The 54,414-nt window shown below is 64.6% G+C and carries 52 protein-coding genes, 1 tRNA gene and 1 pseudogene (1 of these 54 only partly in view); 27 read left to right on the top strand and 27 right to left on the bottom strand.

Going from position 1 to position 54,414, the window contains the following annotated elements; genetic code table 11:
* From ACFMBG_RS10090 to ACFMBG_RS10075, 4 genes are all read left to right on the top strand, one after another.
* Window positions 1-513, top strand: the 3' portion of a protein-coding gene (locus tag ACFMBG_RS10090; protein ID WP_421054568.1) for a thiamine phosphate synthase. The gene continues 93 nt to the left of window position 1, outside the view; only the last 513 of its 606 coding nucleotides appear in the window; its start codon lies beyond the left edge, outside the window; the stop codon is at window positions 511-513.
* Window positions 510-1,478, top strand: a complete 969-nt coding sequence (locus ACFMBG_RS10085) for a ThiF family adenylyltransferase (RefSeq protein WP_421054567.1) — start codon at window positions 510-512, stop codon at window positions 1,476-1,478. Before ACFMBG_RS10090 ends, ACFMBG_RS10085 begins: the two co-directional genes overlap by 4 nt.
* A complete protein-coding gene (gene thiD, locus ACFMBG_RS10080; protein WP_421054566.1) occupies window positions 1,475-2,179 on the top strand; it encodes a bifunctional hydroxymethylpyrimidine kinase/phosphomethylpyrimidine kinase in 705 nt (234 codons plus the stop codon). Before ACFMBG_RS10085 ends, thiD begins: the two co-directional genes overlap by 4 nt.
* 113 nt (window positions 2,180-2,292) lie before the next feature.
* A complete protein-coding gene (locus tag ACFMBG_RS10075; RefSeq protein WP_421054565.1) occupies window positions 2,293-3,651 on the top strand; it encodes an amidase in 1,359 nt (452 codons plus the stop codon).
* Between the two features lie 6 nt (window positions 3,652-3,657).
* Here the strand turns inward: ACFMBG_RS10075 and ACFMBG_RS10070 are convergent, their stop codons facing one another.
* Complete coding sequence (locus ACFMBG_RS10070; protein WP_421054564.1) at window positions 3,658-4,647, bottom strand: hypothetical protein; 990 nt, start codon at window positions 4,645-4,647, stop codon at window positions 3,658-3,660.
* Window positions 4,648-4,815: 168 nt separating this feature from the next.
* Here ACFMBG_RS10070 and ACFMBG_RS10065 point away from each other — a divergent pair, with 168 nt between their 5' ends.
* The gene (locus ACFMBG_RS10065) at window positions 4,816-5,304 is read left to right on the top strand and encodes a hypothetical protein (RefSeq protein WP_421054563.1); all 489 of its coding nucleotides are present in this window, start codon (window positions 4,816-4,818) and stop codon (window positions 5,302-5,304) included.
* Between the two features lie 51 nt (window positions 5,305-5,355).
* Here the strand turns inward: ACFMBG_RS10065 and ACFMBG_RS10060 are convergent, their stop codons facing one another.
* On the bottom strand, window positions 5,356-6,231 hold the full coding sequence (locus ACFMBG_RS10060) for a hypothetical protein (RefSeq protein ID WP_421054562.1): 876 nt from the start codon (window positions 6,229-6,231) through the stop codon (window positions 5,356-5,358).
* 208 nt (window positions 6,232-6,439) lie between these two features.
* On the opposite strand from ACFMBG_RS10060, the gene ACFMBG_RS10055 reads away from it, so the two are divergent.
* On the top strand, window positions 6,440-6,658 hold the full coding sequence (locus ACFMBG_RS10055) for a tautomerase family protein (RefSeq protein ID WP_421054561.1): 219 nt from the start codon (window positions 6,440-6,442) through the stop codon (window positions 6,656-6,658).
* A 231-nt stretch (window positions 6,659-6,889) separates the two neighbouring features.
* Here ACFMBG_RS10055 and ACFMBG_RS10050 read toward each other — a convergent pair whose 3' ends face one another.
* The 4 genes from ACFMBG_RS10050 to ACFMBG_RS10035 form a co-directional block, all read right to left on the bottom strand.
* On the bottom strand, window positions 6,890-8,260 hold the full coding sequence (locus ACFMBG_RS10050) for an FAD-binding oxidoreductase (protein ID WP_421054560.1): 1,371 nt from the start codon (window positions 8,258-8,260) through the stop codon (window positions 6,890-6,892).
* Window positions 8,261-8,654: 394 nt separating this feature from the next.
* On the bottom strand, window positions 8,655-8,912 hold the full coding sequence (locus ACFMBG_RS10045) for a DUF4242 domain-containing protein (protein ID WP_421054559.1): 258 nt from the start codon (window positions 8,910-8,912) through the stop codon (window positions 8,655-8,657).
* A gap of 27 nt (window positions 8,913-8,939) precedes the next feature.
* Complete coding sequence (locus tag ACFMBG_RS10040) at window positions 8,940-12,539, bottom strand: adenylate/guanylate cyclase domain-containing protein (protein WP_421054558.1); 3,600 nt, start codon at window positions 12,537-12,539, stop codon at window positions 8,940-8,942.
* Between the two features lie 178 nt (window positions 12,540-12,717).
* Window positions 12,718-13,584 (bottom strand): LysR family transcriptional regulator, encoded by an 867-nt coding sequence (locus ACFMBG_RS10035; protein ID WP_421054557.1) that lies wholly within the window; start codon window positions 13,582-13,584, stop codon window positions 12,718-12,720.
* 129 nt (window positions 13,585-13,713) lie between these two features.
* On the opposite strand from ACFMBG_RS10035, the gene ACFMBG_RS10030 reads away from it, so the two are divergent.
* A complete protein-coding gene (locus tag ACFMBG_RS10030; protein ID WP_421054556.1) occupies window positions 13,714-14,121 on the top strand; it encodes a GFA family protein in 408 nt (135 codons plus the stop codon).
* A 59-nt stretch (window positions 14,122-14,180) separates the two neighbouring features.
* Window positions 14,181-14,339, top strand: coding sequence for a DUF1059 domain-containing protein (locus ACFMBG_RS24175; RefSeq protein WP_476703266.1), 159 nt, complete (start codon window positions 14,181-14,183; stop codon window positions 14,337-14,339).
* A gap of 28 nt (window positions 14,340-14,367) precedes the next feature.
* Here ACFMBG_RS24175 and ACFMBG_RS10020 read toward each other — a convergent pair.
* Window positions 14,368-14,727 (bottom strand): annotated as a pseudogene (locus ACFMBG_RS10020) (DDE-type integrase/transposase/recombinase); the annotation flags it as partial.
* Window positions 14,728-15,680: 953 nt separating this feature from the next.
* Here ACFMBG_RS10020 and ACFMBG_RS10015 point away from each other — a divergent pair.
* The gene (locus ACFMBG_RS10015; RefSeq protein ID WP_421054555.1) at window positions 15,681-16,973 is read left to right on the top strand and encodes an O-acetylhomoserine aminocarboxypropyltransferase/cysteine synthase family protein; all 1,293 of its coding nucleotides are present in this window, start codon (window positions 15,681-15,683) and stop codon (window positions 16,971-16,973) included.
* 54 nt (window positions 16,974-17,027) lie between these two features.
* On the opposite strand, the gene ACFMBG_RS10010 is transcribed toward ACFMBG_RS10015, so the two are convergent.
* A complete protein-coding gene (locus ACFMBG_RS10010; protein WP_421054554.1) occupies window positions 17,028-17,756 on the bottom strand; it encodes an SIMPL domain-containing protein in 729 nt (242 codons plus the stop codon).
* A gap of 177 nt (window positions 17,757-17,933) precedes the next feature.
* Here ACFMBG_RS10010 and ACFMBG_RS10005 point away from each other — a divergent pair, with 177 nt between their 5' ends.
* Window positions 17,934-20,528 carry a hypothetical protein gene (locus ACFMBG_RS10005; protein WP_421054553.1) on the top strand — a complete coding sequence of 865 codons (2,595 nt, stop codon included), beginning with the start codon at window positions 17,934-17,936 and terminating at the stop codon, window positions 20,526-20,528.
* A 195-nt stretch (window positions 20,529-20,723) separates the two neighbouring features.
* Here the strand turns inward: ACFMBG_RS10005 and hppD are convergent, their stop codons facing one another.
* Complete coding sequence (hppD, locus tag ACFMBG_RS10000) at window positions 20,724-21,824, bottom strand: 4-hydroxyphenylpyruvate dioxygenase (RefSeq protein ID WP_421054552.1); 1,101 nt, start codon at window positions 21,822-21,824, stop codon at window positions 20,724-20,726.
* Window positions 21,825-21,976: 152 nt separating this feature from the next.
* Here hppD and ACFMBG_RS09995 point away from each other — a divergent pair, with 152 nt between their 5' ends.
* From ACFMBG_RS09995 to ACFMBG_RS09985, 3 genes are all read left to right on the top strand, one after another.
* Window positions 21,977-22,432 carry an Lrp/AsnC family transcriptional regulator gene (locus ACFMBG_RS09995; RefSeq protein WP_421054551.1) on the top strand — a complete coding sequence of 152 codons (456 nt, stop codon included), beginning with the start codon at window positions 21,977-21,979 and terminating at the stop codon, window positions 22,430-22,432.
* A 66-nt stretch (window positions 22,433-22,498) separates the two neighbouring features.
* The gene (locus ACFMBG_RS09990; protein WP_421054550.1) at window positions 22,499-23,719 is read left to right on the top strand and encodes a PAS domain-containing protein; all 1,221 of its coding nucleotides are present in this window, start codon (window positions 22,499-22,501) and stop codon (window positions 23,717-23,719) included.
* Between the two features lie 102 nt (window positions 23,720-23,821).
* Entirely contained in the window at window positions 23,822-25,711 is a 1,890-nt protein-coding gene (locus ACFMBG_RS09985; RefSeq protein WP_421054549.1) for a monovalent cation:proton antiporter-2 (CPA2) family protein, read from the top strand.
* Between the two features lie 51 nt (window positions 25,712-25,762).
* Here the strand turns inward: ACFMBG_RS09985 and cobT are convergent, their stop codons facing one another.
* On the bottom strand, window positions 25,763-26,779 hold the full coding sequence (gene cobT, locus ACFMBG_RS09980) for a nicotinate-nucleotide--dimethylbenzimidazole phosphoribosyltransferase (RefSeq protein WP_421054548.1): 1,017 nt from the start codon (window positions 26,777-26,779) through the stop codon (window positions 25,763-25,765).
* A 101-nt stretch (window positions 26,780-26,880) separates the two neighbouring features.
* Between cobT and cobS the strand changes: the two genes are divergently transcribed.
* Complete coding sequence (cobS, locus tag ACFMBG_RS09975) at window positions 26,881-27,639, top strand: adenosylcobinamide-GDP ribazoletransferase (protein WP_421054547.1); 759 nt, start codon at window positions 26,881-26,883, stop codon at window positions 27,637-27,639.
* Between the two features lie 68 nt (window positions 27,640-27,707).
* On the opposite strand, the gene ACFMBG_RS09970 is transcribed toward cobS, so the two are convergent.
* The 5 genes from ACFMBG_RS09970 to ACFMBG_RS09950 form a co-directional block, all read right to left on the bottom strand.
* The gene (locus tag ACFMBG_RS09970; RefSeq protein WP_027236940.1) at window positions 27,708-28,217 is read right to left on the bottom strand and encodes a CarD family transcriptional regulator; all 510 of its coding nucleotides are present in this window, start codon (window positions 28,215-28,217) and stop codon (window positions 27,708-27,710) included.
* 299 nt (window positions 28,218-28,516) lie between these two features.
* The gene (fdxA, locus tag ACFMBG_RS09965; RefSeq protein ID WP_019294695.1) at window positions 28,517-28,855 is read right to left on the bottom strand and encodes a ferredoxin FdxA; all 339 of its coding nucleotides are present in this window, start codon (window positions 28,853-28,855) and stop codon (window positions 28,517-28,519) included.
* A 62-nt stretch (window positions 28,856-28,917) separates the two neighbouring features.
* Window positions 28,918-29,292, bottom strand: coding sequence for an RNA-binding S4 domain-containing protein (locus ACFMBG_RS09960; protein WP_421054546.1), 375 nt, complete (start codon window positions 29,290-29,292; stop codon window positions 28,918-28,920).
* A 7-nt stretch (window positions 29,293-29,299) separates the two neighbouring features.
* Window positions 29,300-32,242 (bottom strand): helicase-related protein, encoded by a 2,943-nt coding sequence (locus tag ACFMBG_RS09955; protein ID WP_421054545.1) that lies wholly within the window; start codon window positions 32,240-32,242, stop codon window positions 29,300-29,302.
* Between the two features lie 27 nt (window positions 32,243-32,269).
* Entirely contained in the window at window positions 32,270-32,836 is a 567-nt protein-coding gene (locus tag ACFMBG_RS09950; RefSeq protein WP_421054544.1) for a tetratricopeptide repeat protein, read from the bottom strand.
* Between the two features lie 100 nt (window positions 32,837-32,936).
* On the opposite strand from ACFMBG_RS09950, the gene ACFMBG_RS09945 reads away from it, so the two are divergent.
* The 6 genes from ACFMBG_RS09945 to ACFMBG_RS09920 all read left to right on the top strand — a co-directional run bounded on the left by ACFMBG_RS09945 (window position 32,937) and on the right by ACFMBG_RS09920 (window position 38,392).
* Window positions 32,937-33,227, top strand: a complete 291-nt coding sequence (locus ACFMBG_RS09945) for an SCP2 sterol-binding domain-containing protein (protein ID WP_421054543.1) — start codon at window positions 32,937-32,939, stop codon at window positions 33,225-33,227.
* A complete protein-coding gene (locus tag ACFMBG_RS09940) occupies window positions 33,227-34,189 on the top strand; it encodes an alpha/beta fold hydrolase (protein ID WP_421054542.1) in 963 nt (320 codons plus the stop codon). Before ACFMBG_RS09945 ends, ACFMBG_RS09940 begins: the two co-directional genes overlap by 1 nt.
* Window positions 34,190-34,348: 159 nt before the next feature.
* Window positions 34,349-36,169 carry a M3 family oligoendopeptidase gene (locus ACFMBG_RS09935; RefSeq protein ID WP_421054541.1) on the top strand — a complete coding sequence of 607 codons (1,821 nt, stop codon included), beginning with the start codon at window positions 34,349-34,351 and terminating at the stop codon, window positions 36,167-36,169.
* On the top strand, window positions 36,169-36,651 hold the full coding sequence (locus ACFMBG_RS09930; RefSeq protein WP_421054540.1) for a GNAT family N-acetyltransferase: 483 nt from the start codon (window positions 36,169-36,171) through the stop codon (window positions 36,649-36,651). Before ACFMBG_RS09935 ends, ACFMBG_RS09930 begins: the two co-directional genes overlap by 1 nt.
* Window positions 36,652-36,876: a hypothetical protein gene (locus tag ACFMBG_RS09925; RefSeq protein WP_421054539.1), complete on the top strand. Its 225-nt coding sequence runs from the start codon at window positions 36,652-36,654 to the stop codon at window positions 36,874-36,876.
* A gap of 190 nt (window positions 36,877-37,066) precedes the next feature.
* Window positions 37,067-38,392 carry a methyltransferase family protein gene (locus tag ACFMBG_RS09920; protein ID WP_421054538.1) on the top strand — a complete coding sequence of 442 codons (1,326 nt, stop codon included), beginning with the start codon at window positions 37,067-37,069 and terminating at the stop codon, window positions 38,390-38,392.
* 17 nt (window positions 38,393-38,409) lie between these two features.
* Here the strand turns inward: ACFMBG_RS09920 and ACFMBG_RS09915 are convergent, their stop codons facing one another.
* The 3 genes from ACFMBG_RS09915 to ACFMBG_RS09905 form a co-directional block, all read right to left on the bottom strand.
* Window positions 38,410-38,679, bottom strand: a complete 270-nt coding sequence (locus tag ACFMBG_RS09915; protein ID WP_421054537.1) for a DksA/TraR family C4-type zinc finger protein — start codon at window positions 38,677-38,679, stop codon at window positions 38,410-38,412.
* A 534-nt stretch (window positions 38,680-39,213) separates the two neighbouring features.
* Entirely contained in the window at window positions 39,214-40,110 is an 897-nt protein-coding gene (gene rpoH, locus ACFMBG_RS09910) for an RNA polymerase sigma factor RpoH (protein ID WP_421054536.1), read from the bottom strand.
* A 160-nt stretch (window positions 40,111-40,270) separates the two neighbouring features.
* On the bottom strand, window positions 40,271-41,296 hold the full coding sequence (locus ACFMBG_RS09905; protein WP_421054535.1) for an RluA family pseudouridine synthase: 1,026 nt from the start codon (window positions 41,294-41,296) through the stop codon (window positions 40,271-40,273).
* On the opposite strand from ACFMBG_RS09905, the gene ACFMBG_RS09900 reads away from it, so the two are divergent.
* Window positions 41,295-41,600, top strand: coding sequence for a DUF6476 family protein (locus ACFMBG_RS09900; RefSeq protein WP_421054534.1), 306 nt, complete (start codon window positions 41,295-41,297; stop codon window positions 41,598-41,600). The two genes, ACFMBG_RS09905 and ACFMBG_RS09900, sit on opposite strands and share 2 nt — an antisense overlap.
* Window positions 41,601-41,610: 10 nt before the next feature.
* On the opposite strand, the gene ACFMBG_RS09895 is transcribed toward ACFMBG_RS09900, so the two are convergent.
* Window positions 41,611-42,192 (bottom strand): hypothetical protein, encoded by a 582-nt coding sequence (locus ACFMBG_RS09895; RefSeq protein ID WP_421054533.1) that lies wholly within the window; start codon window positions 42,190-42,192, stop codon window positions 41,611-41,613.
* Between the two features lie 165 nt (window positions 42,193-42,357).
* Here ACFMBG_RS09895 and ACFMBG_RS09890 point away from each other — a divergent pair, with 165 nt between their 5' ends.
* The gene (locus ACFMBG_RS09890; RefSeq protein WP_421054532.1) at window positions 42,358-42,708 is read left to right on the top strand and encodes a hypothetical protein; all 351 of its coding nucleotides are present in this window, start codon (window positions 42,358-42,360) and stop codon (window positions 42,706-42,708) included.
* Window positions 42,709-42,849: 141 nt separating this feature from the next.
* Here the strand turns inward: ACFMBG_RS09890 and ACFMBG_RS09885 are convergent.
* Both ACFMBG_RS09885 and ACFMBG_RS09880 read right to left on the bottom strand, forming a co-directional pair.
* Window positions 42,850-42,926 (bottom strand) — tRNA-His (locus tag ACFMBG_RS09885).
* A gap of 185 nt (window positions 42,927-43,111) precedes the next feature.
* The gene (locus ACFMBG_RS09880; protein ID WP_421054531.1) at window positions 43,112-43,609 is read right to left on the bottom strand and encodes a GNAT family N-acetyltransferase; all 498 of its coding nucleotides are present in this window, start codon (window positions 43,607-43,609) and stop codon (window positions 43,112-43,114) included.
* An 89-nt stretch (window positions 43,610-43,698) separates the two neighbouring features.
* On the opposite strand from ACFMBG_RS09880, the gene ACFMBG_RS09875 reads away from it, so the two are divergent.
* On the top strand, window positions 43,699-43,884 hold the full coding sequence (locus tag ACFMBG_RS09875; protein ID WP_421054530.1) for a DUF6324 family protein: 186 nt from the start codon (window positions 43,699-43,701) through the stop codon (window positions 43,882-43,884).
* A 238-nt stretch (window positions 43,885-44,122) separates the two neighbouring features.
* Here the strand turns inward: ACFMBG_RS09875 and ACFMBG_RS09870 are convergent, their stop codons facing one another.
* From ACFMBG_RS09870 to ribB, 5 genes are all read right to left on the bottom strand, one after another.
* Window positions 44,123-44,605, bottom strand: coding sequence for an MmcB family DNA repair protein (locus ACFMBG_RS09870; protein ID WP_421054529.1), 483 nt, complete (start codon window positions 44,603-44,605; stop codon window positions 44,123-44,125).
* 352 nt (window positions 44,606-44,957) lie between these two features.
* On the bottom strand, window positions 44,958-45,287 hold the full coding sequence (locus ACFMBG_RS09865) for a hypothetical protein (protein ID WP_421054528.1): 330 nt from the start codon (window positions 45,285-45,287) through the stop codon (window positions 44,958-44,960).
* A 174-nt stretch (window positions 45,288-45,461) separates the two neighbouring features.
* Entirely contained in the window at window positions 45,462-45,944 is a 483-nt protein-coding gene (nusB, locus tag ACFMBG_RS09860; protein WP_421054527.1) for a transcription antitermination factor NusB, read from the bottom strand.
* The gene (locus ACFMBG_RS09855) at window positions 45,941-46,492 is read right to left on the bottom strand and encodes a 6,7-dimethyl-8-ribityllumazine synthase (protein ID WP_421054526.1); all 552 of its coding nucleotides are present in this window, start codon (window positions 46,490-46,492) and stop codon (window positions 45,941-45,943) included. Before ACFMBG_RS09855 ends, nusB begins: the two co-directional genes overlap by 4 nt.
* A 1-nt stretch (window position 46,493) precedes the next feature.
* Entirely contained in the window at window positions 46,494-47,621 is a 1,128-nt protein-coding gene (ribB, locus tag ACFMBG_RS09850) for a 3,4-dihydroxy-2-butanone-4-phosphate synthase (protein WP_421054525.1), read from the bottom strand.
* 195 nt (window positions 47,622-47,816) lie between these two features.
* On the opposite strand from ribB, the gene ACFMBG_RS09845 reads away from it, so the two are divergent.
* On the top strand, window positions 47,817-48,869 hold the full coding sequence (locus ACFMBG_RS09845) for a proline racemase family protein (RefSeq protein ID WP_421054524.1): 1,053 nt from the start codon (window positions 47,817-47,819) through the stop codon (window positions 48,867-48,869).
* 165 nt (window positions 48,870-49,034) lie between these two features.
* Here the strand turns inward: ACFMBG_RS09845 and ACFMBG_RS09840 are convergent, their stop codons facing one another.
* Window positions 49,035-49,622 carry a riboflavin synthase gene (locus tag ACFMBG_RS09840; protein ID WP_421054523.1) on the bottom strand — a complete coding sequence of 196 codons (588 nt, stop codon included), beginning with the start codon at window positions 49,620-49,622 and terminating at the stop codon, window positions 49,035-49,037.
* A 163-nt stretch (window positions 49,623-49,785) separates the two neighbouring features.
* Here ACFMBG_RS09840 and ACFMBG_RS09835 point away from each other — a divergent pair, with 163 nt between their 5' ends.
* The 3 genes from ACFMBG_RS09835 to ACFMBG_RS09825 all read left to right on the top strand — a co-directional run bounded on the left by ACFMBG_RS09835 (window position 49,786) and on the right by ACFMBG_RS09825 (window position 54,326).
* Window positions 49,786-51,078 (top strand): capsule biosynthesis protein, encoded by a 1,293-nt coding sequence (locus ACFMBG_RS09835; protein WP_421054522.1) that lies wholly within the window; start codon window positions 49,786-49,788, stop codon window positions 51,076-51,078.
* Between the two features lie 95 nt (window positions 51,079-51,173).
* A complete protein-coding gene (locus ACFMBG_RS09830) occupies window positions 51,174-52,307 on the top strand; it encodes a polysaccharide biosynthesis/export family protein (protein WP_421054521.1) in 1,134 nt (377 codons plus the stop codon).
* A gap of 6 nt (window positions 52,308-52,313) precedes the next feature.
* Entirely contained in the window at window positions 52,314-54,326 is a 2,013-nt protein-coding gene (locus tag ACFMBG_RS09825) for a capsular polysaccharide biosynthesis protein (protein ID WP_421054520.1), read from the top strand.
* Window positions 54,327-54,414: the final 88 nt, after the last annotated feature.

The following is a 54,414-nucleotide window of genomic DNA, read 5'->3' as shown; positions in this document are numbered from 1 at the left end:
GAGCCGGACGCCGAAGTCCGCCGCCAGATTGCCCGCGCCCGCGACTTTTGCGCGGTGCATGGCGCGCAGCTGGTGGTGAATGATTATTGGCAGGCGGCCTTGGACCTGAACTGCGGCTTTGTGCACCTGGGACAGGAGGACATGGACACCGCCGACTTTGCCGCGCTGCGCCGAAGGGGGGTGCGCTTTGGGCTGTCGACCCATGACGAGGCTGAGCTGGAGCGGGCGTTGTCCCTTGATCCGGCTTATGTGGCGCTGGGGCCGGTTTATCCGACGCTGCTGAAGAAGATGAAGTGGGGGCCGCAGGGGCTGGAGCGTGTGACGCGCTGGAAGCAGATGGCGGGAGAGACGCCTTTGGTCGCGATTGGCGGGCTGACGCCGGAGCGGCTGCCCGGGGTCTTTGCCGCCGGTGCCGACAGCGCCTCGGTGGTGACTGATATCCAGCTAGCGGAGGACCCCGAGGCGCGTACCCGGGAGTGGGTGGAGGCCTGCCGCGTCAAGGAGCCGGCATGAGCCGCTACGCGCGCCAGATGATCCTGCCGGAGGTGGGCGCGGAGGGTCAGGACCGGCTGGCCCGCGCCCACGTGCTGGTGGTCGGCGCCGGGGGCCTGGGCTGCCCGGTGCTGCAGTACTTGGGCGGGGCCGGCGTGGGCCGGATCACCGTGATGGACGGCGACGTGGTGGAAGAGAGCAACCTGCACCGGCAGGTGCTTTATTCCATGGCCGACCTTGGCCGGCCCAAGGCGGAGGCCGCCCGGAGGCACCTTCTGGCCGCGAATCCGGAACTGGAGGTGACGGCGCTGGTCCAGCCGCTGGACGCGGCCAATGCCGCCGCGCTGGTCGCCGATGCCGGTCTGGTGGTGGATGCAGCGGACAGCTTCGCGGTGTCCTACGTCCTCTCGGACGAGTGCCTGCGGCAAGGCAAGACGCTGATCTCCGCCTCGGCGCTGGGGCAGTCCGGGTATGCCGGCGGCTTCTGCGGCGGCGGGCCGTCCTTGCGCGCGGTGTTCCCGGATCTGCCGGCGCAGGCCGCGACCTGTGCAACCGCTGGCGTGATGGGGCCGGCCGTGGGCATGATCGGCGCATTGCAGGCGCAGCTTGCCTTGAAGGCGCTGCTCAATCACCAGCCGTCCCCGCGGGGACAGCTGTTTATTTTCCGGCTTCAGGACCTGCAGGTCAGCAGCTTCCGCTTTGACGGCGCCGGGGAGCCGGAGGATGCCCTGCCCTTCATCGCGGCGTCACATATCACCCCGGAGGATACGGTGATCGAGCTGCGCGATGCCGCCGAGGCCCCGCGCCTGCCTGCGCCGCAGGCGCGCCGGATAACCCGTGCGGATCTGCTGGCAGCGGACCTGCCGCGCGAGGGGCGGATCGTACTGTGCTGCCGCACCGGGCTGCGGGCCTGGGGCGCGGCGCAGGACCTGCGGCAGGCCGGTTTCAACGATCTTGCGCTGCTGGCAGCCGGGGATGGTGGATGACCTGGATCCTGGCCATTGGCGGCACCGACAGCAGCGGCGGCGCGGGGCTCACCCGCGATACGGCTATGGCGGCGGAGCTGGGTGTCTTCGTGCGCCCGGTGGTAACGGCCGTGACCGTGCAGACCAACGAGGCGGTTCTGGCCGTTCACTCTTGCCCGCCTCAGGGTGTTGCGGACCAGGCGCGCGCTGCCTTGGCAACACCTCCCCTGCCCGGGGCGGTGAAGATCGGGATGCTTGGCTCGGCTGCGGCGGCGGAAGCGGTGGAGGCCGCCCTGCCTGCCGGCCTGCCCATCGTGCTGGACCCGGTGCTGAAGGCAAGTTCCGGCGGCACGCTGATGGAGGCGGATGGCTTTGGCGCGCTGCTGCGGCGGGCGGCGCTGGTCACGCCGAACCTGGCGGAGCTGGAGGTGCTGTCCGGGGTGCGGGGCGGCACGGAAGCGCAGGCTGCGGCGCTGCTGGCGCAGGGGGTGCAGGCGGTGCTGGTCAAGGGCGGCCATGGCACCGGGGCGGAGAGCATTGACCTACTTTTTACCGCGGATCACGCGCCTGTCCCCTTTGCCGCGCCGCGGCTGGCGGTATCGAGGCGCGGCACCGGGTGCAGCCTGGCCACGGCCATCGCTTGCCACTTGGCGCGGGGGGCCAGCCTGCAGGAAGCCTGCCGCCACGGCAAGGACGCGGTGCACCGCTGGCTGCGCCGCTGAGGCGGGCAAGGTCGCTGGCAGACGGTTTTGAGGCCGGTTTCAGGACGGAGCCTGCGGGCGCGTCTCCCTAGTGTCCCGGCAGCCTTAACGCCAAAGTCCGGGAGACCTGCCGCATGACCGATATCACCGCGCTCAGCGCCGAACAGATGGCGGCCAGGCTGCGCACGCGGGACTTGAGCGCCTGCGAGGTGCTGGCGGCGCATAAGGCGCAGACAGAGGCGCGGGAGGCCACGGTCAATGCCTTTGTCACTCTGGACTGGGACGCGGCAGAGGCGCGGGCGGCGGAATTGGATGCGATGGCCGCTGGCGGAGATTTTGCCGGGCCGCTGCACGGGCTGCCCTTGGCCATCAAGGACTGTATTGAGACCAAGGGGCTTCGCACCACCTGGGGGTCGCGGAGCTTTGAAACCCATGTGCCGGATTATGACGCGCTGCATGTGGCGCGGCTGCGGGCGGCGGGCGCAGTGATCACCGGCAAGAGCAACACGCCGGAATTCACCTTTTCCGGCCAGACCAGCAACCTGGTGGCCGGGACCACCCGCAACCCGCTGAACCCGGAAAAGACTGTGGCCGGCAGTTCCGGCGGCGCGGCGGCGGCGCTGGCGGCAAACATGGTGGCGCTGGCCGATGGCTCGGACCTGGGCGGCAGCACCCGCACGCCTGCGGCCTGGTGCGGCGTGGTGGGGATGCGCCCCACCTCCGGGCTGATCGCCTACGAGCCGAACCCGGCGCCCTTTGACGGGCTGTCGGTGCCGGGGCCGATGGCGCGGACGGTGCGGGATCTGGTGCTGATGCTGGAGGTGATGCAGGGCAATGCCCCGAGCCAGCCGCTGGGCTTCTGGCAGGACGTGCCGCGGCTGGCGGATCTGGAAGAGCCCCCCGCCCAGCGCTCTGGCCGGATTGCCCTGTCGCTGTCGCCCTTCGGGGCCAGTGTGGAGCCCTCGGTGCAGGCGGCGATTGCACCGGTCGAAACCCTGTGCCGGGAGCTGGGCTGGCAGGTGGCGGAAGACGCCCCGGCGCTGGACCCGCTGCTGGCGCATGGCGATATCACCCGCGGCCAGTGCGCGCTGCAGATCCGCGCCGCGCTGCAGCCGGACATGGCGCTGGCGGGCGAAAGCTTCCGCACCGCCTGCGCCCAGGCGGAGGGGCGCAGCCTGGCGGAGCTGGTGGCCTATCAGAACACCCGCGCCCGGGTCTGGGCGGATGTTGCCGCCTTCTTTGACCGCTATGATTTTGCCCTGTGGCCCACGGCGACGGGGATGCCGTTCTCTGCGGATCTGCGCGACAGCGAACTGCCCGAGGACTGGCGCACGGTGACGCTGACGCCGCCGATGGAGCTGCCCTCAATTTCGATCCCCTTCGGCGCTTCGGCGGACGGGATGCCCGTGGGGCTGCATATCACCGGGCCAAAGGGATCGGATGCGCGGCTGCTGCAATTTGCCCGCAGCATCGAACGTGCGGCCCAATGCTGACCCGGCTCAGCGCATCCAGAAGCCTTCTTTCTTGATCCGGTTGCGGATCGCCTGCTCGCGCCGCGGCAGGTTTTCCCGGTCAAACAGCGCCCGTACCTTTTCGCCGCGGCCCTGGTAGACCATGCGCTTGATCGGCTCATAGGTTTTCAGAACCTTCTTGATCCGGTTCGGTGCGGCGATCTCGTGCAGCAGGTCCACCACCCGGTCGCTTTCGCGCGCATAGAGCAGCGGGAACAGCCGGTAGTGGCAGCTGGTCTCCCCATCCAGGTAGCCGGGAGGCAGCGCATCGCGGCCGCCGCCGAAGGAATGGATCACCAGCGGAAGCACGATCTGGTCCAGCCAGGGGTCCAATGACTGCCCCGCCAGTTCCGGCGGCGGGTCGTTCCTGACCGATTGCGCATAGACCAGGAAGCGCTTGCCAAAGGCCCGCGGGCAGGCGCCGTAAAAGAAGCCCGCGTTGAAATAGAGATACCGCTTCCAGAACTCATCCGGCTGGCTGAGGTCGAGGCTGGCCAGGAAATCGAGGCCGAAGCGGGTATAGAGAGACTGCCAGATGCCCGCATAGCCGGGCCCGTAGAGGGTCGGCTTGGGCCAGGTGCCCTCCACCCGCAGGGACGCCGAGGGGCGGGAGAAGTCAAAGGGCACGTCCGCCAGCTCGCCGGTGATCAGCGTGTCGGTGTCGAAGAACACAAACGGCTCGCCCTTTGGCAGGGCCTGCAGCGCCTCGATCTTGTTGCCATAGGGGTATGCGGCGCCGAACACCTTGCTTTCGAACGGCAGGATCTCCGCCCCCAGATCCGCCAGCGCCTGCAGGACGTCCCGGTTGCGGATGCTTGGGTCCTTGTCCCACAACGGCCCCGGCTGCGGCACCGCGACAAACAGGCGGCCGGAAAACCCGGGGGAACAGCGGCGCAGCGAGGCCGCAAACAGCACTGCCTCATACTGCAGCCGGCCCGCCTGGCCGACGATCATTACGTTGAAGGGGGCATTTGCCATTGTTTTCCCCGTTTTCCGTCTCTGCCGGGCGGTTAGGACTGCCTGTTAAGGCCGCAGGCAGAACTGCCTGCTATGGTAGCTACAAGCCGGCAGGATGCCGTGCAACAGGCCGCCGGGCAATTCGCGCGGCCCTGTGACTTGAAGGGGCGTCTCAGTTGGAGAGAGAACATGATTGATGTGATCCTGGCGATCATCGCGGCCTCGGCGCAGCCGGGTGCGGAGAGCAGCACACCGGAGGCTGCGGCAGTGTCCGCGCCCGCGCCGGCCGGAACCGCACTGGCGGCAGAGCCGCAAGAGGCCACCGGCCGCTTTACCACCGCAACCGAAGTGAAGCCGATCCTGGCGGCAACCCGCGGCAACTGGATCCATGTGCGCGAGTTTAACGGCCAGGACCTGCTTTACGTGACCCACCTGTGGTCCTGGCGCTGCGGCCTGGCGCAGGTCAAGCTGGGGGTGAACGGCAATGCGCCGGAAATCTGGCCGCTGCCGGATTGCCATCTGGACGAGGGTTTTCCCAACATGATCAAGGAAGAGGACGGCCTGCCCTACCGCAGCTACCCACTGGGCTCGATCCAGCAGGTCGCGGTTGAAGTCACCTATGACGACCTCAGCACCGAGAGCCTGACCTTCGGCCGCAACGGCCAGCCCCTGCAGTGACCCGGCGCCGGGTGCCGCCCCGGCCCGCACCGCACGCTGCCTGGCCGCGGGCTACGGGGCAATCAGGCTGACGCCGGGGATCTTTTGAATAGCTCCGAGGTCTTCTTCGTAAAGATCGCTCAATTCCTCCACCAGCGCCACGGTCCAGCCGGGCAGGTCCAGCTCCTCCTCCAGCGCGTCCGGGTGGGCGTATTTGCCGAGGAAGGCGGCATAGATCCGGCGCCTGTGCCCCTCCGCCATGCCGGGATGCGCCGCCAGGTAGGCGCGCAGGCGCGCCATCCCGGCAGGCTGCATCAGCGCCGCCAGCAGATCCAGACCACCCTTGACCGGCGCGGCGGCAGCCATCCCGCCCAGCGCGCGCAGCACCTGCGCCCAGGTCATCGGCAGATCCTCGTAGCACCAGACGGTGACCGGCACGTCCGGCACCGCCTGCCGTATCCGGCCCAGCAGCCCGGACCAGCGCAGGTGCCGGGGATCGCAGGTCCCCAGGGCAGCCTGCACGTCCGGACCGCCGGCCCCGGCTGACAGCGCCGGCAAAAACGTTGCCGGATTGCGCAGCGCCAGGAAAACCTCGAGCTGATCCCGGGGAAACAGCTGCTGCAGCGCCAGCAGCCGCCGTTCCGCCTCCGGGTACAGGCGGGAGCCCTCCAGCACATGCTGCGGCGCGCCGAGAAACTGCGGGCTGGAAAGAACCACCCGGCTTGCCTGGCTGCCGTCCAGAATGGCGTCCCACAGGACGTCGGGCGCCTCCTTGGCGGCAGTGCCGGTCTTCAGCGCGGCCAGGCACTCCATCAGCAGCCTGCGGTATCTGCCGGGCCCCGGCACCGCCGTGCCCCGTTCCGACAGGGCGCCGGCATTCTTCAACAGCGCCTTCAGCAGCAGGTCTTCCTCAGTGGCATGCGCCCCGCAGTGGATGATGACCTGCATGAATTGACCTGTTTTTGCGGGCTCCCGGCCCAGACGTTACCCGGCCCGGCGGCCTGGTCAAACCCGGCACCCGCCGCGGCGTGCAGCCTGCCTGCGTCCGGCGGCTGTCAGCCAGCCGCCCCGCCAGCTCCCGAATACACATTATGCCCCCGGAGAGCTGCGTGTTGAATGTAATAATACCTGACATGCCAACCAAGGAGTGAAATCCATGCCTCTTATCGACATTCACGTATTAGAAGGTGTCTTCTCGGACGATGAAAAAGCACAGCTCATCAGCGAGACAGCCAAAGCGTTCGGGAAAGTTGCCGGCAAAACGATGCAAGACAACACGTCTGTACGCGTACATGAGGTAAGAAGCGGGCATTGGGGCGGAGCTGAAGGTGTTTGGACAACTGAAAAGGCTTTGGAGTTGAAAGCTATGCGTTAGGGATGTCCGCTCTGGGCTCCATGACCCAATCAGCCCTGAGCGGACATAGGGTTCCGGCCCTTTCGGCGTGAGATGTGTACTTGCGGCATGTGTTCAGTTCCCACTTCATGATGTGAAAAGCTGACGTTCAACACAAAATAAAGTTCAGTTGGCCCGCACACTTTTGCCGCAAGAACCTTAAAAGGCGGCCCCTGACGATAGGACGCCGTGACTGCTGCGGCGGCAGTGCTGTTACGGCGCAATGTTCTGGTTGTTCCGGAACAGGTTGTCCGGGTCGTAACGGCGCTTGATCTCCAGCAGGCGCTCGTAGTTGCCGCCGAAGTTTTCCCGCACACGGCCGCCGTCATCATCGTCCATGAAGTTGATGTATCCGCCCGGTTCGGAATATGGCGCCACCGCGCCGGAGTAATCGCGCACCCACTTCTTATGTGCCGCGTCGTGCGCCGGATCCTCCGACGCTGCCAGAATAACCATCGAGAAGTTCGCATCCCGGTGTCCGAAAGCCGTAGCGCCGGCATCGACCTCCTGGCAGGCCCCATTGATCGGATAGAGATGCATCGTCGAGCTGACTGTCGGCGCATCCGGGCCGTGCTGAACGTGGGCGGCAATCGCCTCGTCGGTCAGCTCCTTCACGAAATTCCCCTTCCAGTATTGCCGGATGCCCGGCGGGAACAGCCCGTCGAAGGCGGCGTTGATGGCGGGGTAAGGAACGGGTCCGACCATCTCGGCCTTTACCTCAGCAACATCGTGGAAAGCCTTGAACTGCCGCTCGCCCTGGGCGGGGTCCCCGGACCAACAGGCAACGATAGCGCAGAACATATCTCCGTGCCGGTCTTCGGGGATGAAGGGCAACGGCGGCGCGATCTGGAAGGCCGGGAAGGCGCCCATCTCGCGGGGGGCGTCCTTGATGTAGTCGCGGTAGAATTTGAAGATCGTTTCGGTTTCTTGGATCTCGTAGAACATCGGGCCCCAGTAAACCGTATCCACTGGCTGAAGCTGATACTCGAACGAGGTGACGACACCGAAGTTCCCGCCGCCCCCTCGGATCGCCCAGAAAACATCGGCATTCTCGCTTTCGTTCGCAATGAGCATGTTGCCATCGGCGGTCACGATATCTGCTGAAATCAGGTTGTCGAGCGACAGACCGTGCCCGCGCGACAGATAGCCGATGCCACCGCCAAGCGTCAGCCCGGCGATCCCGGTGGTGGAGATCACACCGCCAGTGGTCGCGAGGCCGAAGGCATGTGTAGCCGTATTGAAATCGCCCCAGGTCGTGCCGCCCTCAGCCCTGGCGGTCCTGGCGTTAGGGTCGACGCGAACACCGCGCATCTTCGACAGATCCAGAACGACTCCGCCATCATTTGTGCCGAAACCGGGTCCGCTATGGCCACCGCCGCGAACCGACAGGGCGTGACCGTTGTCGCGGGCGAAATTGACGGTCGTCATAACGTCGCCGGCATTCATCGCCCGCACGATAACGGCGGGCCTCTTGTCGATCATACCGTTGTGAACCTTGCGCGCCTCTTCATAGTCGGCGTCGCTTTCGACGATCACGTCTCCGCGGATCAGGTCACCGAGTTCGCTTGGAGTTTTCGCAGACATAGTTCCCTCCCTGAATGACCTGCGTTTTGGGTTCGCAGGCTAGTTTCGGAGGCGGCCAGCGGCATCACAGGCTAAGAAAATGAGCGGCAGGCAGCCAAAGCACTGGTCGGCTCAAGATTCTCTGATCAGCTTGAATGATAGCACAGGCGTGGCAAATGACGAATTACGCCCGTTCACTGAAAGCCATTGACGCTCTTCATTGGGGCCTGTGCCTTCAGATGGTCCGAGGCCGCGGGAGTTCGAAGCAGCCGGCACTGGGAAAGGACGCGCGCGAGTGTGAATGGTGCCGTGGCATCACGGCCGGCAAGATCCGCAGGGGAAACATACTGGCCCCGGCCGCACAGGTGACGCCGGCCTCACCGGACTTTTGGCCTAGCAATAGGCCATGCAGTCGTCAGGCAAATATTCCCGGATCGATCCGGTCCACGGGGGTTATCACATCGGCAGGAATGTTCAGGCGCTCCGCCGCCCTTCGCAGGCTTTCCTCGTCGGGGGCTTCGTACAGGCAGTATGTCTTGCGCTTATCTGCGCTGAGGAATGAAAAAATCCACTCGATACCGATTTCATCGTTTATCTCTTTTATGTGAATTTTGTCATCGTCGCTGACATTCAGCTGTTCGGCAAAATTTCTTTCGATAATGTACCTTGGCATAAGCTCCCCCTAAGCACTTTTTAGACTTTAACTGGTTAATCCTTCGAGCTTTGACCTAAGGGAAACCATACTCAAGTTCTGTGCCGTTGCCAACGCTTCCGCTTCCAGTTGAAACGCCAGCTCGGCACTGCTTGGGCCGCCCTTGCGTCTCAGTGCGGATGCATACGCGGCCTTGCTGTGCGCAATCCACGGCGGTGATTTCATGCGCGTATCGATATCAATGGACTTTAGGAACATCTTCTCGGCCTTGTCCCAATCCCTCAGCAATGCTGCCAGACTGCCAAGGCGCCGTGCGGCCGCACCTGCGCAAACCGTGGTTGCTCCGGCGGTAATCGTCAGGTCCTCGTAAGGCGCAAGCAAGTTGTAGAGGGTCCGGGCGTGCTCCAGGTGCTCAACCGCGACGCAGATTTCGGCAAGGTAGGACAATGTCGTTGTGTACATTGCGTCCGGCGGGAGATCGAAACCGTTTTCCGCGACTTCATTCAGGATACGCTCGGCCGCTTCCTTGTATCCCAGCTCTGCAGCAATAAGGCCGAACCCCGGTTTCCAGGCCACGTCTTCGGGGCTTTCGGTCATCAGCCCCTTGATCACGGGGGCGACCTCATGCAGGCGGTTTTGCTCGCGCCGGATCGTGAACATCTGAACGCCAAAGACACCTTCCACATGCCGCCCATGGGTCTTCCGGCCGACTTTCACCGCTTCGGTGGCATGCTGTTCAGCCTGTTCGAATTCCCCATCCATAATCGCGACCATGGCGCGCGCGTGCTTCTGGACCCAATACAGCTGCAGATGGTTGTCTTTCTTTGAAATCTCGGTCAGCAGGTCGAGAGAGTGATCCATCAATTGACGGTCTGCCATTTCAGCCCCGACAAACAAGCTGAGCGTCCGGTCCCGTCCCTGATCAATGCTGCCAAGCTTCTCTGCGACCCGGTGCATCGCATCCAGGTTTTCACGCCAATTGCGCGCCTCGCTTTCTTTTCTGGCGACAAATGGGGCTCCGAAATGCATCATCATGACGGAAAACTGAGATTTGTAGTCACCCAGTTTGGCGGCCAGTTCCATTGCCTGCCGGCCGTACCGTGAACCTTCAGCAAACTGGCCGACGAACATGTGCGCGCGTGCAAGCTGGCTCATCAATCTGCACCGGCGAACTTCGTCGTTTTGCGGCAGATCCTTCAGCGCTTCACGGCAAAGCTCGATTGCCACGCCGTGCCGCTCGCCCGACATCATGCAAGAGTCCGCAAAGTGATGTGCTGCATCGGCAGCGAGTTCCACATTGCAGATACCCCAGGCTGCGTCGGAGGCTTCTTTCAGGATCGCGATCCCCTCTGGCAACTGGCCCAGGCTATCGTGGCTTCGTCCCACCAGGATCATGCCCTTGATCTTCTCAATGCCGGTCTCGGATCCAAGTTTTTCTGCGGCTTTAAGCGTTTCCCCGGCGTTGGCCATTGCCTCCTGGCTTGCTGATCGGGCCAGCGCCATTTCAGTCGCAGACTGCCATTTCTCGAACGCTGCCCGCCAGTCTTCAGCTTCTGACAGATGACGGGCGGCCAGCTCAGGCCGGCGTTCAATCTCCGCAGACCGCAATTGCATCAGGGCACGCGCCACATCCGCATGCTGTTGTCTGCGGGTAGAGCCCAGCATGGACTGGTAGGCCGTATCGCGAATGAGAGCATGGCGGAAGACAAAGTGCCCGCGGTTGTGCCCGCTTTCAAAAATCAATCCTGTTCGGGACAACTCTTCCAAATGAGCCTGAAGGTCGGCATTGGCAATGCCCATTGCCGCACAAAGTACATTCGGCTCGAATTCACGGCCGATGACAGAAGCAGTCAGCGCGACCTGTTTGGCGTCAGCCGAAACCGCGTCAAGGCGCGCCATCAACGTCCCCTTCAACGAAGACGGTATATGGTCTTGCCCTTGCTCACCGGCCTCAACAATCGCCCGCGTAAGCTCCTCCACGAACAAAGGAATACCGTCCGTCTTCTCAATGATCGTGGCGATCAGCCCGCCGTCGGGCGTCTTCCCGGTGATATTGCGAACCAGGTTTGAGACATGGGTGGAATCAAAGCGGCGCAGCTGCAGAGTTTGAACATGCGCGTCGCCATCGTCGCGTGCCAGTTCCCAGCCGGGTCTGTGGGTGATCAAAACCATCAAGGGCAGATCGGCGCAAATAGCTTTGAAGCGGTCCAAAAGCGCTTGCGTGGAAGGGTCGATCCAATGCGCGTCCTCGACACACAGAATGACCGGGCGCACGCTTGACCGCACCTGCACAGTGTGGATCAAAGTTTGAATCGTGATGTCGCGCTGCTCCTGCGGCGACATGTCGAGCACCTTCCGGGCGAGGGCGCTTCGTGGCGCAACCAGCGCTGCAAAAACTGGCAGAACCTGTTCCCAATCCAGCCCTTTGCGGCCTTCCAGCATCTTCCTCACGTGTTCCAGGATTTGGTCATCATCAAAGCCGGGCTCAACGCCCGCGTCCTGAGAAATTCTGTGGGTGACCGGATGGAACGGGCTGCTGGAAAGATACGGGGAGCAGTTCAGTCTTATGACGTCGGCTTGGCCTGATGCGGTTGTTTCGGCGAGAAATTCTTCGGTCAGCCGCGACTTTCCGATCCCCGCCTCACCGGCCAGCAGAACAACCTCCCCATGGCCTTTCTGAGCTCTTTGCCACGCGTGCAGCAGGATACCCTTTTCGAAATCCCGGCCAATCATGGCACTGCCGCTGCCGTCTCCATGAGACGCACGGAACCGGCTTTCCGCTCTGCGTTCGGATACCGCCTGAAGCAAGGTTCGCGGGTCTTCGAATCCTTTCAGGCTGACTTTCCCGAGAGGTGCAAACTCAAATATCCGATGCAAAGCTGCCTCGGTTTCTTCGGCTGTCAAGACAACCATGTCCGGCTTGGCGTGCTCTTGGATCCGTGCCGCAAGATTGACGATCGGGCCGGTCATGGCCCCCTCTTCGTAGGTGTTTTTGCCAATCGTGTCACCGACCACAACGTCACCGCTCGCAATGCCCAACCTGGCCGATAAACGCTCGCCGTCAGGGGTTTTGAGCTCCTTGACACGGCGGATAGATTCAAGGCCGGCCTTTACAGCCCGGATCGCGTGATCCTCATAGGCGGTCGGCCAGCCGAAAAATACGAGGAGGCCATCGCCAAGGTACTTCGCAACGTATCCGCCATACCTGCTCACGGCGCCTGCGACGGCATCCTGGTAATCTTGCAGAAGCCCCCGCATGTCTTCAGGGTCAAACCGGTTGGTCAGCTCTGTCGAGCCAACCAGATCAGCGAACAAAACTGTCAAGTGGCGCCGCTCAGCAATTCCCGCCGGGACAGTTTTTCTTGCCGCTGGAACCTCGCTTTGCGGAACCTGGGCGGCAGGCCCTTGACCGTTTTCACCGGCCGGCTGGCCCGCTGGCTGGATTGATCGAGAGAAAGGCTGTCCGCTGGCCAGCTTCTGCACGGCTGTCAGAATTATTCTGCGATGGCCAAGGCTGACCCCGAGTTCCTTGAGGTCGTCATTGGTCAGTAACGGCAGGACACGCGCATCGACATCATTTTCAGCGAAAGCATCAGCATACTGACCCAGCCCGAGACTGTTCAACCATTTGTCTATCTCGATTGTCATGACTGGATCATGCGGAGATACTGGAAGCTGATCAAGGAAACACTAGGCAGATGGCTCTGCTCCGGAACATTGCACCGGTTTGATTGAGAGATTTCCGGCTACGACAGGCCATCCGGGCAGGAACCAGCGAATTGTTTTGCGGTGCCGGGTTTTGCCGAGTCAATTTGTGCCGGGGCTGTCAAACCTGCTCTCGAAGCCATTTTGAGAAAAGCCTGACGGAACGTCTTTGCTCTCCTTTCCGCGTGTGGATGTAGAACACCCCGGCCTTTTCCTCCGGGAACAATTCGGCCAGTTCGCCGGATCGAAGTTCGTCCTGCACCCATTGGCGGGCGGTGTAGGTAACCCCATCACTTCTCTTGACCGTATCCATGATAAGATTTCCCGGCATCTGGGAAATCATAAGCGGACGGTCAGGTTTCACCCCGTGACGCGCAAACCACTCAGGCACTTCGCTGGTGCCAAGCTCCATCAGCCACGGCAAGTGCATGAGGTCGGCGGGCTCCAAATCGCTGACCTCGCCCACAAGGCCGGGCGTGCCGACGACCGCAAGGTCGAGGACAATGAGAACATCGGCGTTCTTCGGCAAGTTCTCAGTGCGGCTGTACCGGATCGCCACATCCATCCCGTCCTTGTCCAGATCAACGATCTTGCCGCTGGGATTGAGAAGCAGGGTTATGTCGGGATGGCGGGACTGGAAGTCACTCAGCCGCGGCATAAGCCACTTGACCGCAAAGACTGGAGACATCGTGACACGCAGGGGGCGGGCCTGCTGAAGGGTGGACAGTGATGCGACCCCACGACCGATCCGGCTGAACCCGGCCTCGAGATCACGCGCCAGCATCCGGCCCTCATCCGTGAGGGAAATGCCACGGCCTGAACGAGTGGCCAAGGACGAGCCAAAGAAATCTTCCAAGGCTCTAACCTGCTGCATGACGGCGGCATGGGTGACGTTCAACATCTTGCCGGCCTTGGTGTAGGAGCCGGTCTCGGCCAGCACCGAGAACGCCCTGAGCGCGTTAAGGGAGGGGAGAGACCGCCAGTCCATATGTTAGATCATCTTATGTTCTGAATAAATTCCTGAGTCGCATTTCCTGTGCACTGCGTCAATAATATGAAATGGCGCAGGCACGCCTCCAAGTCATGATGTAAGAAAAAATCAGAGGAGGAATGAAGGATGGCAGAGAATGAACCCCTTCACGAAGGAGGATGCCGGTGTGGAGCTGTCCGCTACAGGATGACAGGGCGCCATACATATTCCGGGGTATGTCACTGCGATGACTGCCGTCGCGCAACGGGTGGCGCCTACGTTCCCTGGTTCGGGTCTGACCCGGCAAACTTCGCCGTAACCAAGGGGGCTATCAGCGAATACGAGTCCTCCCCTGGTATCTTGCGGGGCTTCTGCGGCACTTGCGGATCTCCCCTGACATTCCGGGGGGAAGGCTGGAATGACGTGGCGATTACAATCGCGTCACTCGACGATCCCAACTCCATCGTGCCGGAATCGAATGTCTTCCTGAAAGAACGCCTGCACTGGGTCAAGTTCAACGAAGACATGCGCAACTACGACGGATTTCCCGAATAGTTCCAAGGAGGAAAACCATGACGAGGGCTTATTCATATGCATGCCGTGATTGCGAAGGCATGGAAGCTTGTCCTGCCAGCGTCACAGCGGAAACCAAAGGCGAAGTCTGGCAGCTGATGGGCCTCCATGCCCGGATTGCCCACGGCGAAAATCCCGATGACTGGGACAAAGAGACCCGCGACTACCTCGATACGCTGATCCGCGAAGTCGGCGTGTAGTTCTCAGCTCACTCCAGGGTGATCCCGGATTGATCCGGATTGGGGTTACGCCAACCTTCTCGAGCCAGCCCCGGGCCGCCCGGGACGCAAACTCCGGGCCGTTGCCGCTGCGGACGAACCCGGGCTTTCCGTGGCGCTGGAACAGGCGGCAGAGGACCTCCAGAACCTCTTCGGACCCCATCCTGGTGCGGACCGCTACTGCGAGCGCCCGGCGGGTGTATTCGTCCAGAACCGTCAGCATCTTGCAGCTCCGTCCATTGCCGAGCCCGTCGTGAACGAAGTCCACGCACCAGACGTGATTGGGGTGGCAGACGATTGGCTGGCCTGGTGAAGTTGCACCGCGGCGGTGACCGGCAGGCCAGGGCCGGCCCGGCCCGGCAGGCTGCACAGTGAAGCACGGCTTTACAAAGGTCACTTTCGGCCCCCCCCGAAATCAATGGTGCTTTGGTGACCGATGAAGGGGGATAGGATCAGTCCGGCAGCGGCCAACTTTTTTTGTTGCGCACCACTTTGATCCAATCTAATGAGAGCGCGACCAGTGAGACGTACCTTTGGAACGGTTGGTTATGATGTTCCAGGATGCGTTTTAACTTTTGACGCTGAACGATGCGAAAAGCTTGGATCCGAACCCGATCAGGTCCGCCCGGAGCATCCAGTGAGGCAGAGAAAGTGCCCCTATAGCTCAGCTGGTAGAGCAACTGATTTGTAGCGTCGCCTCGGGCGCCAATTCCGAGGCATTGTTGCAGCCCTCAATGGAAACGTTGAGGTGAACTGGTGTCAAATTCGGGGAAACCTGAGCAGGTAAGGCTGCTGGCAATCCCGAGCGAAGCTTTCCGGGGCAACCTGGATTGAACGTGTAGAGACTTGACGGCACCCGCCTACAGCCCCGCAGGGCCATGGCGAAGAGAAAGTCCAGACCACAAAGCGCCAAGTGCGTGGCGGCGAAAGTCGTAGTGGTATGAATCAGTAGGTCCGCGGTTCGAGTCCGTGTGGGGGCACCATCACCTCAGCTAAAGCATTGGCTTTGCTCCAGATTTTTTTACACGCACCAGGGGCAGTGGACCCACTTGCCGGTAGTCGCCTTTGCGAAAGATGGCGTCTTCTGTTCCAGCAGTTGCCCCCCGAAAGCCCTAGTAGAGCAGAGTCGGCCGCCCCTGCCCGCCACAACTGCCCAGACCGACGGCAATACAGCCCGCTTGCCTTGCGGCAATTGCCGGCCGCATGCAGCGGAACAAAACTCCGCCCGCCCCGCGTCCGCTGCGGCATTGCCGCGATTGCCTTCTGCACCCAGCCATGCTGTTGTGCGCGCGAAACAGAAGACCTTTTCAGGGAGACCCACTGATGACCGACGCCCCGTCCTATGGTTTTGACACTTTGCAGATCCACGCCGGCGCCAAGCCGGACCCGGCCACCGGCGCGCGGCAGACGCCGATCTATCAGACCACCGCATATGTCTTCCGCGATGCCGAGCACGCCGCGGCGCTGTTCAACCTGCAGGAAGTCGGCTTCATCTACTCGCGCCTGACCAACCCCACGGTTGCAGTGCTGCAGGAACGGCTGGCGACGCTGGAGGGCGGCGTTGGCGCGGTCTGCTGCTCCTCCGGCCACGCGGCGCAGATCATGGCGCTGTTCCCGCTGATGGGACCGGGCTGCAATGTGGTGGCCTCCACCCGGCTGTATGGCGGCACCGTCACCCAGTTCAGCCAGACCATCAAGCGCTTCGGCTGGTCGGCGAAATTCGTCGACACCGACGATCTGGACGCGGTGAAGGCGGCGATCGACGAGAACACCCGTGCGGTGTTCTGCGAATCCATCGCCAACCCGGGCGGCTATGTCACCGACATCCGGGCGCTGGCCGATATCACCGATGGCGCCGGCATCCCGCTGATCGTTGACAATACCTCTGCCACCCCCTACCTGTGCCGCCCGATCGAGCAGGGCGCGACGCTGGTGGTGCATTCGACCACCAAGTACCTGACCGGCAACGGCACCGTGACCGGCGGCTGCGTGATCGACAGCGGTAAGTTCGACTGGTCGGGCAACGGCAAGTTCCCCTCGCTGTCCGAGCCGGAGCCCGCCTATCACGGGCTCAAGTTCCACGAGACCTTCGGCCCGCTGGCCTATACCTTCCACGGCATCGCCATCGGCCTGCGCGACCTGGGGATGACGATGAACCCGCAGGCAGCGCATTACACGCTGATGGGTGTTGAAACCTTGTCCCTGCGGATGCAGCGCCATTGCGAGAACGCCCGCAAGGTGGCTGAATGGCTCGAGAACGATGACCGGATCGACTATGTGACCTATGCCGGCCTGCCGTCGTCGCCGTATTACGAGCGCGCGCAGCAGCATTACCCCAAGGGTACCGGCGGGCTGTTCACCTTTGCGGTCAAGGGCGGCTACGAGGCCTGCATCAAGCTGGTGGACTCGCTGGAGATCTTCAGCCACGTCGCCAACCTCGGCGACACCCGTTCGCTGATCATCCACTCGGCCTCCACCACCCACCGGCAACTGACGCCGGAGCAGCAGGAAGCGGCGGGTGCCAGCCCCAATGTGGTGCGCGTTTCCATCGGCATCGAGGATGCGGACGACCTGATCCGTGATCTGGACCAGGCGCTGGCCAAGGCCTGCGGCTAAGCCCAGGGCTCACCCGCAAAAAAGATAGGCCGGGCGTCCTGCCCGGCCTTTTTACTATTCGGCTTGCGCGCCGCCGGGAACGGCCATGTCGAACACCACCGAGACGTTATGCGTGAAAGTCAGCTCCCCGGCCTCGACCGGCATCGCGTCGCTGCGGGCCATTTCCATCGCCATCATCGGACGGCCACCGCCGCTGCCGTGCTCGGTGATCGAGCGCACCGGGCCCAGCTCCATGCCCGCTGCCTCGGCCAGCTGCTGCGCCTTGCGGATGGCATCCTTGACCGCCTCGCCGCGGATCCGGTCGGCGACCGCTGACGGGTCCTCCACGCCAAAGCTCAGGCCCTGGAACCGATTGGCACCGGCATTCAGCACCGCATCAAGCACCGGCCCCAAGCGGTCCAGATCCCGCACCCGCACCATCAGCGTGTTCGAGGCCTGGAAGCCGGTGATCTCGCGTCGGCCGCCACTGTCGTAGGAGCGGTCCTGCGACCAGACCGGGTGCATCGCGATCTGCCGGGTTTGCATGTCCGCGCCGGCAATGCCGCTCTCCTTGAGGCGCGCGATCACCGCGCCCATCGCCTCGGAGACTGCCGCCATGGCGGCTGCGGCTTCCTCCGCCTCCTCGGTCACGCCCAGGGTGATGGCCGCCAGTTCCGGCGCCATCTGCAGCGTGCTTTCGCCATTGACCGTGATCTGCCGCGGTGCAGCGGCCTCGCTTGCGGCAGCAGCGCCTGCGCTCATCGACAGCATCAGTGCGGCGGCCAGAAGTTTCCTTGCTTTCATCCTCAAAAGCTCCTTTTTCGAATGCCTTCTAGATGGGGACGGCAAACTGCCGCCCGCAAGCCCCGGCAGAAGTCTTTTCCTTTAACTCGGCAATCTCCTGCTTTAAGGTCCGCGGCAAAACTCCGGGCGCGTCGGGCGGCCCCGGGCAGTATGGATTTGGATGGTTTGACCCAAGGCATGAAACCGGCTTTCGCTCTTTCGCTCTCCGCTGATGGTATTGCGCTTCTCTATCGCGCCGGCGACGGCTGGCGGAGCGTGGGCAGCACCCCGTTCGACGCTGAGGATCTGCCCGCCGCGCTGGCGGAGATGCGCGCCGATGCGCTGCGGCTGTCGCCGGAGGGCGTGTTCAGCAAGCTGATCCTGCCAAATGACCAGATCCGCTACCTGACGGTCGAGACCGGTGAGTTGGCCCCGGAGGACCGGATTGCCGCCGCAAGGGCCGCGCTGCAAGGGGCAACGCCCTATGCGGTGGACGAGCTGGCCTTTGACATCAGCGCCGACGGCAGCCGCACCCATATCGCCGCCGTCGCGCTGGAAACGCTGGACGAGGCAGAGACTTTTGCGGTGGAGCATGGGTTCGGCCCGGTCAGCTTTGTCGCGGCGCCGGAAGACAGCGGTTTCCAGGGCGAGCCCTTCTTTGGCACCACCCGCGCGATCCGCGGCACCGAGGTGGAGCCCGACAGCAGCGTGGTCAAAGTTGCGGGCCCGGCCGAGCTGCCGGACCCGGCGGCCGCGAAACGCACCGAAGACAGCACTCCCGAGCCGGAGGATGATACCCCGGCGCCGACCAAGGAACCCGCCGCGCAGCCAGCGGAGCAACAACGGCCCGCACCGCAAACAGCAAGTTCCAAGCCGGAAGCTGACGCGGACGCCCCCCAGCCCTCCGAAACACCCGCGCCGGAACCGGTCGCGGCGCAAGGCGGCACTCCGGAACAGACCCTGGCGAAAGCTGCGACAGCAAAGGCACCGGCCAGCCTGCCGCCTGCCCCGCCGCCCGCCAAGGCCGCGGACGCGCCTGCGCAGGACATCAACGGGTTTTCCAGCATCCGGAGCAAGGCCGCCGCTGCCGCAAACTCCTCTGCCCCGCCTGCCCCGGCACCGGCCCCCGCGCCGCTGGCCAAGCAAGCCCCGGTGCCGCTCGCGGCCGGACGCCAGACGGCCCCGGCGCCGGCGGCGGCGAAACCGCTGGGGGCTGCGCTTGCGGCCAAGCCTGCAGGGCAGGCTGAGACCGCCGCGCCCGGTCCGAAAATACCCCCCGCGCCTGCTGCGCTGCGCGAGGCTGCCCCGGCACCTGCCGCACCGCCCAAGGCCGCCTCGGATGCCCCTGCCACCAAAGGCAAACCGCGCTACCTCGGGCTGATCCTGACCGCCATCCTGCTGCTGTTCATGGCCACTGTCGCAGTCTGGGCGGTCTTCGGTGGCGGCGGCTTCCTTTCGGAAACGCCGGCAGAAGACAGCAGCCTCTCCCCTGCCCCCGGCAGCAGCCAGGCGGAGGACCCCGAGAGCCAGACCGGAACGCCCGCCGTGGTGCCTCAGCCCGGGACCGGCGAAGATGCCCCCGCCATCGCCCCGCAGGTGAGCGTGCTGGCCGATCAGCCCGACCCCGGCGTGCAGGACGCGGCGGCAGATGAAGCGCCTGCTGATGACGTCCTGGCGGACTTGCAGGACGCCGTCCAAGACCCTTCTGCCGAAGACGAAGCCGCCGCAGACGGCGCGGACCTGCCGGAGGACGGCACCGATACCGCCTTCCTGGACACGGAGGCGCTGGAGCCCGGCGAGGAGCTGACCGCACCGGCTGAGGCGGAGGCCTCGCACGACGAGCCGCTGGATGAGCTGGCGCAGGCCGCGCGTTATGCTGCAACCGGGGTCTGGCCGGTGGCGCCGGATCTGGGAGCTTCCCCAGCCGCGCCGCACCTCGACGAGCTGTATACCGCGTCCATTGACCAGCCCGATATCGCGGCGGATGCAGTGGCCCTGCCGCAGCCGCAGACCTTTGCCGGGGATGATGAACCCGGTGCCGTCGCCTCTCCCGCCGCAGCAGGCGAAGCGTTTGACCTGGATGAGCGCGGCCTGGTCAAGGCCACGCCCGGCGGCACGCTGAACCCCGATGGCATCACGGTTTACCTAGGCCGTCCGAAGAAGGTGCCGCCGCGCGCGCCGGAGCGCAGCGACCCGGCCGCCGAAGCGCTGGCCGAGGAAGTGGCCCGCAACCAGGTGCTGGCGCGCAAACGGCCCAAGGCGCGGCCCGCGGATCTGGAGGAACAGGTCGAGCGCGCCCAGCTAGGCGGCCTCAGCCGCGCCGAGCTCGCCTCGCTGCGCCCGCGCCAGCGCCCGGCCAGCCTGAAACCGGCAGAGGAAGAGCAGCTGCCCGCCACCGCCCTGGCGATCGCCGCCTCGGTGGTGCCCCGCGAACGGCCCGCGAATTTCGCCAACCTGGTCGACCGCGCCCGCCGCAACGCCCAGAACCAGGTGCAGACCGCCGCCGCCGTGCCGGCTGCTGCTGCGGCCGCCCCGCCGAGCATCCCGACCACCGCGTCGGTTGCCCGCCGCGCCACTGTCACCAACGCCATCAACCTGCGCAAGCTGAACCTGATCGGCGTCTATGGCACCGCGTCCGACCGCCGCGCGCTGGTCCGGCTGCCGTCGGGCCGCTACAAGAAGGTGCAGGTCGGAGACCGCATCGACGGCGGCCGGGTGATCGCGATTGGTGAAGGCCAGCTGCAGTACCAGAAAGGCGGCCGCAACCGCACCCTGGAGATGCCGGACGGCTAAGTGCCCGGGCTGGAAAGCGTCTCGCCTTCTGCCCTCTCCCCGGATCAGCAAGCCGTAACCGCCACGGCTCCCTGCTGGCGGCCCGGCTTTTCCGCTTGGGCTGATAGGGCTGATTTATACCCCGACGCCGGGTCCGGACATGAAAAAGGCCGGGCCCGCAGTGCGGACCCGGCCAGGTCTCTCATTTACCAGCCGTTACTCGGCGGCCTGGATCTCGCCGTTTTCGATCTGCTCGCGCTCGATCGATTCAAACAGCGCCTTGAAGTTGCCTTCGCCAAAGCCGTCGTCGCCCTTGCGCTGGATGAACTCGAAGAAGATCGGCCCGATCACGGTCTTCGAGAAGATCTGCAGCAGGATCTTGGTTTCGCCGCCGTCGACCACGCCTTCGCCGTCGATCAGGATGCCGTGCTTCTTCATCCGGTCCAGCGGCTCTTCGTGGCCCTGCACCCGGTCGTGGCTCAGGTCGTAATAGGTCTCCGGGGGCGCCGGCATGAACTTGATGCCGCGCTCCGAGATCTCGTCGGTCGAGTCATAGATGTTCTCGGTGCCGACGGCGATGTGCTGGATGCCCTCGCCCTTGTACTTCTTCAGGTAGGAGACGATCTGGCCGGTCTCGCCGCGGTCCTCGTTGATCGGGATGCGGATGCGGCCGCAGGGCGAGGTCAGCGCGCGGCTCAGCAGGCCGGTGTATTTACCTTCAATGTCAAAGAAACGGATCTCCTTGAAGTTGAACAGCTCCCCGTAGAACTTGAACCACTTGTCCATGTTGCCCTTGTAGACATTGTGGGTCAGGTGATCGAGGTAGTAGAAGCCGACGCCGCGCGGCTTGGACTGCTTCAGCCACTCGAATTCCTCGTTGTAGGGCGAGGTGTCGTAATACTGGTCGATGAAGTAGATCAGCGAGCCGCCGATGCCCTTGATCGCGGGCACGTCCATGGTCTTGTCGTCGCCTTCGTAGGCTTCGGCGCCCTTGGCGACGGCATGCTCGAACGCCTTCTGCGCATCCGCCACGCGCCAGCCCATCGACGGGGCGCAAGGGCCATGCTCTGCGACGAATTTCTCGGCAAAGCTGCCGGCCTCGGCGTTCAGGATGTAGGTGATGTCGCCCTGCTGCCACAGCTCGACGCCGGGCTTCTGCTTGTGGCGGCCGACCAGCTCATAACCCATCTGGGTGAACAGGTCCCGCAGTTCCTGCGGTTCGGGGCTGGCAAATTCAACGAATTCAAAGCCATCGGTGCCAGCCGGGTTCTCCGGCGTGATCTCGGATTTCGGGGCGTTATGCGGGAACGGGCCCATTGCGCGTCTCCTTCATCTGGTGTGGGGACAGGATCAAATCTTGTCCTAAGAATACCGCTTTTCCGATACAGGTTTTCCGCATAGTTTCGCGCGCACTGGTTGATATGCGCGGCATTTTCACGGAAAGTGACGAAAACGCGGAGAATTCACGCATGCTCGACCCGACGGATACGAAACTGCTCGCAGCATTGCAGAAGGACGCGCATCTGACCGCGCAGCAGCAGGGCGAATTGCTGAACCTGTCGCCCAGCCAAGCCGGGCGGCGGCGCCAGCGGCTGGAGGCGGAAGGCTATATCGAGGGCTATTCGGCCCGGCTCAACCCGGCGAAGCTGGGGCTGGCGGTACAGGGCTTCGTGCAGGTGCACCTGGGCAGCCACGGCCCCGAACAGTCCAAGGGATTCGCCCGGTTGGTGGCCAGCCAGCCGCAGATCACCTCGGCCTGGACGATGACCGGAGAGGCGGATTACCTGCTGCGCGTCTACTGTGCCGACCTGCAGGCGCTGAACACGCTGATTCACGAGATTCTGCTGCCGCATCCCGGCGTGTCCCGGGTCCAGAGCCAGATCGTAATGGCACAATTAAAACGCGATGCGCCGCTGCCGACTTAACCAACCGGGAAGGATTTCAACGTAGACAGGCGGGAATGAAATCCGAAATCAGAAGTGGAAATTTCCGTGTCTTTTGTTGACCGCCGTGTTGAAACGCGCCCGACGAGCGGCGAGGCACCCTTTGGCCTCAATGAAGTGTTCTTTTCCAGGACTGACAGCCGCGGCGTGATCCAGGCGGGCAACTACGTGTTCCGCCGCGTCGGCGCCTACCCCTGGGAAGAGCTGATCGGCGCGCCGCACAAGGTGATCCGCCACCCGGACATGCCCAAGGGCGTGTTTTCGCTGTTCTGGGACACGCTCAAACGCGGCGAATGCATGGGCGCCTATGTCAAGAACAAGTCCAAGGACGGGCTGTACTACTGGGTGTTCGCCGTGGTGGTCCCCTGCCAGGACGGCTATCTCTCCGCCCGGATCAAGCCCAGCAGCAAGCTGTTCGACGAGGTGCGCGCCTTCTATACCCGGATGCTCAAGCGCGAGAAGGAGCAGGGCGTCAAGCCGGAGGAAAGCGCTCAGTACCTGCTCGACTGGCTGGGCAGCCACGGCTACGAGGACTACCACCAGTTTGCCGCCCACGCGCTGAGCCAGGAGCTGATTGCGCGCGACACCGGCCTGGGCAACCAGCCGCATGCGCGCATCCGGGAGCTGACCGGCATGCTGCGCAACGCCGAAACCCTGGTGGAGGAGACCGAGGGGCTGATCGCCGATTTCGACGCCATGCACACGATCCCGCATAACCTGCGGGTGCTGGCCTCTCGGATCGAGCCTTCGGGCGGGCCGGTCACCGTGCTGTCGCAGAACTACGGCTCGATGTCGCGGGAAATGTCGGACTGGTTCGCCGCGCATGTGATGGGCAAGAACAGCAATTTCGCCAAGATCAAATCCTCCGTGAACGACAGCCTGTTTGTCGAGGGCATGGCGCGGATCCTGATCGAATGCGACAACCAGCTGCAAGAGGAACGCCGCGACCTGGGCAGCGCCGACATGGAATCCGAACGCCAGATCCTCGGCGACCTGGTAAAGGACCAGGTCAAGCGCGCCCAGGACGGCATGAAGGAAGTCGACCAGGAGGCCGAACGCATCACCAGCGCCTGCCAGATCATGCACCGGCATTTCCTCGGCCTCAGCTCGACCCGGGTGCTGCTCAAGATCGAAAGCGCCCGGCTGACCGATTCCGGCGAAACCCTGGCCGATATCATCGACCAGCTCGGCGGCTTCCAGGAGCGGATCTCGCGAAGGCTGGACCGGATCGGCAAGCTCAGCGAAGAAATCCGCCTGCTCGAACAATAATTCCGCTGCGCCTGCCCCCGGCAGGCGCTGATTTGCCGTAACAGCGCGCCGCAGCCGGCAAAGCCATTGCCAAGGTACCGGCGCGCTTGCGATACCTTCTGTATGGAAGAGTTTTTTTACCAGGCAACCGTTTATCTGGCGGCCGCTGTCATCGCGGTGCCGCTGGCCGCACGTCTCGGCCTTGGGTCGGTGCTCGGCTATCTGGCGGCGGGCATTGCCATTGGCCCGGTGCTGGGCCTGACCGGCACCGAAACCGAGGATCTGCGCCATTTTGCCGAATTCGGCGTGGTCATGATGCTGTTCCTGATCGGGCTGGAGCTGGAGCCGCGCACGCTGTGGGCAATGCGCCACAAGCTGCTGGGGCTAGGCGGCATGCAGATTTCATTGTCCACCCTTGCCCTGATGGGCGCGGCGATGGCGATGGGCCAGCCCTGGCATGTCAGCCTGGCCATCGGCCTGGCGCTGTCGCTCTCCTCCACCGCAATCGTGCTGCAAACCCTGTCGGAAAAGGGCCTGATGCGGACCGGCGGCGGCCGCTCGGCTTTTTCGGTGCTGCTGACCCAGGACATCGCGGTGATCCCGATCCTGGCCTTCCTGCCGCTGCTCGGCTCTTATGCGATCCCCCAGTTTGCCAGCGATGGCTCCATCAGCCTCGACGGCGATGGCCACGGCGCGGGCCACGGATCGCTGTCGCTGGTCGACGGGCTGCCCGGCTGGGCGGTGGCGCTGGTCACCCTGGCCGCCATCGCCTTCATCATCCTGGCAGGCATCTACCTGACCCGGCCGCTGTTCCGCTTCATCCACGCTTCCAACCTGCGCGAGATGTACACCGCACTGGCGCTGATGATCGTGGTCGGCATCTCCTTCCTGATGACGCTGGTCGGCCTGTCGCCTGCACTCGGCGCCTTCTTGGCGGGTGTGGTTCTGGCCAACTCGGAATTCCGGCATGAGCTGGAAAGCGACCTCAACCCCTTCAAGGGGCTGTTGCTGGGGCTGTTCTTCATCACCGTCGGCGCGGGCATCAACTACCGCCAGTTCCTGGCTGATCCCGGCGACCTGATCGGCCTGGCGGCGCTGGTGATCTTTGCCAAGGGGGCGGTGCTGTTTGCGGTCGGCCGCGCCTTTGGCCTGCGCCGCCGCGGGCTGTGGCTGTTCACCCTCAGCCTGGCCCAGGCCGGGGAATTCGGCTTTGTGCTGCTCGCCTTCTCGCGCCAGCTGAACGTCATTCCGGCGGCGCTGTCGGAAAAGCTGCTGCTGGTGATTGCCCTGTCGATGCTGATCACGCCGCTGCTGTTCATCCTTTATGATTTCCTGTCCAAGCGGATGGCCGACGCCCGCCAGGAGCACGAGCCGGACGAGATCGACGAGGAAGGCCCGGTCATCATCGCGGGCATTGGCCGCTTCGGCCAGATCGTCAACCGGCTGGTGCAGGCCAGCGGCTTCAAGACCGTGGTGCTGGACCACGATATGGAAGCGGTGCAGCTGATGCGCCGCTTCGGGGTCAAGAGCTTCCTCGGCGACCCGACCCGGCCGGAGCTTCTGAAGGCGGCCGGGATCGCCAAGGCCAAGGTCTTTGTGGTGGCGCTGGACGACCCCGAAGGAGTGGTCAAGATGGTGTCTCATGTGCGCCGCGCCTATCCGGACCTGCACATCATTGCCCGCGCCAAGGACCGCAACCACGTTTATGAGCTGTACCAGGCCGGCGCCGACGACATCGTGCGCGAGCTGTTCGACAGCTCGGTGCGGGCGGGCCGCTACGTGCTGGAAAACGTCGGCCTCAGCGAATACGAGGCGGCACAGGCGGCGCAGACTTTCTACAATCACGACCGCCAGAACCTGCGCGACCTGGCCGAGCACTGGATCCCCGGTACCCCGGCCAGCCAGAACCCCGCCTATATCGAACGGGCGCGGGAGCTGGAAAAAGCCATCGAAAGCGCGATTTTCGAAATGGCGGAGCGCAAGCGGAAGAAATCCTCCGAGGCGGCAGAATGAAAAAGCCCCGGCACAGGCCGGGGCTTTGTTATTTCGGGGCCAGAGGTGCGGTCAGCCGTCTGTAACCCCCGCCTCGGTAAAGGTCGCCATGCCGCTGTGGCAGGCAATCGCGCCTTTCAGCACCTGGATCGCCAGCGCCGCACCGGAAGCCTCGCCCAGCCGCAGGCCCAGCGACAGCAGCGGCTGCTTACCCAGTTTCTCCAGCAGCACCGGATGGGCGCCCTCGGCGCTCTGGTGGCCTGCCAGCGTGTGGTCCAGCGCCCCGTCTGCGGTCTGCAGCAGGCAGGCGGCAGCGGCGCAGCAGATGAACCCGTCCAGGATCACCGGAATACGCAGCACCCGGGCCGCGGCAATGGCGCCGGCCATGGCGGCAATCTCGCGCCCGCCAAGGCAGGCCAGCGCATCCAGCCCGTCCCGGATGGCGTCTTTGTGCAGTGCCACGCCTTCGGCCACCACCCGGGTCTTGTTGGCAAGGCCTGCATCATCCACGCCGGTGCCGCGGCCGGTCCAGTCTGCCGCCTCGCCGCCGAACAGTGCGCAGGCCAGGGCCGCTGCCGGGGTGGTGTTGCCGATGCCCATCTCGCCGACCACCAGCAGGTCAGCGCTGGGATCGACGGCACCCCAGCCGGCCTGCAGCGCCGCCAGCAGCTCATCGCTGCTCATCGCTGCGCCTTGGGTGAAATCACCGGTCGGGCGGTCCAGCTCCAGGGCGAGCACATCCATGCGCGCACCTGCCAGTTTGGCCAGCTGGTTGATCGCGGCGCCGCCGTGTTCGAAGTTGATCACCATCTGGGCGGTGACCTCCGGCGGGAAGGCCGAAACCCCCTGAGCCGTCACCCCGTGATTGCCGGCAAAGACGATCACCTGCGGTGCGGCGATTTCAGGCCGGTCGCTGCCGCGCCAGCCGCCGTACCAGACCGCCAGATCCTCCAGCCGCCCCAGCGCGCCCGGCGGTTTGGTCAGCTGGCTGTTGCGCGCGGCCGCCCCCTGCAGGGCGGACTGGTCCTGGGCCGGCGCAGCGGCCAGTGCGGCGCGGAAATCATCAAGGGAGGAAAGCTGTGGCAGCATGTGAAAGCCTCGTTGCATCTGAGCGGGTGACGCGGATAAAGCGGTTGGCAATCTGTTTAACCGCTGGCGGCAGTGCCGCAAGCCCCGCAATAGGCCCGTAAATGCGAAAAAACGACATCCAGGCAAAAGACGCCTTGCTGGCGCTGGTGCTGCTGACCCGGCTGCCGCTGCCGCATCTGCCCGCCGCGGCGTTCCAGCGCCAGGCCAAGGCGGTCTGGGCGTTTCCGCTGGCCGGGCTGGCGGTTGCCCTGCCCGCGGCGCTGCTGGCCGCGCTGGCGCTGGCGGCGGGCCTGCCTGCCACGGTGGCCGCGGGTCTGGCGCTGGCAGTCCAGGTGATGCTGACCGGCGCCATGCACGAGGACGGGCTGGCCGATAGCGCCGACGGGTTATGGGGCGGCTTCAGACGCGAACGGCGGCTGGAGATCATGAAGGACAGCCGCATCGGCGCCTATGGGGTAATCGCGCTGATCCTGGGGTTCGGCCTGCGCTGGTCCGCCTTGGCGGCCTTGCTGCAGATTGCCGGCCCCTGGCCGCTGCTGGCGCTGGCGATGATGAGCCGGGCGGTGATGCCCGCACTGATGGCGGCACTGCCCAACGCGCGCTCCGCCGGGCTGTCGCAGACCGTGGGCCGGCCCCGCGCCCTGCCCTGCGGGCTGGCGGCAGGGCTGGCAGTTCTACTGTCCTTGCCGCTGATTGGACCGGCAGCCATTGGAGCCGCGCTTGCAATGGGCGCAGCCGCCCTGGGCCTGGGCGCGCTTGCCAAGGCCAAGATCGGCGGCCAGACCGGCGACATCCTCGGCGCTTCGCAGCAAGTGGCGGAGATCGCAGGGCTTCTCACCCTGCTCGCCATCTGCAGCTGAGCCGGCCCGGGCATGAAAAAGGGCCGCGCCCTCGCAGGCACGGCCCCTGATTTCCGTGATCCGCCGGATCAGGCAGCGCGGGAGGTCAGCACCTCATCCACCTGCTTGGCAGCAGCAATCTCATCATTGCCGGAGACAGCAGCCACTTCGCGGGTCAGACGCTCCAGCGCGGCTTCATACAGCTGGCGCTCGGAGTAGCTCTGCTCGCGCTGGTCGTCGGTGCGGTGCAGGTCGCGGACCACTTCGGCGATCGAGATCAGGTCGCCGGAGTTGATCTTCTGCTCATACTCCTGGGCACGGCGCGACCACATGGCGCGCTTCACCTTGGCCTTGCCCTTGAGCGTCTTCATCGCCTGCTCGATCACATCCGGCGAGCTCAGCGAACGCATCCCCACTTCGGTCGCCTTGTTGGTCGGCACCCGCAGGGTCATCTTGTCCTTTTCAAAGGTGATCACGAAAAGCTCCAGCGCAAAGCCGGCCACTTCCTGCTCCTCGATCGAGATGATCTGGCCAACGCCATGCGCCGGGTAAACCACGTAATCATTGGGGCGGAATTCGAGCTTCTTCGACTTGGTCATACAGGTTTTTCCTCACTCACAGCCGGGCGGCACCGGCATTTTCGCGAAAAAGCGCCCGGTTCCGGCCAGTTCATCTTGACCAGTCCCCGGGACATTTTCTCCGCAGAAATACCGCCCAAAGTGCGCACCGCTTCAGGCGTGCGCCGGGGGCGGACTCCGATTGTTTATGTCTTTTGTGGGCGGAGTATATCATAAAAAGGGGCCGCCCGGAAGGCGGCCTGCTGGTCTGGTAGCGTTTATTCCCAATGCAATACGGCGGTTTTCCGCACAAATGCGGCACCGCCGCGTGAGGCGGAGAATCAGCCGCCTTCGCCGGGCGCTTCGGAGAAATACTTCTCCATCTTGCCCTCTTCGCCGTCGCGCTCCTCATAACCCGGCATCGGATCCTTCTTGGAGACGATCACCGGCCACAGCTCGGCATATTTGCGGTTGAATTCAACCCATTTGTCCATGTCCGGCTCGGTGTCCGGGCGGATTGCATCCGCCGGGCATTCCGGCTCGCAGACGCCGCAGTCGATGCATTCGTCGGGGTGGATCACCAGGGTGTTCTCGCCCTCATAGAAGCAGTCCACCGGGCACACTTCGACACAGTCGGTGTATTTGCAGGCGATGCAGTTTTCCGTCACGACATAGGTCATAGTACCGAGTCCCGTTATCCGTTTGCGCCTAGCTAATCCAGACCGGCCAAGGCTTCAAGCCGTCAAAGGGTATCCTGCTTGCGAGTAAGATCAAGCGCCCTGCGGGCTTTTTTGTCCGGACGGCCTTTTCCTTCGAACTTGGGATTGGCCGGAATTTTTTCCTGCTTTTCCGTCATGTCGAAATACAGCGCCTGCGCTTCCGGCGCCGGGCCGCGGCGCGCGCCGATGGCCTCGATGCGGACAACGCGGATCACCTTGCCCTGGGCGAAGGTCAGAACGTCCCCGGGGGAGACGTTCTGAGCCGGTTTCAATGCCTTGTCGCCATTGACGCGCACATGGCCCGCACCGACCTGTTTGGCAGCCAGGCTGCGGGTCTTGAAGAACCGTGCATACCACAGCCACTTGTCGATGCGGATCTTGGGCGCGTCCCCGGTCATGGCCGGGTCAGTCGCCCTGTTTCAGCCCCATCAGCGCAGCGGCAAAGGGGTTGTCCGGGTCGATCTGCTTTTCCTTCTTGGCGGGACGCGAGGAATAGGTCTTGGCGCCCTTGTCCTGGCGCGGACCGCCCTTGCGGCCCGGCTTGCCGCGGCCTCCGCCCTCGCCGCCGCGGGGCTTGCCCTTGCCGCCGGGTTTGCCCTCGCCCTGCGGACGGCGGCTCTGCTGGCGCTGGCCGCCCTGGCGTCCGCCCCGGTTGCCGCCCCAGGTGAAGGTATAGAAGACCTCCATTTCGGGTTCGTCCACCGCGGCATCGGCAGCTTCGCCAACCGGGGTTTCATCCGAAGCGGTTTCCGCAACCGGCGCCTCTGCCGCCGGCTCGGCCGGCTCTTCGCCGATTGGAGCAACACCTGCATCCTCAATCGCTTCGGTGCCTGCGGGCACGTCTGCAGGTGCGGCTTCGCCGTCCCCGGCCGGTGCGGCAGCGGGCGTGTTCTCTACCTCTGCAGCGGCATCCATCACCGGCTTGTCTTCGGACGGGGTGCCGGTTTCGGTGACAACGGCATCCACCGGCTTGACCTTCTGGCGCTCGCCCTTCTCGGCCTTGTAGCCCAGGCCCTGCATCAGGTCGGCGAACTGCTCCAGCGTCATGCCGGTGATCGACAGCATGTCGGCCTTGGCTTCAAAGCCGCCGCGGCTGTCTTCGGCGCGCAGCATATCGGCCAGGCGCTCCAGCATGTCGATGCGGATCATCCGCTCGCCGGCGGCACGGTAGCCGCACATGGTGTCATAGCCCTCGGGCGCGTCCTTGATCGACGGCACGGTGACCAGGCCCGGGGGCGGCGCCTCGGGGAAGTCCTGCAGACCGTTGGCCAGCGACCACAGCACCAGGCGCAGACGGGTCGGCGCGGGCTTCAGCAGCAGCGGCATGAAGATGGTGAACTGGCCGAACCGGATGCCATGCTTGCGCAGCGCGCCGCGGGCGTCCTGATCCAGCTCCTTGACCTCCTGCGCAACGCCTGCACGCGGCAGCACGCCGAGGTTTTCGACCATGCGGAAGGCAAAACCGCGCGCCAGGCCGGTCAGCTCTTCGTCCTTCTGCAGGTTCAGTAGCGGCTCGAACAGCGCGTTGATCTTGCGGGTGATGAAATGCAGCAGGCGGCGCTCCACCTTCTGGGCCACATCCGGCCCGGCGGCGTCATCGACGAACACCTCGATCTGCGGGCTCAGCGCGTCCGCGCCGGCCACCAGCTTGCCCACCGCATCGCCGCCCCACATCAGGCCGCCTTGCTCGGTAAAATCGATCTCGGTATCGGGCGCGTTGTAGAACCGGTCCGCACGCAGATGGAATTGCGGCGCCAAAGCCTGCAGCGAGGCCGCTTTCAAGGCTTTTGCCTCGGCACCCTGTGCACCTTTGTCCGGGCTGAACCGGAACCCTTCCAGACGGCCGACGAATTCGCCTTCGACCGTCACTTCACCCTTGTCATTCACTTCGGCCAAAAGGGCCTCCTTCTGTTTGAGCCGGCGCAGAAGCACGGATGTGCGCCGGTCCACAAATCGCTGAGTCAAGCGCTCGTGCAGCGCGTCTGACAACCTGTCTTCTACAGCGCGCGTCTCCCCGCGCCAATGGCTTTCGTCACGCAGCCAGCCATTCCGCTGCGCGACATATGTCCACGTCCGGATAAATGCCAGACGTTTGGACAGGGTATCGATGTTGCCGTCGGTCCGGTCAATCCGCTTGATCTGGCGAGCCATCCAGTCGTCCGGCACCACGCCGCCGCCATGCAGATGCTCAAAAATAACGCCCAGAAGCGAAGAATGTTCCGCATGGCTGATGCCGCGAAAGTCGGGAATACGGCAAACATCCCACAACAATTTCACCGATTGCGCATTGGTGGTGCGGGCAATGATGGCGGATTCCCGCGACAGCATTTTCAGCGCGCCCAGATCGTCGGCCTCGCGCGCCTTGGTCAGGTGCTCATTCGAGGGGCTTGATTCGAGCGAGTTGATCAGCGCCTCGACGGTGCCGAACTGCAGGTCGGCAGAGCGCCAGTTCAGTTTCTTCAGCGGCGTGAACTGGTGGTTCATGATCGCCGAGGCGGTGCCCTCGTCCAGCGGCCGGGCATCGCCGGTGACGCCGAAGGTGCCGTGGCTCATGCCGCGGCCCGCGCGGCCTGCGATCTGCGCCAGCTCATTGGGCGCCAGCGGGCGCATCCGGCGGCCGTCGAACTTGGTAGTGGAGGAAAACGCCACATGGTCGATATCGAGGTTGAGCCCCATGCCGATGGCATCGGTGGCAACCAGATAGTCGACCTCGCCATTCTGGTAGAGCGCCACCTGCGCGTTGCGGGTTCGCGGGCTGAGCGCCCCCATCACCACTGCCGCACCGCCCTTCTGGCGTCGGATCAGCTCGGCGATCGCATAGACATTATCAACCGAGAACCCGACGATTGCGGTGCGAGGCGGCATTCGGCTTATCTTTTTCGAACCCGCATAGACCAGATCGGACATCCGTTCGCGGCGGACAAACTCTACACCGGGAACCAGTGCCGAAATCGGCCCGCGCATGGTGTCGGCGCCCAGGAACAGCGTCTCCAGCGTGCCGCGGGCGCGCAGCAGCCGGTCGGTGAAGACATGGCCGCGCTCCGGGTCAGCGCAGAGCTGGATCTCATCCACCGCCAGGAAGTCGCAGCCCATACCCTCGGGCATCGCCTCCACCGTGCAGATCCAGTACTGCGCCCGCGGCGGCACGATCCGCTCCTCGCCGGTGACCAGCGCCACCACCGAGGGCCCGCGGGCGGCAACCACCTTGTCATAGACCTCGCGCGCCAGCAGGCGCAGCGGGAATCCCATCACCCCGGTGCGGTAGCCGAGCATGCGTTCGATGGCGTAATGGGTTTTGCCGGTGTTGGTCGGGCCCAGGACGGCCACGATCCGCGATGCGCTTGCCATTGCTTCAGCCCCCGCCCCCGAAAGGGCTTAGAGTTCCCTGCCCTCGACAGAGAGCTTCAGACGTTCGAGGGCGCTGCTTACTTCCTCATGGTGCGGATGTATAGCCTTGGCGCGCTGGTAGGCCTGATAGGCACGCTCAGGCTCGCGGAACTGTTCGAACAGCGCGCCCAGCGCATAGATGGCGTTGTAATCCTTAGGGTTCAAGGCCAGCGCCCGCTCCAGGTCGGCCACCGACGGCCCGTAGAGGCCAAGCGCGAAATACACCCGCGCGCGCTCATACCAGCCGCGGGCGAACTCCGGCGCGTGGTCGGTCAGCGCCGTCAGATGCTCTGCCGCCTGCTGCAAATCGCCGCGCTCCATTGCATCGGTGCCGCGCCGCAGCAGCAGATCCATCGACGGCGAGCCGCTCTTGGCCCACAGCGCCTGCAGCTCGCGGTCAATTGCCGCAGCCTCCGATGCTTCGGCCATCGCGAGGTCCTGCAGCAGCACATCCGCCGACAGGCCCTGCGCAAGCCCCTGGCCAGGCAGAGACAGCGCGGCTGCGGCCGCCGTTGCCGCCACGATAGCTTTGAGCTTTGGGAAATTTGTCCGCATGATGCCTCCAGTGTAATCCCGCGCGCTGCATTTTCCAGTATTGGATGCACATGCTTCACAGGTTTGTGCTATAAGCGCGCCAAACAGATTGAGGACCGATATGAGCGTTACCCTTGAACAGGCAGCAGAAGCCCTGAACGGCAAGCTGGACGCGGGTGAATTCGATTCCACCGCCAAGTTCCAGATCGAAGACCTGGGCGCCATCATGCTGGACGGCGCCGGCGCCCGTGTCGGCGACGAAGAGGCGGATGTGACCATGACCGCGGATGCCGATACTTTCCAGTCGATCCTGGAGGGCGAACTGAACCCGACCGCCGCCTTCATGTCCGGCAAGCTGACCATCGACGGCGACATGGGTGCCGCGATGAAGCTGGCCTCGGCCCTCGCCTGATGGACGGCGCCCCGGTGGAGCCGCAGCCGGCGCCCCTGTTTGCGGAGATCGCGCAGGGGCCTGCGGACTGTGCAGCCCATTGGGTCCACATATCTGACGGCCTGCGCATCCGTGCAGGCCATTGGCGTCCCGAGGGGGCGGCGAAGGGCACGGTCCTGCTGTTCCCCGGGCGCACCGAGTATATCGAGAAATACGGGCTGACCGCGGCGGAGTTTGCCGCCCGCGGATTTGCCACCCTTACCGTCGACTGGCGCGGCCAGGGGCTGGCCGGGCGGATGCTGGCCGAACGCCGCCTCGGCCATGTCGGTCATTTCACCGAATTTCAGACAGATGTGCGGGCGCTCACCGGGCTGGCGGAACAGCTGGAGCTGCCCCGCCCCTGGTTCCTGGTCGGCCATTCCATGGGCGGCGCCATCGGCCTGCGCGCCCTGATCGAGGGGCTGGACGTCAACGCCTGCTGCTTTACCGGGCCGATGTGGGGCATCCAGATTCCGCCGCTGATGCGCCCCATTGTCCGCGTCCTCAACGGCGTCGCCCCCTATCTGCGCCTGCAGGAGCGGCTGCTGCCGACCACCGCGCTGGAGCAATATGTCCAGATCACCCCGTTTGAGGGCAACACGCTGACCACCGATCCGGAGATGTACCGGATGATGCACGCCCAGCTGACGGCGCAGCCCGAGCTGGCGCTTGGCGGCCCCACCATCCAATGGCTGCGGGTCAGCCTGGAGGAATGCGCCTGGCTGGCGCAGCAGTCCTCCCCCGCCCTGCCCTGCATCACTTTCCTCGGCTCGGAGGAGCAGATCGTCAACACGCAAGCGATCCACGACCGCATGGACCGCTGGCCCGGCGGCGAGCTGGACCTGATCAAGGGCGGCCAGCACGAGGTGATGATGGAAACCCCGGAAATCCGCGCCCATGTGTTTTCCCGCATGTGCCGCCTGTTCGAGCAGTACGGCGGCTGACCCCCGCAGCCCCCCGTTGTCTGTGCAACGCACGCCCCTTTTACCCGGCCGTTACCCGCCTCTGCCATTCTCCCCCGCTGATCCGCGCCCCGCTGCTTGTGATCCCGCAAGCCGCCGCTTAGATGTTGGGGCAATGCATTTCTCATGACAGGAGCCCCCATGTTCCAGCTTCCCTTCCCCGTCCGCGACGCAAACGCCACAGCCGGCTCCGGCGGCCTCGGCAACCTGCCGGAATGGGACCTCAGCGACCTCTACACCTCCGAGGACGCCCCCGAACTGGCCCGCGATCTGGACTGGCTGCAGCAGGAATGCGCCGCCTTTGCCGCCGATTACGAGGGCAAGCTGGCGGAGCTGGATGCAGACGGGCTGCTGGAATGCGTGCAGCGCAACGAGAAGATCAACAATATTGCCGGCCGGATCATGTCCTTTGCGGGCCTGCGCTATTACCAGCTGACCACCGACGCGGACCGCGCCGCCTTCCTGTCGGACTGCCAGGAGAAGGTGACCATCGCCACCACCCCGCTGGTGTTCTTCACGCTGGAACTGAACCGGATCGAAGACAGCGTGATGGACGCGCATCTGGCCGCCAACGCGGAACTGGGGCGTTATGAGAGCGTCTTCCGCCGCATCCGCGCGATGAAGCCCTACCAGTTGTCCGATGAGCTGGAGAAATTCATGCACGACCTCGGCATCGTTGGCGACGGCTGGGAAAAGCTGTTTGACGAGACCATCGCCGGTCTCACCTTCACCGTGAACGGCGAAGAGCTGAACATCGAAGGCACCCTGAACCTGCTGACCGAACAGGACCGCAGCAAGCGCGAGGCTGCGGCCCGCGAACTGGCCCGCGTGTTCGGCGAGAACATCAAGACCTTTGCCCGCGTCCACAACACGCAAGCCAAGGAAAAGGAAATCATCGACCGCTGGCGCGGCATGCCCAGCGCACAGATGGGGCGCCACCTCTCCAACGACGTGGAGCCTGAGGTGGTCGAGGCGCTGCGCGAGGCGGTGGTTGCCGCCTACCCTAAGCTGAGCCACCGCTATTACGAGCTGAAGCGCAAATGGCTCGGCCTCGACGTCATGCAGGTCTGGGACCGCAACGCGCCCTTGCCGCTGGAAGACACCCGCACCATCAGCTGGGACGAGGCTGAAAAGACGGTGATGGAGGCCTATAAAGCCTTCGATCCCCGCATGGGCGAAATCGCCGCGCCGTTCTTCTCCGACGGCTGGATCGACGCCGGCGTGAAGCCCGGCAAGGCGCCCGGCGCCTTTGCCCACCCGACTGTCACCAACGTCCACCCCTATGTGATGCTGAACTATCTGGGCAAGCCGCGCGACGTGATGACGCTGGCGCATGAGCTGGGCCACGGCGTGCACCAGGTGCTGGCCGCAGAACAGGGCGAAATGCTGTCCTCCACCCCGCTGACTCTGGCGGAAACCGCGTCGGTGTTCGGCGAGATGCTGACCTTCCGCAAGATGTTGGACAAGGCCGAAACCAAGGAGCAGCGCAAGGTGCTGCTGGCGGGCAAGGTCGAGGACATGATCAACACGGTCGTGCGCCAGATCGCCTTTTATGATTTTGAATGCAAACTGCACGCCGCCCGTACCGAGGGCGAACTGACCCCGGACGACATCAACGCCATCTGGATGTCGGTGCAGGCCGAAAGCCTGGGCGAAGCGTTCGAGTACATGGACGGTTATGAGACCTTTTGGGCCTACATCCCGCACTTTGTGCATTCGCCCTTCTACGTTTACGCCTATGCCTTTGGCGACGGGCTGGTGAACGCGCTCTACTCGGTCTATTCCGAGGGCGGCGAAGGGTTCGAGGACAAGTATTTCGAGATGCTCAAGGCAGGCGGCTCCAAGCACCACAAGGAGCTTCTGGCGCCCTTCGGCCTCGATGCCACCGACCCCAAGTTCTGGGACAAGGGCCTCAGCATGATTTCCGGCTTCATTGACGAGCTGGAAGTGATGGAAGACTGATGCCGGTCGCCTTGCACCCGGTGGCCCGCAACGAATTTGATCTGGTTTCCCGCATCCAGGTGGAACCGGATCAGATCCGTTTTTCCGGAACTGTGGCGCAGGCGTTTGAAGAGAATGAGGAGGGCGTGGATTTTCACGCCATCCTCGACGATGCCCGCGCGGTCGGCTTCTTCAAGATCGACCGGCTGTATCATGAGACCTATGAGTTTGCCCAAGCGGATGAGCCGGGCCTGCGCGCCTTTATGATCGGCCGGGAGGATCAGGGTAAAGGCCTTGCCACCGCGGCGGTGGCAGCGCTGAAAGACTACCTGCCCAGCCATTACCCGGACCGCGGCGCGGTGGTGCTGACGGTCAACCTGCAGAACCCTGGCGCCGTCCGCTGCTACCTGAAGGGCGGCTTTGCCGATACCGGCGGCATCTACCCCCACGGCCTCGCCGGCCCGCAGCACATCCTGCGCCTGCCCCTGGCGGCAGGACGCTAAGTGACCGGGAAAGGAAATCTCAGGGAGCGCTTCCGTCCTTTCTTTGCCTGGGTCCGTGCTCATGTGCCGCGCGGGCTGAGGCTGCTGCTGGGAATTCTGCTGATTTTGGGCGGGATATTCGGGTTCCTGCCGGCCCTCGGCTTCTGGATGATCCCGCTTGGCGTGCTGGTCGCCGCCATGGACATAAAGCTTATCCGCCGCTGGCTGCGGCGCAGAAGGCGGTGAAAGCCCGTACCCCTAGGCGGAATGCCGGGCCGCACCGGCTTTGACAGGATCAGGCGCCCCCCTGCCCGCACTCATTTCAATGGACTGCCCTCCGGCACGCAATAGCAGGCAGTCCGCAGTAAAAAGATGAAACCGCGCGGGCGCGGGCTAGCATCATGTGGCAACGGCAAATGCATCCGGTTCGAGCAGAATGAGTGAACGCCCCAGATCAGACCCGCCAGCCTCAGCGACCAGCCAGGTCACCATGCTGCTCGGCCTTGCAGGCTACTTTGCCGCTTTGGCCCTGATGCAGGGCACCGGCACCGGACGGGTCGAGGCCGGGATTATTGCGATGCTGGCCACCGCGCTGCCGATGATGGCGCATGAAATCCTGGTGCTGCGGGTGTACCGCCACAAGGCAGCCGGGCTTGGGCAGCCGGCAGCGCTGCAATGGCAGCGCATCAACTGGCCCCGGATCCTGGTGAAGCTGATTGGCCTCTGGGGCACCCTGGCCGTGATCGCCGCGGCCTATTGGCTGTTTCCGGAGTACCACCGCTCTTTCTACGCGCCGTTCTGGGAGGCTTGCCGCACCTGCCTGCCGGTGCTGCTGGCTCTGGCGGTTCCCTACTTCATCGCCGCCGATCATTGGATGGACACGCCGGAGGACGGCTATTTCCACGCGGGCAATCTGTTTCTGGGCCGCCTGGCCCTGGCCGACCGGGCAGCATTGCTGGACTACGGCTTCGGCTGGCTGATCAAGGGGTTCTTTCTGCCGCTGATGTTTGTCTATTTCAGCGGTAATGCCGCCTATCTGCTGAAAACCCCGCTGACCGCGGCGGTGGAGAGCTTTCCCGCCTTTGTCAGCTACACCGGCCGGCTGGCGGTGGGGGTCGATCTGGCCTTTGTCAGCATCGGCTATGTTCTGACCCTTCGGCTCACCAATTCGCACATCCGCTCCTGCAACCCGCTGTTCTGGGGCTGGGTGGTGACCCTGGCGATGTATGTGCCGTTCTTTTCCGTCATCGGCCGCAAGTATCTGGAGTACAATGACGGCATCGGCTGGCTGGACATGTTCGGAGGCAGCTGGGGGGCCTGGGTGTTCCTTTGGGGCGCCGCCATCATCACATCCAAGGTGCTGTGGGCCTGGGCCAATGCCTCCTTTGGCATCCGGTTTTCCAACCTGACCCACCGCGGCATCATCACAAACGGCCCCTACCGCTGGACCCGCCACCCGTCGTATCTGTTCAAGAACATCTCCTGGTGGCTGCTGTCGGTGCCCTTCTTCACCACTGAAGGCGCCGCCGAGGCACTGCGCCACTGCCTGCTGCTGCTGGGCATCAACGGGATCTATTTCCTGCGTGCCAAAGCCGAGGAAAAGCACCTGTCCGAGGACCCAACCTATGTCGCCTATGCGCTGTGGATCGAACAGCACGGCATGCTGCGCTGGCTGGGCCGCCTGATCCCCATGCTGCGCTACTGCCCGCCCAAGGGCCTTGCACCCGCTCCTGCCCCTGTGCCGGACGGCAAGCCGACCTGACCGGAGGCAGGCTGCGCTTATTTCAGCTGGCTGTCCTTGGAGCCGCGCCGGTTGATGCCGCCGCGCGCCTGATGCGCGCCGTCGCGCTCCTGCTGGCAGTCGATGCAGAGCTTGACGCCGGGAATGGCAACGCGGCGCTTCTCCGGGATCGGCTCCTCGCATTCGGCGCAATGGGTGAGGCTTTCGCCCACCGGGCGTTTCTGCGCCTTCATCCGCGCAAGCTCATCATTGATCGAGGCTTCGATCTGCTCATTCACCGCGCCGTCCTGCGCCCAGCCGCCTGCCATGGCTCCTCCTCCTGTGCCAGAGGATGTGAATGTAGGCCCGCGCAGGCGACGTGACCAGTGCCGTGCGGCGGCAATATCCGAGCAAATCTGTCAACTATTTGATTTTATTGCATTTTCCGTTGACCGCCTGACCAGCCGCCGGTACACAGAATGCAGAGATTGCAAGCAAGCCAGAATCACCAGGCCGCAAGCAGCCAGCGCACCAGCCATCCTCCGGGACAGCCAGACCGCCAGCGACGCCCGCCACCGGAGCGATTTCAGCCAGCCACGCGCCAGACTTGCAGCCAGCGGTTCCGCCAGCCATCCCGATCCAGCCAAAGCGCACCCAGCCACGCAGCAGCCAGGCACGCGCCAGACAGGTTTCACCGCCAGCTTCCGCCAGCCATTCAGGTCAGCCAAACTGACCCAATGTTTCGCGCGCGAAACATTGGGGAAACACTGCTGCCGTAAAGCCAGCGCAACTGCCAGCAGCCCGGCGCACGAAAAAAGGCGGCGCCGCGGCACCGCCTTTGAACGTTCATCTGGACGCAAGGGTCAGACGCTGGACAGCATGCCCTTTTCGCTTGCCAGTTCGCGCATCTTCTTCTGCAGCTTCTCGAACGCCCGCACCTCGATCTGGCGGATCCGTTCGCGGCTGACGTTATACTGCGTGCTCAGGTCCTCCAGGGTCACCGCCTGGTCCATCAGGCGGCGCTGGGTCAGAATGTCCTTCTCGCGGTCGTTGAGCACATCCAGCGCCTCGGCCAGCAGCTCGCGCCGCGCTTCCAGCTCATCGCGGGCCTCGTAATCGCCGGCCTGGTCGGCGTCTTCATCCTCGAGCCAGTCCTGCCATTGCATGGTGCCCTCACCCTCGCTGCCGACGGTGGCATTGAGAGAGGCATCCCCGCCCGACATGCGGCGGTTCATCGAGATCACCTCGTCCTCGGTCACGCCAAGATCGGTGGCAATCCGCTTGACGTTGTCGGGATGCAGGTCGCCGTCTTCCAGCGCGCCGATGCGGGCCTTGGCCTTGCGCAGGTTGAAGAACAGTTTCTTTTGCGCCGAGGTGGTGCCCAGCTTCACCAGCGACCAGGAGCGCAGGATGTATTCCTGGATCGAGGCGCGGATCCACCACATGGCATAGGTCGCCAGGCGGAAGCCCTTTTCCGGGTCAAAGCGTTTCACCGCCTGCATCAGGCCGACATTCGCCTCAGAGATCACTTCGGCCTGCGGCAGGCCATAGCCTCGGTAACCCATGGCGATCTTGGCCGCGAGCCGCAGATGGGAAGTTACCATCTTATGCGCCGCAGCTGCGTCCTGCTCCTCCACCCAGCGCTTCGCCAGCATGTATTCCTCTTCCGGCTCCAGCAGCGGAAACTTGCGGATTTCCTGGAGATACCGGTTCAGGCCGCCTTCGGGCGTCGGGGCAGGCAGGTTTGCATAATTCGCCATATAAAGTGTCCCTCCCAAATGTATAAGGACTTAACATTAGCGCATATGTGTTAGCGCTAAGCCCTTTTCAAGGACCGCTCACGGAATTCTTCTAGTTTAGCCCCGGCGGTGCCGTCTGTGAATTGCATCACAGGGCAGAACACACTTATTTGCTGGCAGTTTACTGTCGCAGTGCGGCCAGCAAATCCGCCATATCCTGGGGCAGCGGCGCTTCAAATCTGAGCGGCTCGCCGGTGACCGGATGGGCAAATCCCAGCACCGCAGCATGCAAAGCCTGGCGCGGAAAGGCCTGCACTGCGGCCTGTGCCGCCTCGCTCAGCGCCTTGGCGGGCAGCTTGCGGCGGCCGCCGTAGGTGGGGTCGCCCACCAGCCCGTGGCCCGCATGAGCCATGTGCACCCGGATCTGGTGGGTGCGGCCGGTTTCCAGCCAGCATTCGATCAGCGCCGCGCAGGGCGGATTGCCGAAACTCTCGCAGATACGGGCGCGGGTCACCGCGTGGCGGCCGCCCTGAAACAGCACCGCCTGTTTCTGGCGGTCGGTCTTGTGCCGGGCCAGCTGGGTGGTGAGCTTGAGGATATTGCCGGGCTCAAAGCTCGCCCCTTTGACGCCGCGCAGGCGCGGGTCGTTGCCGTCCGGCACGCCGTAGCAGACCGCCTGATAATAGCGCTCCACCGTGTGTTTCTCAAACTGTGCGGCCAGCCCCTGATGGGCGGCATCGGATTTGGCGATCACCAGCAGACCGCTGGTCTCCTTGTCGATCCGGTGCACGATGCCGGGGCGCTTGACGCCGCCGACGCCCGACAGGTTGCCGCCGAAGTGGTGCAGCAGCGCGTTCACCAGCGTGCCCGAGGGCGAACCCGGCGCCGGATGCACCACCATGCCCGCAGGCTTGTTGATGACGATCAGGTCGTCGTCCTCAAAGACGATCTCCAGCGGGATATCCTCGGGGCCGATATGGCTGTCTTCGGCCTCTTCCACCTCGATCGCAATCTGCGCGCCTTCGGCAATCCTGGCCTTGGGATCCTGCACCACGGCGCCATCCACCGTCAGCGCGCCGTCCTCGATCAGCCGGGCCAGCCGGGTGCGCGACAGGGTCGCCTCCTCTGGCACATCGCGCGAAACCGCTTTATCAAGCCGCTTAGGCGGGTTTTCCGCGATGACAAACTCAATCCGGCGGCTGCCCATGACTGATCCTTCCGAGACCGAAATCCAACAGGAACCGCCGCAGATCCGGTTCCTGCGGCGGCTGGTGACCACGCTGACCGTGGTGATGATTGGCGGGCTTGTAGTGATAATCTCGCTGCTTGTCATCCGCCTGCAGGCAAGTGATGCGCCGCTGCCTGCGGAAATAGCCCTGCCCGCCGGGGTGGAGGCCGAGGCGGTGACACTGGGGCGCGACTGGATCGCCGTCGTCAGCCAGGACAACCGCATCCTGATTTTCGACCGGGAGACAGGCGAGCTGCGCCAGGAAGTGCAGATCAAGGAGTAATCCGGCCGCCTCAGGACCGGAGCAGCACCTTGTTGGAATCGATTGCCTCGGCGATCTGGGCGTATTGGGTTTGCCGTTCCCGCGCGGATTCAGCGCTGCGCAGCAGGACGGTGGCCGCTTCTTCCAGAATGCGGGCCGCCTCGCGGTTCACCGCGGCCTGCACCGAAGCGCGTACAGGGGTGAGCGGCCGGGCGGTGCGCTCTGCCGGGTTGCTTGCGCTGGATACGGTCACCCGGCGCCGGTCCGGATCGCGGTTCTGCCGGGCCAGCTGTCTGAGCCGGACGGAGGTGTCCTGCAGCACGCTGCGCACCTCATCATAGTCGGTGCCTTCGGGAATACCGTCCGCGGCGGTTTCAAGCCGTTCGGACAGGCAGTCGACCTGCAGCGCCGATTCGCCTGCGGCGCTGCAGAAGGCCTTGGCCGCAGCCAGGGTTGCCAGCAGCTCCGCCAGAAAAGCCGCCGAGCCGAATTCTCCGCCCGGAACCACCACCGTGTAGACAAACGGGCCCGGGCTTTGCGCCAGGGCCGGTGCGGCGGCCAGGCCCAGGCAGGAAACACCTGCTGTCAAACTCTTGCCAATTGATTTGAACATCCCATACCCTCTACTGCATCCCTGAAAGCACCCGCCATCGGCGGCTTCGCGCCGCAGCGCTGCGCGGCATCTTGCCGGAACCCGGCGACCCGATCGCTGCGATGTTGCCCGGTGGACAGCTGTTAACTAACCTAAATCTGTTCCCAATCATAAGGTTGTTTATCCATGTATACCAGTATCTTGCAGGCGGCTACGCTAATAATACCGCTCGCCTTCGCCGGACAGGCGGCCTTTGCCCAGGCGGCAGACCCGGCCCTGGAAGAGGCCAAGCGCCGCCTGGCCTGCGGCGCCGGAGTGCCGGTTTCCGCCAGCTATCTTCCGGACGGCTCGCTGCAGGTCACCTGCCAGTCGCCCGGCGCTGAAACCGTGGCTCAGGCCAATACCAACGGCCTGCCGGAGACCGGTCTGACGGCTGGTGCCACAGCCGGGGCGGCCGCTGGCCTGCTGTTCCTGGTTGTGATTGCCGACGATGATGACGGCACCACCACGACCACAACAACCACAACAACCGACTGAGGCCGGGGACGGCCGCCAGTTCGAGCAGCGGCCGGGCTGCTTTACCCAGGTGAGACAGCCCGGCTGCATCAGCAACACATGCCGGACCGGCATAAGACGCACGACCACGGGGCGCTGCGGCTCTGATATGGAGTTGGGGGATGGTACCGCCTCCCCGGCTTGAACGGGGGACCTCTGGATCCACAATCCAGCGCTCTAACCAACTGAGCTAAGGCGGCACTGAGGGGGCATTTATAGCACGTCCCAGAGGCGCGCAAGAGGTTTTTTTGCCTTTCCGCCGCAGAAATCCCAGGCAGCTAGATTTCTGATGCAGCAGGCTTGGCCGACTGCCGCCGCAGCCGCAGAGTTATCCACAACCGATTGCTATTACAGGCGAATCCTGGGCCGCTTATGACCGCAGGGGTTATGCGTCAGCGCTTTCAAAAGACAGCTGCCAGGTTTGCTCCACCAGGTCCTGACCATAGCTGCGCACCGGGCGGCTTCCGCTCAGCTGCCAGCCAAAGGCCCGGTACAGGGCGCAGGCCGTGCGGTGGCTTTCATGGGTTGTCAGCATCATGCCGCGATAGCCGGCGGCGCGGGCAAACGCCACGCATTCGCGCAGCAGCCGCTTGCCCAGCCCCTTGCCGCGCGCCTTGGGGGTCAGCAGGAACAGCCGCAGCTGCGCCGTGGCAGCATCCTTCTTCATGCAGAACACCGTGCCCAGCCGCTCCCTGCCGCTCACGGCCATCCAGCCCCGCTCGCAAGCGGGGTCATGGCCTGCGCAGAAACTGTGCAGAATGTCGGCGACCAGCGGCCCGAAACTCTCGTCGAACCCGGCTTCGCGGGCGTAGAGATCCTGGTGGCGGGCTACCAGCCATTGCATGTCGGTCGGGGCGAATCGGCGCAGGGTCACATCCGTCATGGATTCAGTGTAGCGCAAACCCGGCTTGCCTTTCAGCTTGCGTCGGGCTAGCACCGGCTGCAATCCGCTGACAGGCTAGGGAGTGCAAGATGAGTATCAATACCGAACGCGACATCGAGGCAAACCTGCAAATCGGCCCGACCGATCAGGGTATGGTGCGGATCTTCATCGAGGCGGGCGGTACCGAAATCCCGATGGACTTCGATCCGGAAGAGGCCGAGGAGATCGCCGACGAGATCCGTGCAGCAGCCCAGGCGGCGCGCAGCATCAAGTGACCCGGGCAGCCTGAACATCCCGCGCCGGATTGCAGGCCGGGCCTCGGCTCCCTGTCCCGTTCAATCAAATCAAGAGACTGCTCCGGGCCGCATCCAAGCGCGCTCACTGCAATTGCACGGCCGGAGAGCTTCGCATCAGTCGGCAGCGCGCTTGCAAAGCGCGCTGCCGGGCCCAAGGCTGCCAAGGGGGTCTGGCGCAGCCGGAGCACCTGCAGGCGCGGGAGCCCCCGATGCCGTCTCACATGTCCGGCTCTTCGCCCCCTGCCCCGCCCAGCAGCAGCCCGTCCTTGCCAGGGCGCGGGTCGCGCAGGATTTGCAGGCGGCGGGCGGCATCCATGGCGAATTTCTGCACCAGCTTCTTGCGGCGCGCCGGCGCCAGCTTGTCCTCCGGTGCCATGCGGATGATCTCCGCATCATAGGGATCGGCAAGGATCAGCCCGGAGCTGTCCGGCAGCAGCTCGGTTGGAAACTCCATGTCCACTGCCCAGAAATAGCGGTCGCACCACTCCAGATAGCCTTCCCACTTGCCGTCAGCCTGGAAATCGGCGCGGCTGGACTTGCACTCGATCACCCAGAGCTCCCCCTTGGGTCCCAGCGCCATCACGTCCACCCGCAGGCCGCGGGCGGGCACGAATTCCTCCAGGGGCGCGAACCCAAGCGAGCGCAGATAGCGCGACACCCCGCGGGCCAGTCTTTGTCCGGGCTGCAGATCTTCCATCATGGGTGCAAATGTGAACAATTAGCGAACAAATTGCAATCCCGCGGTTCTGCGCTGAAATGACGAAAGCCGGCAGCTTCCCCTTGTAACGAAGGACCGGGCAGCTTACTTACGCCCTTGGCGGGTTCTGCCCTTCTCGTGACAGGCAGCATTCCGGTGGCCTTAAGCAATTCCGAGGGAGCTGGCTCTGTACGGATCCTGGTCCGTTTACCTGGCGCCCACCTGTACATACAGGTCCTCGGGAATCAAAGCCGCACGGTTGACTGGTGGTCCCGCCGCTTCCCCCACCCCCTTCGCAAAAGAAAACCGCGCCTTCCGGTGGGAAAGCGCGGCCAGAAGCACGTGTTTTTGTTCGTTAGCGGCGTGTGCGCAGCTGACGCTGGCGCTGGGACGGCTGGTCCGCGGGCACTTTCACCGGCTGGAACTGGTTCACCACCGGGGTGCCGCGGCGGGGGCCGCCATCTTTCTCGGCCATCGCCATCACCGCCCAGGCAAACTGCACGCCGGCAAAAACGATCCCGTGCATGAACCAGAGCAGGAACACCGCCAGCAGCCCCGCATCCGAGGCGGTGACCAGCGACCAGAGGTTCATCACATTGAACCACAGGAGCACCGCCACAAAGGCCGCGGCGATTCCAAAACCGATCACAACATTGCGGATATACATCTTCACCAGTTCAGGCATCTGAGTCCTCCAGAATTGCGTGTTGAGGTTATCAGCCTTTGCAGCGCCGTCCAGCGGTTCCGGAGAGAATGAGCGGAATTTGTCGCACCCTTTGCGCGCTGCCTGCCCCTGCAGCAAAAAAGCGCGCCCAACGGCGCGTTTTTCCTCAATCCCGAAGTCTTGACCCGGCTTGCGTCAGAACGCTTCGGGCCGGGCTTCACGCGCCATGTGGTCGAGCACGGCATTGACGAACTTCGGCTCCTTGCCCTCGGGAAAGAAGGCGCGGGCGATGTCGACAAACTCGTTGATCACCACCTTGGGCGGGGTGTCGGACTGGGTCAGCTCAGCGCCCGCCGCGCGGAACAGCGCCCGCAGGGTCGGGTCGATGCGGGCAATCGGCCATTTCGCCACCAGGGCGCGGTCGGTCATCTGGTCGATCCGCGCCTGGTAGTTAACCGCCTCGCGCACCAGCTTGCGGAAGACCTTGGTATCCCCTTCCGCCATTTCGTCACCTTCATAGACAGCGCCGAACCGGTGGTCCTCGAACTCGACGATCACCTGGTCAAAGGTCTGGCCGCTCTGTTCCATCTGGAACAGCGCCTGCAGCGCATAAAGCCGCGCTGCCGATCTCATCTGATTCTTGCCATTGCCCTTGGGGCGGCTGTCCTGGGTGCTCATGCGCTGGTGGATCCGTTGTCTGTACCGGCGACCTGGTATGCCCCTGCGGGCGCCTTGAAGCCGATGCCTTTGGTCTGGGCGCCCCACTTACGCGTGAGTGCGATCAGATGCAAGGCCGCAGCCGCAGCGCCGCCGCCTTTGTTCTGATCGGCGGTATCGGCGCGCACCTCGGCCTGCTTGCGGTTTTCCACGGTCAGGATGCCGTTGCCGATGCACAGGCCCTGCAGCCCCATCAGCTGGATCGCGCGGGAGCTGTCGTTGCAGACGGTGTCATAGTGGGTGGTTTCGCCGCGGATCACGCAGCCCAGCGCCACATAGCCGTCGAAGTTCGAGCTGCGGTCGGCAATCGCAATTGCGGTCGGCACTTCCAGCGCGCCGGGCACTTCCACGATTTCATAGGTGCCGCCTGCGGCTTCGATCTCGGCCGCGGCACCCGCGACCAGGTTGTCGGCAATGTCCTTGTAGTAAGGCGCGACAACAATCAGCAGCTTCACCGGCTTGTCGAACTCGGCACGCGGCAGGGTGTAGTGGGTTTCATGTCCAGCCATATCAAGCGTCCTTCAGAATGGGGCGGCTGCCGGTGATCGACAGCCCATAGGCATCCAGCCCGACATATTTGGTGGAGGGCGAGTCGGTCAGCAGCACCAGCTCATGCAGGCCCAGGCTCGACAGGATCTGGGCGCCGATGCCGGTCTGCTTGATGGTCACCGTGCGCGGGCCTTCGTCCTCATTGGCATAGAGCGCGTTGCGCGGCTGGCGGAACAGGGTCACCACGCCGCGGCCCTCCTCGGCGATGATCTCCATCGCGCGGGGCAGCTGGCGGGCGGACTTGGGGCCAAGTCCCAGGATGTCGGTCGCCTCATGCAGCGCATGGGTGCGCACCAGCACCGGCTCCAGCGTGGTGATGTCGCCCTTGATCATTACCACATGCTCGATGCCGTGGGTCTGGTCGGTGAACAGGCGCATTTCCCACTCACCGCCGAATTCGGAGGTCACGGTCTCGCGCGAGGTTTCCACCACCAGGTTGTCGTTGCGGGCGCGGTAGGTGATCAGGTCGGAGATGGTGCCGATCTTCAGCCCGTGCTTTTGCGCGTATTCGACCAAGTCGGGCAGACGCGCCATGGTGCCGTCTTCCTTCATGATCTCGCAGATCACCGACGCCGGGTAATGGCCCGCAAGCCGGGCCACGTCGCAGCCCGCCTCGGTGTGGCCTGCGCGGACCAGAACCCCGCCCCGGCGTGCCCGCAGCGGGAAGACATGGCCAGGGGTGGCGATGTCGGCAGCGGTCTTGTCCGGGTCGATGGCGGTGGCCACGGTCAGCGCACGGTCAGCGGCGGAGATGCCGGTGGAGACACCCTCGCGTGCTTCAATCGAGACGGTAAAGGCGGTCTCGTGGCGCGAGGAGTTGTGCAGCGCCATCATCGGCAGGCCCAGTTCCTCGATCCGCTCGGCCGGCATCGTCAAGCAGATCAGCCCGCGGCCGTGGGTGGCCATGAAGTTGATCGCGGCAGCATCGGCGTGCTGGGCCGGGATCACCAGGTCGCCTTCGTTCTCGCGGTCCTCGTGGTCGACCAGGATGAACATGCGGCCTTGGCGGGCCTCTTCGATAATCTCTTCGATCGGGCTGATGGCATCGCGCAGTTGCGCCTCAACCGGCCCTGGGGTTTCAAAGCTCATATGGCAGCCTTTCGATGTGCATGGGCAGCACGCCTGGCACTGCGGGTTCTTTCCAGCCAGATAGCCCAGGCCGGCAGCAAATGCCAGTCCCGCAAACGGCAACAAGGAGTCTGGACGCGCCCTGTGCATCTGTGCACAAGTGGTTTTGGATCCAATCCAGGGATCCAAAGTGTCGAAGGGTTGGGAGGACCAGACATGCGCGTATCCCGCATTTTGCAGGCCGTCGAGGCTCATGCCGAGGGCGAACCGGGCCGGGTGATCACCGGCGGCATGCCCCTGCTGCGGGGCAATTCGGTGTTCGAGAAGATGCAGGACATGGCGGCGAACCATGACGGGATCCGCCTCTCGATGCTGCGCGAGCCGCGCGGCAATCCGGGTCTGTGCGGCAATGCCATCGTGCCGCCCTGCCACCCGGAGGCCGACGCGGGTTTCATCATCTTCGAGCAGACCGAATACCCGCCGATGTCCGGCTCCAACACCATCTGCGTGGTGACGGTGCTGCTGGAGACCGGCATCGTGCCAATGATGGAGCCGGTGACGGAGCTGGTGCTGGAGGCGCCGGCCGGGCTGATCCGGGTGCGGGCCGAGTGCCGGGACGGCAAGGTGACGCGGGTCGAGTTCCGGAACGTCCCTGCCTTCGCGGTGCATCTGGACGCGCAGGTGGAGGTGGCGGGGCTCGGCACCGTCACCGTGGATGTGGCCTGGGGCGGCATGTTCTTTGTGCTGGCCGAAGCCGGGCGGCTGGGCGTTGCGCTGGACGCAGATAACGGCGCGGAGATCGTGCGGGTGTCGGAAGCCATCCGCCACGCCGCCGCGGAGCAGCTGCCGGTAGTGCATCCGGACAATCCTGAGATCACCGGCCCGACCATCACCAACCTCTGGGGTGCGCCGGTGGCTGATGGAACCCACGGGCGCGGTGCGATCACCATCTCGACCGGCCCCTTCGACCCGGAACGCCCGCAGGATGCCAGCGGAATCCTCGACCGCTCGCCCTGCGGCACCGGCACCTGCGCCAAGATGGCGGTACTGCACGCGCGCGGGCTGCTAGGCGTCGGCCAGGACTATGTGAATGCCGGTCCGCTGGGTACCACCTTCACCGGTCGGATCGTCGAGGAAACGCAGGTGGGGCCTTACAAGGCGATTGTCCCGACACTGTCCGGCCAGGGCTGGATCTACGGGCTCTCCAGCTACACGCTGGATCCCAGCGACCCGTTCCCGGCAGGCTATACCGTCGGCGACATGTGGTGACGCGCGCCGCCCTGGCGGCGTGCCCGGCCCAACGCTTTTGACGGCATCTGTGATGCTGGCCAAAGGGACGGGAGGGCTTCTGCGAAAGGGGGTTAAGGGGCGCTGCCCCTCGGCCTGGCGGCCTCACCCCGGAGTATTTCGGGAAAGATGAAAGGACTGGCGCGCTTATCCGGCTTCCTGCAGCCGCGCGACGTAGCGGGCAAGGGTGTCGATCTCCAAATTGATGCGGTCGCCGGTCTTCACATCGCCCCAGGTGGTGACTTCCTTGGTGTGCGGGATGAAGTTGATGCCGAAGTCGCAGCCGTCCACATCGTTCACCGTCAGCGAAGTGCCGTTCAGCGCCACCGAGCCCTTGGGGGCGATGAAGCGGGCCAGCGCCTGCGGCGCGCGCAGGGTGACGCGGGTGCTGTCGCCCTCGTCCGTCATGGCTATCACTTCGGCGACGCCGTCCACATGGCCGGACACGATATGGCCGCCCAGTTCGTCGCCGACTTTCAACGCGCGCTCCAGGTTCACCCGCTTGCCCACGGTCCAGGCGCCGAGATTGGTCTTGGAGACGGTTTCCGCCGAGACCTGCACGTCGTACCAGTCATCGCCCAGCGCGATCACTGTCAAGCAGACACCATCGGAGGCGATCGAGGCGCCGATGTCGATGGTGGAGGTGTCGTAGGCCGTGCGAATCCGCGCGCGCAGGTCGCCCTGCTGCTCCAGTTCGGCGATGGTGCCTACGTCAGTGATGATGCCTGTGAACATGGGTGCGCTCCCCGCCGGTGCAGTGTCTATCCTGCCGCAGAGGTAGCCAAGCCGCGCGGTCTTCACAAGCCCCGGCTTGCCATCTCCCCAGCTGCGGCCATAGTTTCGCCTCACTCAAATGTTAGCCAATCCTTATCCTTGCCTTTCGAGTTCCACCCTTGTGATGCCCAACCATCCTGCAAAACTCCGAAGCTTCCTGTTCCTGCAGGGTCCGCACGGGCCGTTTTTTGCCGCCCTTGGCAAAATGCTGCGGGCTGCGGGCTGTGAGGTGGCGCGGGTGGGGTTCAATGCGGGCGACCAGGCGTTCTGGCGCGGCAGGGACAGCTACATTCCCTTTACCGGCAGCCAGCAGGAATGGCCGGAGGTGCTGGCCGGGCTGCTGGACAGCCGCGGCATCACCGACATCGTGCTCTATGGCGACACCCGCCCCATTCACGCCACCGCAGTAGAGGCGGCGCAGCAGCGCGGCCTCACCGTGCATGTCTTTGAAGAAGGCTACCTGCGCCCCTATTGGGTGACCTATGAGCGCGGCGGTGCCAACGGCCATTCGCGGCTGATGGACATGACCGTGCCGCAGATGCAGGAGGCGCTGGCGCTCTCGGACATGGAGGCGCCGCTGCCGCCGGCGCATTGGGGCGATATGCGCCAGCATGTCTTTTACGGCGCGCTGTACCACTGGTTCGTCATGTTCCGGAACCGCAAGTACCGCAACTTCCGCCCGCACCGGGCACTGCCGGTGACCAAGGAATTCCAGCTTTACCTCAAGCGCTTGCTGCTGATGCCCGCCCAGGCGCTGGAGCGGCGGCTGGCGGAGCAGCGCATCCGCAACGGCGGCTTCCCCTACCATCTGGCCCTGCTGCAGCTGGAGCATGACAGTTCGTTCCAGATGCACTCCCCCTTCGGCAGCATGCGCGACTTCCTGGCGGAAGTGATCGGCGGCTTTGCCGCAGGCGCGCCGCGCCATCATCACCTGGTGATCAAGGCGCACCCGCTGGAGGATGGCCGCGCCCAGGTGCGCAGCACGCTGCGGCGGCTGGCGCGGGAGCATGGCATCGCCGGCCGGGTCCATTATGTGCGCGGCGGCAAGCTGGCGCAGCTGTTGAACGAGGCACGCACCGCGGTGACCGTCAACTCCACCGCCGGCCAGCAGGTGCTGTGGCGCGGCATCCCGCTGCGGGTGTTCGGGCGCGCGGTCTATGGCAAGCCGGAGTTTGTCTCGGATCAGCCGCTGGCGGAGTTCTTTGCCGCCGCCTGCCGCCCCGACAGCCGCGCCTACAAGGATTACCGGCGCTTCCTGCTGGAAACGTCGCAGGTGCCGGGAGGGTTTTATTCGCGCGAGGGGCGCCGCCAGCTGCTGCGCCAGGTGGCGGATATGATGCTGGCGGCGGAGGATCCCTATGACGCGCTGCGCCTGGGCACAGCGGCACCGCGGCAACAGTTGCGCCTGGTGACCTGACGCAGTTCTGCCCAAAGACTGGATTTTTCCCAGCTGTCCGGTTAGCTTGCCGGTAAAACTTGAGGCAAACAATAATTGGTCGAGGAGACCGAGCAGTGAAATCCGTTCCCCTTCGCTGGGCGCGTCCGGTGGCCATGCTGGCGGCCTTGGCGCTGGCAGCTTCCTGCGGCCTGCCCAAAGTCGGCCCCAGCAAAAGCCAGATCTTCGCCGGGTCCGTGCAGCGGGAAGGCGATGCCTTTATCGTCTCCGTCAACGACCGGGTCGCCCGCGCCACCGCCGTAGTGCCTGCCCTTGGCTTTTCCTCCGGCTTCACCTCCGCGGGCAGGCTGACCTCCGACACCATCCGCCCCGGTGATGTGCTGGGGCTCACGGTCTGGGAAAACGTTGATGACGGGCTGCTGGCGGCAGAAGCCACCAACTCCACCGTGCTGGAAGAGGTGCAGGTCGACAGCGACGGCTACATCTTCGTGCCTTACGCGGGCCGCCTGCGGGCCTCCGGCAACACGCCGGAGCAGCTGCGTGAAACCATCACCAGGAAGCTGGAAGACCAGACCCCCGACCCGCAGGTGCAGGTGCGCCGCCTGGCAGGCGATGGCGCGACCGTCAGCCTGACCGGGTCCGTGGGCGCCCAGGGGGTCTACCCGATCGAACGCCCGACCCGGACCCTGTCCGCCATGCTGGCCCAAGCCGGCGGCGTGACGATCCAGCCGGAAATTGCCCAGGTCACCGTGATCCGCGGCCAGGAGAAGGGCAAGATCTGGTTCCAGGACTTGTTCGACCATCCGGAGCTGGATGTCGCCCTGCGCGGCGGCGACCGCATCCTGGTGGAGGAAGACACCCGCTCCTTCACCGCTTTGGGCGCAACCTCTGCCCAGGCGCGGGTGCCGTTTGAAAGCCAGGACCTGTCGGCGCTGGAAGCCATTGCCCAGGTCGGCGGCCTGATCTCCACCGCCTCGGATCCTACGGGCGTGTTCGTGCTGCGCAACGAGCCGTCCGAGATCGCCAACCAGGTGCTGGGCCGCGACGACCTGATCGGCGCCCAGCGTATGGTCTATGTGCTAAACCTGACCCAGCCGAACGGGCTGTTCATGGCCCGTGACTTCGTGATCCGCGACGACGACACCCTTTATGTGACCGAGGCACCCTACGCCCAGTGGACCAAGACCATCTCGCTGCTGCTTGCCCCGGTGGGGTCGCTGGCCAGCACCTCTTCTGCGGTTAGCGGCTGAGGCCGGATGCGTCCGAGTGCAGGCCGCCAGGAAGCCGGGAGCGCTGCGTCCCGGCTTTTTGTTTACAACGGCGGCTTTCTGACCCAGCGCCGGGTGCGGCGGATTTTGCAGCTGTCCGGCTATGATATCCGGCTGGGCCTGCCCCAGCCGGAGGATCTGGTCGGCATCTGGGGCGTCTCCCCCACCGCGCACCGGGGCCTTGCGGTGGCCCAGCGCCGCGGCTGCGGGCTGCTTCGGGTGGAGGATGCCTTCCTGCGCTCCGTCCATCCCGGCCGCGCCGGGGAGCCGCCCGCAGGGCTGCTGCTGGACCGGGCGGGGGTGCATTTCGATGCCGGCGTGCCTTCGGATCTGGAGCAGCTTTTAGCCAGCCACCCGCTGGATGACGCGCATCTGATGCGCCGGGCGCGTGATGCGATTGCCCGCCTCAAGGACGCGCACCTCAGCAAGTACAACGCCTTTGACCCCGAAGATCCGGTGCCAGAACCCGGCTATGTGCTGGTGGCGGATCAGGCGCGGGACGATGCCTCCGTCACCGCCTCGCGCGCGGACCGGGCCCGGTTCCTGGAGATGCTGGCCTTTGCCCAGGAGGAGCACCCCGGCGCCCGGGTCCTGATCAAGACCCACCCGGAGACGCTGCGCGGCTACCGGGCGGGCTATTACGATGCCGGGGACGCGCAGGGGCGGATCGAACTGTTCACCGGCAGCGTGTCGCCCTGGGCGCTGCTGGAGGGCGCTGTCGGGGTCTATACTGCCTCCTCGCAGCTGGGGTTCGAGGCGATCCTGGCCGGTCACAAGCCGCGGGTCTTCGGCCAGCCGTTTTACGCGGGCTGGGGGCTGAGCCTGGACGACGCGCCGCCCGCGCGGCGGCAGCGGCAGCTGACACGGGCGCAGCTGTTTGCGGCAGCGATGATCCTCTATCCGAAATGGTATGACCCGTTCCGGGATGAGCTCTGCGAGCTGGAAACGGTGCTGGACAATCTGGAGGCGCGAGTGCGCGCCTGGCGGCAGGACCGCCGCGGCTGGGCCGCTTCCGGCATGCGGATGTGGAAACGCAAGCCGCTGCAGAGGGTCTTTGGCGCGGAGACACGGGTACTGTTCACAGAGGACCCGGCCAAGGCGCAGGCCAGCGGCCGCAACTGGATGGTCTGGGCGGGAAAGGCTACCGAGGCGCATAAGGGCGCGGTGCGGGTGGAGGACGGTTTCCTGCGGTCTCGCGGACTGGGCGCCGAACTGGTGCCGCCGCTGTCGCTGGTCACCGACCGCAAGGGGATCTACTACGATCCGCGCACCCCCTCCGATCTGGACGCTCTGATCACCCGCCGCGCGCGCATGACCCAGGCAGAGGAGCTGCGGGCCGAGCGCCTGGTGCAGTCGCTGATCCGGGACGGCGTGTCAAAGTACAACCTTGGCGGCGGCGCCCCGGCCCTGCCGGAGGGCCACCGGATCCTGGTGCCGGGCCAGGTGGAGGATGATGCCTCGATCCTGTGCGGCGGCGGGCAGGTGCGGACCAACCTGGAGCTGCTGCGCGCCGTGCGCGAGGCCAACCCCGAGGCAGTCATCATCTACAAGCCGCACCCGGACGTGGAGGCCGGGCTGCGCAAAGGCGAGGTGGCCGCGGAAGGCCTGGCGGACATTGTTGCCGCAAAGGCAGAACCCATGGCCCTGCTAGGCGAGGTCCAGAAGGTGTGGACAATGACCTCGCTCCTGGGCTTCGAAGCGCTGTTGCGCGGGGTGAAGGTGACAACGCTGGGGACACCGTTTTATGCCGGCTGGGGGCTGACCACGGATCTGGCCCCGGTGCCGCCCTGGCGCCAGGCGCAGGTGCCGCTCTTGGGCCTCGCCCACGCGGCGCTGATCGACTACCCGCGCTATTTCGACCCGGTGACCGGCCAGCCTTGCCCGCCGGAAATTGCGGTGATGCGCCTGCGTGAAGGACGCCTGCCGCACCCGGGCCTCGGCAACCGCCTGCTGTCCAAGCTGCAGGGGCTGTTTGCGACCTACGCCCACTTCTGGCGCTGACCGCAGCAACACTCCGCACAGGTAGAGCTCCCGCGCCCGCAGGACACCCTGGCTGGCGCCAGCGCACCCTTGGCGGCCTTGGGCGTGG

This window comes from Leisingera coralii (genome assembly GCF_049056525.1).
Classification (GTDB): Bacteria; Pseudomonadota; Alphaproteobacteria; order Rhodobacterales; family Rhodobacteraceae; genus Leisingera; species Leisingera coralii.
This window is presented reverse-complemented; position numbering and strand designations above follow the sequence as displayed.

What these genes read in the sequence shown, in the direction of transcription:
- ACFMBG_RS09865 (WP_421054528.1), bottom strand. Translation starts at nt 45,287, where the DNA reads ATGCCTGAACTGGTGAAGATGTATATCCGCAATGTTGTGATCGGTTTT.
- ACFMBG_RS10005 (WP_421054553.1), top strand. Translation starts at nt 17,934, where the DNA reads ATGAAACCGGCTTTCGCTCTTTCGCTCTCCGCTGATGGTATTGCGCTT.
- ACFMBG_RS10065 (WP_421054563.1), top strand. Translation starts at nt 4,816, where the DNA reads ATGATTGATGTGATCCTGGCGATCATCGCGGCCTCGGCGCAGCCGGGT.
- ACFMBG_RS09985 (WP_421054549.1), top strand. Translation starts at nt 23,822, where the DNA reads ATGGAAGAGTTTTTTTACCAGGCAACCGTTTATCTGGCGGCCGCTGTC.
- ACFMBG_RS09915 (WP_421054537.1), bottom strand. Translation starts at nt 38,679, where the DNA reads ATGGCAGGCGGCTGGGCGCAGGACGGCGCGGTGAATGAGCAGATCGAA.
- cobS (WP_421054547.1), top strand. Translation starts at nt 26,881, where the DNA reads ATGCGAAAAAACGACATCCAGGCAAAAGACGCCTTGCTGGCGCTGGTG.
- hppD (WP_421054552.1), bottom strand. Translation starts at nt 21,824, where the DNA reads ATGGGCCCGTTCCCGCATAACGCCCCGAAATCCGAGATCACGCCGGAG.
- ACFMBG_RS09875 (WP_421054530.1), top strand. Translation starts at nt 43,699, where the DNA reads ATGAGTATCAATACCGAACGCGACATCGAGGCAAACCTGCAAATCGGC.
- ACFMBG_RS09855 (WP_421054526.1), bottom strand. Translation starts at nt 46,492, where the DNA reads ATGGCTGGACATGAAACCCACTACACCCTGCCGCGTGCCGAGTTCGAC.
- ACFMBG_RS09870 (WP_421054529.1), bottom strand. Translation starts at nt 44,605, where the DNA reads ATGATGGAAGATCTGCAGCCCGGACAAAGACTGGCCCGCGGGGTGTCG.
- ACFMBG_RS09840 (WP_421054523.1), bottom strand. Translation starts at nt 49,622, where the DNA reads ATGTTCACAGGCATCATCACTGACGTAGGCACCATCGCCGAACTGGAG.
- ACFMBG_RS09930 (WP_421054540.1), top strand. Translation starts at nt 36,169, where the DNA reads ATGCCGGTCGCCTTGCACCCGGTGGCCCGCAACGAATTTGATCTGGTT.
- ACFMBG_RS09950 (WP_421054544.1), bottom strand. Translation starts at nt 32,836, where the DNA reads ATGCGGACAAATTTCCCAAAGCTCAAAGCTATCGTGGCGGCAACGGCG.
- ACFMBG_RS10035 (WP_421054557.1), bottom strand. Translation starts at nt 13,584, where the DNA reads ATGGACTGGCGGTCTCTCCCCTCCCTTAACGCGCTCAGGGCGTTCTCG.
- ACFMBG_RS10015 (WP_421054555.1), top strand. Translation starts at nt 15,681, where the DNA reads ATGACCGACGCCCCGTCCTATGGTTTTGACACTTTGCAGATCCACGCC.
- ACFMBG_RS09995 (WP_421054551.1), top strand. Translation starts at nt 21,977, where the DNA reads ATGCTCGACCCGACGGATACGAAACTGCTCGCAGCATTGCAGAAGGAC.
- ACFMBG_RS09880 (WP_421054531.1), bottom strand. Translation starts at nt 43,609, where the DNA reads ATGACGGATGTGACCCTGCGCCGATTCGCCCCGACCGACATGCAATGG.
- ACFMBG_RS09890 (WP_421054532.1), top strand. Translation starts at nt 42,358, where the DNA reads ATGTATACCAGTATCTTGCAGGCGGCTACGCTAATAATACCGCTCGCC.
- ACFMBG_RS09920 (WP_421054538.1), top strand. Translation starts at nt 37,067, where the DNA reads ATGAGTGAACGCCCCAGATCAGACCCGCCAGCCTCAGCGACCAGCCAG.
- rpoH (WP_421054536.1), bottom strand. Translation starts at nt 40,110, where the DNA reads ATGGCGAATTATGCAAACCTGCCTGCCCCGACGCCCGAAGGCGGCCTG.
- ACFMBG_RS10075 (WP_421054565.1), top strand. Translation starts at nt 2,293, where the DNA reads ATGACCGATATCACCGCGCTCAGCGCCGAACAGATGGCGGCCAGGCTG.
- fdxA (WP_019294695.1), bottom strand. Translation starts at nt 28,855, where the DNA reads ATGACCTATGTCGTGACGGAAAACTGCATCGCCTGCAAATACACCGAC.
- ACFMBG_RS10010 (WP_421054554.1), bottom strand. Translation starts at nt 17,756, where the DNA reads ATGAAAGCAAGGAAACTTCTGGCCGCCGCACTGATGCTGTCGATGAGC.
- ACFMBG_RS09935 (WP_421054541.1), top strand. Translation starts at nt 34,349, where the DNA reads ATGTTCCAGCTTCCCTTCCCCGTCCGCGACGCAAACGCCACAGCCGGC.
- thiD (WP_421054566.1), top strand. Translation starts at nt 1,475, where the DNA reads ATGACCTGGATCCTGGCCATTGGCGGCACCGACAGCAGCGGCGGCGCG.
- nusB (WP_421054527.1), bottom strand. Translation starts at nt 45,944, where the DNA reads ATGAGCACCCAGGACAGCCGCCCCAAGGGCAATGGCAAGAATCAGATG.
- ACFMBG_RS10045 (WP_421054559.1), bottom strand. Translation starts at nt 8,912, where the DNA reads ATGCCAAGGTACATTATCGAAAGAAATTTTGCCGAACAGCTGAATGTC.
- ACFMBG_RS10050 (WP_421054560.1), bottom strand. Translation starts at nt 8,260, where the DNA reads ATGTCTGCGAAAACTCCAAGCGAACTCGGTGACCTGATCCGCGGAGAC.
- ribB (WP_421054525.1), bottom strand. Translation starts at nt 47,621, where the DNA reads ATGAGCTTTGAAACCCCAGGGCCGGTTGAGGCGCAACTGCGCGATGCC.
- ACFMBG_RS10030 (WP_421054556.1), top strand. Translation starts at nt 13,714, where the DNA reads ATGGCAGAGAATGAACCCCTTCACGAAGGAGGATGCCGGTGTGGAGCT.
- ACFMBG_RS09970 (WP_027236940.1), bottom strand. Translation starts at nt 28,217, where the DNA reads ATGACCAAGTCGAAGAAGCTCGAATTCCGCCCCAATGATTACGTGGTT.
- ACFMBG_RS09895 (WP_421054533.1), bottom strand. Translation starts at nt 42,192, where the DNA reads ATGTTCAAATCAATTGGCAAGAGTTTGACAGCAGGTGTTTCCTGCCTG.
- ACFMBG_RS10070 (WP_421054564.1), bottom strand. Translation starts at nt 4,647, where the DNA reads ATGGCAAATGCCCCCTTCAACGTAATGATCGTCGGCCAGGCGGGCCGG.
- ACFMBG_RS09900 (WP_421054534.1), top strand. Translation starts at nt 41,295, where the DNA reads ATGACTGATCCTTCCGAGACCGAAATCCAACAGGAACCGCCGCAGATC.
- ACFMBG_RS09835 (WP_421054522.1), top strand. Translation starts at nt 49,786, where the DNA reads ATGCCCAACCATCCTGCAAAACTCCGAAGCTTCCTGTTCCTGCAGGGT.
- ACFMBG_RS10060 (WP_421054562.1), bottom strand. Translation starts at nt 6,231, where the DNA reads ATGCAGGTCATCATCCACTGCGGGGCGCATGCCACTGAGGAAGACCTG.
- ACFMBG_RS09825 (WP_421054520.1), top strand. Translation starts at nt 52,314, where the DNA reads ATGCGTCCGAGTGCAGGCCGCCAGGAAGCCGGGAGCGCTGCGTCCCGG.
- ACFMBG_RS10040 (WP_421054558.1), bottom strand. Translation starts at nt 12,539, where the DNA reads ATGACAATCGAGATAGACAAATGGTTGAACAGTCTCGGGCTGGGTCAG.
- ACFMBG_RS09945 (WP_421054543.1), top strand. Translation starts at nt 32,937, where the DNA reads ATGAGCGTTACCCTTGAACAGGCAGCAGAAGCCCTGAACGGCAAGCTG.
- ACFMBG_RS09940 (WP_421054542.1), top strand. Translation starts at nt 33,227, where the DNA reads ATGGACGGCGCCCCGGTGGAGCCGCAGCCGGCGCCCCTGTTTGCGGAG.
- ACFMBG_RS09845 (WP_421054524.1), top strand. Translation starts at nt 47,817, where the DNA reads ATGCGCGTATCCCGCATTTTGCAGGCCGTCGAGGCTCATGCCGAGGGC.
- ACFMBG_RS09960 (WP_421054546.1), bottom strand. Translation starts at nt 29,292, where the DNA reads ATGACCGGGGACGCGCCCAAGATCCGCATCGACAAGTGGCTGTGGTAT.
- ACFMBG_RS10085 (WP_421054567.1), top strand. Translation starts at nt 510, where the DNA reads ATGAGCCGCTACGCGCGCCAGATGATCCTGCCGGAGGTGGGCGCGGAG.
- ACFMBG_RS24175 (WP_476703266.1), top strand. Translation starts at nt 14,181, where the DNA reads ATGGAAGCTTGTCCTGCCAGCGTCACAGCGGAAACCAAAGGCGAAGTC.
- ACFMBG_RS09955 (WP_421054545.1), bottom strand. Translation starts at nt 32,242, where the DNA reads ATGGCAAGCGCATCGCGGATCGTGGCCGTCCTGGGCCCGACCAACACC.
- cobT (WP_421054548.1), bottom strand. Translation starts at nt 26,779, where the DNA reads ATGCTGCCACAGCTTTCCTCCCTTGATGATTTCCGCGCCGCACTGGCC.
- ACFMBG_RS10055 (WP_421054561.1), top strand. Translation starts at nt 6,440, where the DNA reads ATGCCTCTTATCGACATTCACGTATTAGAAGGTGTCTTCTCGGACGAT.
- ACFMBG_RS09905 (WP_421054535.1), bottom strand. Translation starts at nt 41,296, where the DNA reads ATGGGCAGCCGCCGGATTGAGTTTGTCATCGCGGAAAACCCGCCTAAG.